Consider the following 42,969-nt stretch of genomic DNA (forward strand, 5'->3'; position numbering starts at 1 on the left):
TAGATTATATTGATATTATTTTTTTACCATCTCAGCAAGAATTTCAATTTCTCGCTCTGAAGCATTTTTTGGTGGATTTGAATACAATTTCAAAATTTCATCTTCAAATTGATTTTTCAAACTTAAATCTTCTATGTCTCTTAAATTTAAAAGTGCCTTAGATCTCACATAAGTCGACTCACTTCTAAGAGACATCGTATATAATTTTTTAATATCATCTTCTTCGAAATCCTTAGATTTCAAAATTGAATACTTCAAAATAAACTGAGCAAATAACAATGATCCCTTATTATTGTTGATATTCTTCTTTAATGAATTTTGTAATAAAGAAAAACTCGAAACATTTTTAATACTCTCCCCTATTGCACTTTCAATTGCAATACGTTCCGGTTTGGTCTCAACTTTAAAGTATTTGTTTATATCTTTTAAAGAATTATTGATACTGTTTTCTTCTTTTTTACCTTTTTCTTCCCAGGCATCTTTAAGTCCAACAGTTTTGTTAAATACTAATTTTGAAGTAGTTGAATCTTTATCAACAGTAAAATAACCTAAACGTTGAAACTGAAATTTATCTTCGTTTTGCGCTGTTGATAAACTTGGTTCAACAAAACCAGTGATAATTTCTAAGGACTTAGGATTCACAAAATCTAAGAAATTTTTGTCTTTATAACTGTCCGGAGCTTCATCTGTAAACAAACGATCATACATACGAACTTCAGCCTCAATTGCGTGTGAAATAGAAACCCAATGCAATGTTCCGGATACTTTTCTTTGACTTGCTTCTGTCCCACTTCCACTCAAAGAATCCGTATCATAAGTTACATGAATCTCTGTAATATTTCCTTCGGAATCTTTTATAACACTTTCACCTTTAATAATATAAGCATTTTTAAGACGTACTTCTTTTCCTAAAGTCAAACGGAAAAACTTCGCAGGAGCTTCTTCAAGAAAGTCTTCTCTTTCGATATATAATTCACGAGAAAAAGGTACTTTCCTAAAACCGGCACTTTCATCTTCCTGATTATTTTCGGCTTCCAACCACTCTTCTTTTCCTTCAGGATAATTTGTAATTACCAGTTTTACAGGATCTAAAACAGCCATTACACGAGGTGCAATTTTGTTCAAATCTTCACGAATACAAAACTCCAAAACGGATACATTTATCAAATTATCACGTTTTGCAATTCCGGTTGTATTGGCAAAATTACGTAATGATGCAGCGGTATAACCACGTCTTCTTAATCCTGAAATAGTAGACATTCTTGGATCATCCCAACCGTTAACATGCTTTTCCTTAACTAGTTGCTGTAATTTTCTTTTACTAACAACAGTATGTGATAAGTTACGTCTTGCAAATTCTCTTTGCTTTGGACGTAGTTTATTTTCGTCTAAAATCTGATCTAAAAACCAATCGTATAATTCACGATGAGGCAAGAATTCAAGTGTACAGAATGAATGTGAAATTCCTTCTAAATAATCACTTTGTCCGTGTGCCCAATCATACATTGGATAAATTTTCCAGGAATCACCAGTTCTGTGATGTTCTTTATGTAAAATTCTGTACATAATAGGATCACGCATCAACATATTAGTTGATTTCATGTCAATTTTTGCACGAAGAATATGAGTTCCAGCCTCAAATTCACCATTTTTCATTCTTTCAAATAATCCTAAATTTTCTTCAACAGAACGATTTCTATACGGGCTATCAGTTCCAATTGTAGATGGAGTTCCTTTTTGAATTGCCATATCTTCAGAAGATTGGCTATCAACATATGCTTTATCTTTTTTAATTAATAAAACTGCCCAATCATACAATTGTTGGAAATAATCTGAAGCATAACGTTCTTCTGACCAGGTATAACCCAACCATTCAACATCTTTTTTAATGGCGTCAACAAATTCCTGTTCTTCTTTTTCTGGGTTTGTATCATCAAAACGTAAATTTACAGGAGATTGATAATCAAGTCCTAAACCAAAATTTAATGCAATAGAACTTGCATGACCAATATGTAAATAACCATTTGGTTCCGGTGGAAAACGAAAGTGAAGTTTGCTTTGTGACAGACCTGATTTAAGATCTTCTTCTATGATTTGTTCAATAAAATTGAGTGATTTCTCTTCTGATGCCATTATTTTATAGTAATTTTAGCAAAGATAAAAAAAAGGTTTCAGGTTTCAGGTTTAAAGTTACTTAACTGGCGTTAAACCTGAAACTTTAAACTTGAAACAACAAGAAAATGGGAGTTATTAAACTAAAAAATATCCGTACTTTTTCCTACCACGGATGTTTAATTGAAGAAGGAAAAATTGGATCTGATTACACTGTTGATCTAAAAATTAAAACCAATTTACAAAAATCAGCACAAACAGATCATCTTTTAGATACTGTTGACTATGTTCATTTGAACAAAATTGTTACCGAAGAAATGGCAATTCGTTCCCATTTATTAGAACATGTAGCCAAAAGAATCAATATTCGTGTACTTGCCGAAATAGAAATGATAGAAAAAACAACAGTTTGGGTTTCTAAAATAAATCCTCCTATTGGTGGTGATGTTGAATCAGTTACTATAAAAATGACCGAAAATAGAAAGTAATTCTTAAAATTAAAAAGCTAATTTTTAAAAATACTTCATTTTAATCTTTTGAAATTTAAAGATTTTAGTTACTTTTGCCATCCGTTCAACTACGGCGTCGTGGCCGAGCGGCTAGGCTGGGCTCTGCAAAAGCTCCTACTCCGGTTCGAATCCGGACGATGCCTCAAAAACCTTCAAGGAAACTTGGAGGTTTTTTTTATGGTTAATTTTCCACAAACTGCTCGGAAAACTAAATGAGATTAATTCGTTCATCGCAGGGATTAAATTACACTTATAAACATAAAAAAACCTCTGAAATACAGAGGTTTAAATGTATATTTTTGAGTTATTAACAACTACTTTTCAATCTTTTCAAAGGCATTTCGAACCATTTCTTTCTCTTTTGGAAACCAACCCTGAGTTATTAACACCAGTCCAAAAACCATTAAAACAATACTAATAGCTTTTTTTATCTTAAGAATATTAGTTGGAGTCATTTTAGATTTTAACTGTTTGGCTAATAATATTTTAATACAATCTACTAGTAAATATGTTATAATAACTGCCGTAAAAAAAGTAAACATTCTTGAGTTTTGCATTTCTAATTTTGGTCCTACAGATATGATAACTGCAAGCCAGAAACCTAATACACCAATGTTGATAACATTAAGTAAAAAGCCTTTTATAAACAAACTGCCGTAATTTCTTTTGATGATGTCACGATCAATTTCTTCATCATCAATTTTTTCTTCATTTTTTAATCTTACAAAAGAGATTATACCGTAAGCCAGCATAATAATTCCGCCAAAAATAAAGAGTGCAGGTTTATCCTTTAAACTCTGAATAAGTCTGTAACTTCCTAAATAAGCAATTCCTATAAAAAAAATATCACCTAATACTACACCAAGATCAAAAACTATTGCAGCTCTGAATCCTTTTGTAATACTGGTTTCCAGTAGTATAAAAAATACTGGACCTACCATAAAACTTAGAAAAAGTCCCCATGGCAGTCCAGCCAAAATATCATTTATCATTCAAATACGATTTCTTATTTTACTTCTTCGATTTTACCTCCAAAAACTGTTTTCTGATTAATTTGTTTTGGTTTACCATAAATGTAAATAGAGCCTCCTGCGCTTACTTTTGCATCAACTAAGGTCGAAGCATTCACATCTGCTTTTCCGCCCGCAGAAACGCTTACTTTAGTCTGAGACGTGGATAATTTACTTCCAAGGAAATATCCGCCAGCTCCTAAACTTGCATCAAGATTATCTGCTTTACCAGTTGCAATAATTTCTCCACCAGAAACTGAACTTACTTTAAGTTTATCAACATCTAAATCTACATTGATCTTACCGCCTTCTTGTGCACTCACTTTAAACGAAGTAGCTTTTAATGTTTCGTTACTTGTAACTTCTGCACCTTCATTAACATCAATCAATTCAATGTGTTTATAATACAAAGTTACCTCAAGATCATTTCCAGATAAAAGTTTAGGAAAAGGCATTCTTATTTTTAAAATACCATTTTTATTAACAGCTTCTAATTCTGCTTCCCTTGCTCCTTTTATAACCAATTTATTTTCAGATGACTGAACTAATTTTACACTTAATTTATCATAAACTTTAACCGTATCAAAATCACCTAATTCTTTGGTAACCTGACCAAAAGACATTTGAACAAATAAAATTGCAGCTCCTATAATTAACTTTTTCATACTTTTATTTTTTAAATTAAACTTCTATTCTGCTCTTCTCAAAAAATGGAAATCCAGTTGTTTTTTAACTAAATCGGCATTTTTAACCTTTACATATATTTCATCTCCAAGTTGTAAAATACTATTTGAAGTTGCCCCTACTAAAGCATATTGCTTTTCATCGAAGGTATAATAATCATCTTTTATTTCTCTGATTCTTACCATTCCTTCGCATTTGTTTGAAACAATTTCAACATAAATTCCCCATTCGGTAACACCGGAAATAACTCCAAGAAATTCTTCGTCCTGGTGATCCTGCATGTATTTAACCTGCATGTATTTAATACTGTCTCGTTCAGCATTCGTGGCTAAACTTTCCATATTCGAACAATGTAAACACTTTGTTTCATAAACTTCTTCATCTACAGAAGCTCCATTATCCAGGTAATATTGCAGCAAACGATGTACCATAACATCCGGATAACGACGAATTGGTGAAGTAAAATGGCTGTAATAATCAAAAGCTAAACCATAATGGCCAATATTTTCTGTCGAATATTTGGCTTTGCTCATACTTCTAATAGCAAGAGTATCAATTAAATTTTGCTCTTTTTTACCATTTACTTCTTCCATCAAAGCATTCAATGATTTCGAAATATCGCCTTTGTTTCTAAAATCTATTTTATAACCAAATTTAGCAATTACGGTTTGCATTGCAATTAATTTGTCTTCATTTGGTTCATCGTGAATCCTGTAAACAAATGTTTTCTTCTGTTTCCCAATGTATTCAGCCACTTTTCTATTGGCCAAAAGCATGAATTCTTCAATAAGATGATTCGCATCTTTAGAAACTTTAAAATAAACTCCTTCCGGTTCACCTTCTGCATCAAGATTAAACTTCACTTCGACTTTATCGAAAGAAATAGCGCCATTTGCCATTCTTTTCTTTCTTAGAATCTTAGCCAATTCATCTAATTTTAGAGTAGCATTTGTAATTTCATCAGAAACAGTATATGATTCTCCGGTAATTGAAATATCAACCGGAATTGTACTGTCTTTTGTTTCAATGATATATTGTGCTTCTTCGTATGCAAATCGCTGATCTGAATAAATTACTGTCCTGCCAAACCATTGGTTGATCACTTGTGCGTTTTCTGAAACTTCAAAAATAGCTGAGAACGTATATTTCTCTTCATTTGGACGTAATGAACAGGCAAAATTAGACAAAACTTCCGGAAGCATTGGCACTACTCTGTCTACTAAATAAACTGAAGTTGCCCGTTGATACGCTTCATCATCTAAGATTGTACCTTCTTCAAGATAATACGAAACATCGGCAATATGAATACCAATTTCGTAATTTCCATTCTCTAACTTATTGAATGACAAGGCATCATCAAAATCTTTTGCATCTTTTGGATCTATCGTAAACGTAAGTGTATCACGCATATCACGACGTTTTGCAATCTCAGATTCCTGAATCGAGGTATCAATTTTTTGTGCATAAACCTCTACTTCTACCGGAAAATCTGATGGCAAACCGTATTCAGCCAAAATAGCATGAATCTCTGTATTATGTTCTCCAGGTTTTCCTAAAACTTTTATAACAGAACCAAATGGACTATCAGCTCTTTTAGGCCAGTCTTCGATCGTAACTAAAACAACATCACCATTTTCTGCTTCTCCAAATTTATCTTTTGGGATAAAAATATCAGTATACATTTTAGGATTTGCTGTAGAAACAAAAGCAAAATTGGGTTGAATATCAATTACACCAACAAATTCTGTTTTATTTCTTTCTATAACTTCAATTACTTCACCTTCAGGTCTTTTACCTTTTCTTCTGTTATAAACGTAAACTTTTACTTTGTCTTTGTCCAGCGCACGATTCAAATTATTGGTCGGGATAAAAACATCTTCACTAAAATCAGGACAAATAAAATATGCCGTTTTTCTACTGGTCATATCAATTGTTCCTTCGTAATAATCCTGACTTTCGGCTTTTACTAAATATTTTCCAGGTTCAGATTCTATTATTTTTTTTGAAGCAGCCAGTATTTTTAAATCTTTTATAATCTGGTTTCTGCTTTTTGTATCGTCAAGTTCAAGCTTTGCTCCTATTTGTTTGTAATTAAATGCTTTATTAGGACTTTGCGATAAAATTTTTATTATTTTATTCGAGAAATCTTTCTCATTTTTTATCGGCTTTCTAATTTTCTTACTCATATATCTTTTCTTAAAAAGTTAAAATTACAAATAAGATATCAGATTATAGATTTTAACAAATAAATTATTAAAAATATAACTTTCGTATATTTACAAAAAGACCTAATATGGAAAGCTTTAAAACCATTGCAGTATTCAATTATCAGCACGAAACAGTCGTTCTCAAACACTTATTAGAGCAAGAGCAAATTCCATATTATTTTGAAAACGAAATGACCCTTTCAGTTGTTCCAATGTATACAACGGCACTGGGTGGAATCAAACTCAAAGTTCATCCAAACGATTTCGACGAAGTTCAGCAAATTCTAGACAATCTTAATAACCCTCTCAAAATTGTTTGAATCGATCTATTTTTTCAATTTCAAAAAATATTTTTTCTTTTTAAACTTTCAAAGTTGTCAACATATATTAAATACAACAAAAAGAAAAATTTAAATTAAATTAATTTTTGGTTGTTATTATAGCTTGTTAATATGTGCTATAAATTTATTTTTAAAAGCATTGAAATGAAGTTTCTCTTAGTTATCTTGAGTTATCAACATACTTATATTTAGTTAAAGGATTAATTTATAAGCGTTTTAGTATTTTAATTAACAACGGTTGACAACCAAAAAACAATTGATTTTGTAGATAAGTTGATAGGTTGATTTTTGTTGAAAATGGCATTTTTGGTATTGATAACTTTTCTAAAAATTCATGAAACTTTATTAGGTTATTTCATTGCAGTTTTGGATTAGGTTTTTTTTTGACACAACCAAAAAAAACTTCTAATTTTCTATCCGAACTTATGAACAAATAATGTTAATTTAAAGTTAACTGAATATCAACGAATTACGTTTTGCTATTAACATTATAAAATTTTAACAAAATAACTGCTTATTATTTATTGATTATGAGATACTTACAACGTTGTTAATAATGTTGATAAGTGTTAAGTTTTTGATATAAAGCTAGTTGTAATTTTACATTTTTTGCCACGAATTTCACGAATTTATTCGAATTGAATTTTAGCTTTTAAAAACACTTTTGATTTTTACAAAGAACAATAATTAGTGCTAATTTGTGAAATTCGTGGCTAAGTTTTTTCTAAATAGTACACAGCTAAGAAATTCTTTAAGTAAATTTGCATAACACAACTTAATAGTATAGAAAAAATGAAAATTTCGATAGGAAATGACCACGCTGGACCAGATTATAAAAAAGCAATTGTTGAAATGCTTAAAGCAAAAGGATATGAAGTAACCAATTATGGTACAGATTCTGAGGATTCTGTTGATTATCCTGATTTTGGTCATCCGGTTGCAAATGATGTATCTGAAGGTAAAGCTGATTTTGGAATCGTTATCTGCGGAAGCGGAAACGGAATTGCAATGACTGTTAATAAACACCCTAAAGTAAGAGCAGGTTTATGTTGGACTAAAGAAATTGCTTATTTAACCCGTTTACACAATGATGCAAATATTGTGAGTATTCCGGCGCGTTTTACATCTATTCCTCAAGCGGTAGAAATTGTTGAAACGTTTTTAACAACAGCTTTTGAAGGTGGAAGACACCAAAACAGAGTGAATAAAATCGCTTGTCAGTAAAAAGTCAAAAAAAAATCGGGTGCTCCGCACCAATAAGAATAGTAAGCCGGGCGGATTTTTAAAATTCATCCGGTTTTTTGTTTAAATCGGTTAATTTCAGTATTTTATAAGATTATTTTATACTTATTAACATTGTTAATATCTATATTTAAATATGGCTAATTAGTTAAAAATAAAGCAATTGTAAAGATATTTACGTTGTTAATAAACAATAGAAAAGCAATTAAAATTTGAATAAAAACAATTGCCGAGAATTTTATAATAAAAGAAGTTTTACTCGTTTTATGTCTAAAGAAAAGCATAGCTGTTAATAAACCTATTGTTCCACCAATTGCTTCAAAGAAAAACAGTGTATTTTCAGGAATTCTGCGTTTATTTTTTCTGGCTTGATTTTTATCATATCCGGCAAGAATAAAAACGAAGATATTAATACATAAAAGTGACAGTAATAAAACTTTCATTGGCTAAAAATTACAAACAAAGATATTATTTTAGTTGTATTAAAATTTAGGAAAAAATATAATAATGTAATTCACAATCAATGAGTCCAATACAACTATTTGAACAAAAAAAAGTAAGAAGCCATTATGATGCGGATAAAGAAATTTGGTATTTCTCAGTAATTGATGTGATTCAGATTTTAACAGGTACAGATCGTCCAAGAAAATATTGGGCAGATTTAAAAACTAAACTTTTAAAAGAAGGAAGTGAAGTGTCCGAAAAAATCGGACAGTTGAAAATGATAGCTGATGATGGAAAAAATCGACTGACAGATACTGCGGATACTGAAACTTTATTACGCTTAATTCAATCTATTCCTTCTCCAAAAGCTGAACCCTTTAAACAATGGTTGGCGAAAGTTGGTTATGAAAGACTTCAGGAATTGGCAGATCCGTCTCAAAGTTTAGATCGTGCTCGTGAAAATTGGCAAAATTTAGGTAGAAGTGAGAAATGGATTCAGCAAAGAATGACAGGGCAGGAGACTCGTAATAAATTAACTGATTATTGGAAAGAATCCGGAGTAGAGAAAAAGGATGAATTTGCAATGCTTACCAATATTATTCATCAGGAATGGACAGGATTATCAGTAAAAAAACACAAAGAAGTAAAAGGATTAGAATCTCAAAATTTAAGAGATCACATGTCTGAAGCAGAATTGATTTTTACTGCTTTGGCAGAACTTTCAACTAGACAAATTGCCGAAAGTGATGAAGCCAAAGGACTTTTACAAAATGCGAAAGCAAGTAAAAAAGGCGGTGCAATTGCAAAAAATGCAAGAATAGCTTTAGAAGATAAAACTGGAAAAAGTGTTGTAACAGGAGAAAATTTTCTCCCACCAGAGAAAAAAAAGCTGGAGTAAATTTAGAATTAAAAATAATCAAAAGATTTATGTTAGTTTTGATAAATCTAAAACAGTAATATAATAAAACATTTGCAAACTTCTCGAAACACTTTGCATGTTTGCTATTCAAATAAAACAAGAATGACTAATATTCAATTCATTGCCAAGACTGTTCCAACAGCAGCGATTAACATTCAAAACACGGTTAAATTATTAGACGAAGATTGTACGATTCCGTTTATTTCGCGTTACCGAAAAGATACAACCGGAAACCTTGATGAAGTTCAGATTGAGCAAATTGCAAAACTTCATAAAGAATACGAAGCGATTGTAAAACGTAAAGAAGCGGTTCTAAAATCGATAGAAGAGCAAAAATCGCTTACGCCTGAATTGAAACAGAAAATTGAACAAAGTTTTGATTTACAAGAAATTGAAGATTTTTATTTACCATATAAAAAGAAGAAAAAAACAAAGGCAGATGTTGCGCGCGAATTTGGTTTAGAACCTTTGGCAAAAATCATCATGTCTGAAAATGATGTTGATGTCGATTTTATTTCGACACAATATCTTAATGAAAATGTTATTAATGAAGAAGCAGCAATGCAAGGCGCACGCGATATTGTGGCCGAATGGATTAACGAAAATATTTATGTTCGTAAACAATTAAGACGTTTATATCAACGAAAAGCGACTATTGGAACTAAAGTTGTAAAAAAGAAAGCTGAAGAAGAAGGAGCACAAAAATTCAGTCAGTATTTTGATTGGGAAGAACCTTTGACAAAAGCACCTTCACACCGTTTATTAGCAATGCTTCGTGCAGAAAACGAAGGTTTTGTGAAGATGAAAGTAGATGTTGATATCGACGAAGCTTATGATGTAATTGATGAGATTATCATTAAAAAACAAAATAGTACAACGGCACATTTGCAATTAGCGATAGAAGACAGTTACAAACGATTATTGAATCCGGCGATTGGAAACGAAACTTTGCAGGAAGCAAAAGCAAAAGCTGATGCCAATTCTATTCAGGTTTTCGCGAACAATTTAGGTCAGTTATTATTAGCGCCGCCTTTGGGAGAAAAAAGAATTCTGGCAATCGATCCGGGATTTAGAAGCGGTTGTAAAGTAGTTTGTCTGGACGAAAAAGGCGATTTATTATACAATGAAACGATTTATCCGCATGCACCTCAAAATGAGGAAGCCATGGCGATCAAAAAAATCCGTTCGATGGTAAATGCGTATCAAATTGATGCCATTTCTATTGGAAACGGAACGGCTTCAAGAGAAACCGAATTTTTCATAAAAAAAATCGCGTTTGATAAACCGCTACAGGTTTTTATAGTTTCTGAAGCAGGAGCTTCGGTATATTCGGCTTCAAAAATTGCGCGTGAAGAATTTCCTAATTATGATGTAACGGTTCGTGGATCAGTTTCTATCGGACGACGACTTTCTGATCCTTTGGCTGAGTTGGTGAAAATCGACCCAAAAGCAATTGGAGTTGGACAATATCAACATGATGTAGATCAAACGAAACTAAAAGAAGAGTTAGATAATACCGTAATTCGCTGCGTAAACTCGGTTGGAATTAATATTAACACGGCTAGTAAACACTTATTAAGCTACGTGAGTGGAATAGGCGAGAAACTGGCGGAAAACATCGTACAATATCGCTCAGAAAATGGTCCGTTTGAAGATAGAAAACAGCTAAAAAAAGTGCCTCGCTTAGGCGAGAAAGCGTATCAGCAAGGTGCGGCTTTTATTAGAATTTCGAATGCTAAAAATCCGTTGGATAATTCGGCAGTACATCCGGAAGCTTATCCTGTTGTAGAGAAAATGGCGAAAGATTTAAAACTTTCGGTAAACGACTTAATTGCAAACAAAGAAAAAACAGCCCTAATTAAGGCAGAAAAATATATAACACCAGAAATTGGTTTACTAACCCTGAAAGACATCATAAAAGAACTTGAAAAGCCTGGATTAGACCCAAGAAAGTCTGCTAAGGTTTTTGAATTTGATGCAAATGTAAAATCAATCAAAGATTTGAGAACCGGAATGATTTTACCTGGAATTGTTAACAACATCACCAATTTTGGCTGTTTTGTTGACATCGGAATAAAAGAAAGCGGATTGGTTCACATTTCACAATTGAAAGCCGGTTTTGTAAGCGATGTAAATGAAGTGGTTAAGCTTCACCAACATGTTGATGTAAAAGTTACCGAAGTTGATGAAGACAGAAAAAGGATTCAGTTGACAATGGTTTTATAAAATTTAAAACCAAAAAAATAAAGTCCCAAATTACAAATTGTAGTTTGGGATTTTTCTTTTTATATCCTTTAAAAAACGTTTAAAACGTACTAATCTATTGGTATTAAAAGAAATAAGATTATGAGTTATCAAGCACGTTTCTCTACTAATAATTATTAAAACAATTCTTATTTAATACTATATATTTGCGCAAAATTTTAAACCCCAAAAACATGAAAAAATTAATTATAATTTTGTTTGTCTTATTATTCTCCACTGCAGGACATGCAAAATTTTATAAAGCTGTTTTGTATTTAACAGATGGAACTCAAAAAACAGGTTTAGCAAAACTTGTTGAGGAAGATGACTCAAAAGTTACTTTTAAAATAAATGAAGATTCAGATACTGAAAAAATAGCCAGCGCTGATCTTATTAAAATAATATACACTAATGAATCAGGTAGTATATTTACGATGGAATACCTTTATTTAACGAGCGCAAATGCTTTTTCAGGAAAATTTTCTAATTCTAGAAAAAAACGTTGGTTTGATATTGTGTACAATAAAGAATATAAAATAGGTAAAATCTTTGATAAAGGAGATAGCAGAAGAAATACTTTCAGATTGTCAAGTTCTTCGTATTTTTTTGGAAAGAAAGGAACGGACCATTTAGTCTATGGATACAATACTATGGGAAATGCGGTCAAATCATATGGGACAGATGCAACGATGAAAAAAATGGCTAAACAAGAATTTACGGATTGTCCAAAAATTAGTAAAGCAATCGAAAACGAGACATTTGAGTTAGATACGGTGTTAAATCGAATAACGGCTATTTTTGATAAGACAAAATGTAAATAAATAAAAACAAAAAAAAAATCCCAAATTACAATCGTAATTTGGGATTTTCTGTTTTTATGGATTACTTTAAAATTACTTTTTTAATAATGCTTTTATCTCCGTTTGTAATTTTTATCAAATACAAACCAGAAGAATAGTTGGATAAATTTATCTCTGTATTTTCAACAGTTGTTTTTTGTTCTGAAATTACTTTCCCTTGTGGAGAAATTACTGAAATCACTGATTTTTCAGGAGCAAAAACCGTAAATTTATCACTGCTTGGATTTGGATATAAAGTAACAATAGATTTCTCAATATCAAAATCATCAGTAGCTAAAGTAGCAGGCGTTTGAGGCAAATAAAAATTACCGGTTAATAAAAACGAATACAATGTTTTTAAAGTATGATTAAAATAACTGTTAGGCTCGTTTAACTGATTTAAGTCTGTGTAAGAAGCATTTAAATGTGTTTGATTTTCTCCTGCCATCGCTGCACACGCAAATGCACCAACAAAAGTAGCATTGTGCCATTGACCATTTAGAGTTCCGTTCTGGTTATATCCATCTTTAATATTCGAAGATCCTCCAAGATTTACACGAACAAAATCAGATGATTTTTTAGCATATGCTTTCGCATCGGCATTTCCAAACCATACATAATCAACAGCTATACGCCATGGAGTTCTGGCTGCATCATACGTATATGTTTTTCCTTCCCTGTTATATCCACTCGCCTGAGGAGAATAAGCACCAGATCCCTGACACCAATCAGAAACCAATCCGCCAACAGCATTATTTACCGTTAAGTTATTGTTGATAACCGTATATGATTTTGCCGCAACCGAATTCCAGAAAGAAGTATCGTTTGTAAATGTTCCAAAAACTCTGTAATACGCCGGAGAAAAATAAGAAGGATTGGTAATTTGGCTTCCGCCGAATTGATCTCCCGGTTTTAGAACAAAAGTATTTGCTTCGACTTCCTGAGCTTTTATAGCAGCTATTAAACTTTTCGCGTCATTTTTATAATTAATTGTTCCTGTACTTGTCCATTGATAATCGGCTACAATAAGGGCAAAAGCAGCATCAAGTTCAGCATCTGTTGCACCATTTGCACCATTAATTCCAGAACAGCCATTGATTTTCCAATTCATTACACCATTAGAGTTTACGTTGTCTTTATAATACAACCAAAGACCATCGAATAATGTTTTGTCAGCAGCATAAACGGCAAGCAGCATTCCGTACCCAATTCCTTCAGAGACAGTTTCAGACGGATTGTCAAACTTTACTCTGTATCGACCATTAGAACAGACTTCGACAAAGTTAGTTTTCCAGATGTTATAATTATTTTGGGCATCGAGGCTATTTTTATTTGATGCCATTAGACCATTTGTAAATATTACATTGGCCGGAAAGGGTTGCTTTTGTGAATAACTTTTAAGGCACAAAAAAGCAACAGTAATCAGAAGTAGGTTTTTCATAATTATTGTTATTAAATTTAGGGACGATAAAAGTAAGATTTTTTAGATAAAAACAAAACCCCAAACTACATTTTGTAATTTGGGGTTTATAATAAGGGTTTAAATTCTTATTTAATTTCTTCCTCTTCTTTTTTAACAGAAGGTGCAGGTGGAGTTTGATCGTCTTTAGCAGCGTTTTTAAATTCCTTAATTCCGCTTCCTAAACCTTTCATTAATTCCGGAATTTTTTTACCTCCAAAAAGTAATATCACAATACCTACTATTACGAGGATTTCTGTAAGACCTAATCTTCCCATGATTGTATATTTAATGCCGAAGCAAATTGATTTCTAAATTGTACCGCAAAGGTATATAGAAATATACGAAGAAGAAGTGTTTTTGGATTAAAATATTTGTTTCTATTAGCGTTAAATATTTTATAAAATGCTGAAATAACTGTATTCGTTTATTTTTGTAGGGCATTAACAAGACGATTAATTATTATATTTGCTCGTATAAAGAACCATAATGGCTAAGAAAAAATTCAATTTCAGAAAAAAATTATTCATCAAAAACCGATTGGTGATTTTGAATGAAGACACTTTTGAAGAAATTTTTTCATTCAAATTAAACTTAATGAATGTTTTTGTAACGTTTACATTAGGAGGTATATTTTTAATTTTAATTACTACTTTTATCATTGCTTTTACGCCTTTGCGCGAGTTTATTCCAGGCTATTCTTCTACAGAATTAAAAAAGAATGCAACTGAATTAGCGATTAAATCAGATTCATTAGAAACAGCTTTAAAGAAAAATGAGGCCTATATAAAAGGTATTCAGAAAGTGCTTAGGGGAGAATTAGAATATGCAAAATTTAATAAAGATTCTATTCTAGCAGATGCAGATGAACCTGTAGAAGTAAATATGAAACCTTCAGAAGAAGAAATTAAATTAAGAGAAGAAGTGAACAGGATGGAGAAGGAGTCGGGTGAAAAAACTCGTAATAAAAACAAAAGTGACAAGAAATAATACCTTAACAAATGTCTATTAAATCAGTTGCAGCAAAATTATTTGCCACCAAGATATATTATAAAACAAAGGCTTGGGCTAATAAACCAATCGAAACTCAACAAGCCATATTCAAGAGTTTAATCAATAGTGCCAAAGAAACGCAGTTTGGCACAGATCATCATTTTGATAAAATAAAAACGGTTCATGATTTCAGGAAACGCGTTCCGGTTCGTGATTATGAAGATTTAAAACCTTATATAGATAAGGTTCGAATGGGAGAAAAAAATATTCTCTGGAAAGGAAAACCTATTTATTTTGCTAAAACTTCTGGAACAACATCCGGGGCAAAATACATTCCGTTGACCAAGGATTCAATGCCATATCATATTGAAGCTTCGCGAAATGCGATTTTACACTATATATATGAAACCGGAAATGCTGATTTTGTCGATGGAAAAATGATTTTCCTGCAGGGAAGTCCAATTTTAATTGAAAAATACGGAATCAAATTTGGAAGATTATCCGGAATCGGTGCGCATTTTGTGCCTAAATATCTTCAAAAAAATAGAATGCCATCCTGGGAAACCAATTGTATTGAGGATTGGGATACCAAAGTAAATGCAATTGTAGGGGAAACAATTGAACAGGACATGACCATAATTTCCGGAATTCCTTCATGGGTACAAATGTATTTTGAGCGATTACAGGAAAAAAGTGGCGGTAAGAAAATTGGGGATTTATTTAAAAACTTTAATTTGTTTATTTACGGAGGTGTCAATTATGAACCTTATCGTGCCAAGTTCGAAAAAATGATTGGTCGTAAAGTAGACAGCATTGAGTTGTTTCCTGCTTCTGAAGGTTTTTTTGCCTATCAGGATTCGCAAAAAGAAAAAGGAATGCTTTTATTATTGAATTCAGGAATTTTCTATGAATTCATTAAAGCAGATGAATTCTTTTCAGAGAACCCAAAAAGTTATACTATTGGCGAAGTAGAAGTTGGTGTAAATTATGCCTTGATTATTTCTACAAATGCCGGATTATGGCGTTATAATATTGGTGATACCGTTCAGTTTACATCCTTATTTCCGCATAAAGTCATTGTTTCGGGCAGAATCAAACATTATATTTCTGCTTTTGGTGAACATGTTATTGCCAGCGAAGTCGAAAATGCAATGAAACAAGCCACTCAAGGAACTAAAATTGTAATTAACGAATTTACAGTCGCACCTCAAATAAATCCGTCAAACGGATTACCGTATCATGAATGGCTGGTAGAATTTGAAAATGAACCTGAAAATATCGAAACTTTTGCAGAAGCAATCGATGATTCAATGCGAAAACAAAACATTTATTACGATGATCTAATCACTGGAAATGTGTTGCGAAAAGTGGTTGTAACCAAAGTTTCGAAAAACGGATTTCAGGATTATATGAAATCTCAGGGAAAATTAGGCGGGCAGAATAAAATTCCGAGATTGTCGAATAACCGTGATATTGCAGATAATTTGAAATAGAAATAATTTTTATTGATGAAATATAAATATAATTTCAGGCCCGCATATAAATCTCAGGAATTACTAATCGAAATATTTAGCGGCGCTGAAAATGAAGATTTTTTATCAGATTTTTTAAATGCTATTAGCGAAATAAACCCGAAAGTCGACAGCATTAAAAATCTTTGGATGAATGATGAACATCTATTTGAAATTACATCAGACATTGGCTTTTTTTTACTTTCAAAAGACATTTGGGACTTAGCCTTTATAATGTCAGAAGAAAATCAGGAATGCATTAACAAAATAAATTCAATTTTATCAGAAGACAAGAATTTTCAAAAGATAGAAGTCAATTTTGAAGATTATAAATAAAAAACAATCAGAATATTAGTTTTAAGATAATAAAGCTTTAATAAAGTTTTGATTTTTAATTCCTAATTTCGTTTAAATAAAAAAATATTCAGAAGATCTTTTTTAAAAAGATTTTAAATAAAATAGCATGAAAGAAACCAAACATATATCAAGATCAAGAGCGCAGGAATCATCTGCAGCAATCGAAAAAATGTACATTACTATGCGCCACTTATTCAACCGCGGTTTTTATAAACCAATGGGAGTTTCCGGCGATAGTTTACGCGAATCATTACTAGCATTACGTCCGGAAATTTACGGAAATATAGGCGAAGAAAAAGTAGAACTTAACGGACTTTTGTACGTTATTGAGCGTTTACCAATAGGTATTGAACAATGTAGATTCATTAATTTAACATCAGATGAAGGATATTCTAAATCGCATTTTCAGGCAATAGTTCCTCCCAAAAGAAGAAGAAATTGTTATAGAATCGATGAGGAACAAATGAATGTTGAAATCACTCGCGGGCGATCTGACATTTATGATATCCTGACACATTTGACTTTTATTTTTATTGAATCTCATAAAATAAAAAACAGGGTTTTATTAGACGATGGCGGCGAAGTTTCGCGCGATTGGATGAAATTAGAACAAGCAGTATTACAAACGAAAAAGCTTTCTCAAATCGAAAAAGAAAAAGCAATCTCGCATGTTGCTAATATTTTAGCACGAACTTTTGAGGAAGTTTTAGACATATATGATGCTTTTGGTTCAGAAAATGCACCGGATAGATTCCTGCATGTAATTTACTGGCTGGGAAAATTAGCAATAGAAGAAGTTGTAGACAATAATAAACGTACCATTACTTTTAGTCCCGTTTTAAGAGAACGTTTAGGACACCATATTCACGGTGAAATTTGGGCAACAAATATCAAGGAAGTTTTAAAGGCAAATAACCTTTTAAAACGCCCTATTCACGTTATAAGCGCGAATATGCATAGTGTAATGAATTCGATTTTTGCAACACCATTGTTGAAAACAAAATTCAAGGACAAGTCTGATTTTTATATTTATGAAGAGTTAAGTAAATCAGGCGCAAAAGAGACCAGAAGCATTGTTGAAGAACTGGCACTAAAAAATGGCATGATTTCGCTGCCGGATAGTTCAGGAACAAACATTGACGTTCAGATTTTTGATACTGCAAAAATTGACTGGACAAAAACGGCGTTTCCAAAAACAGTAGTCGACGAAGCAGCACCTGTTATTATTGTAATGGATTATGCTTTTGGCGAGCAGGCTTACGAGACGATTGATGAATTATTAAAACCATATAAAAAAGAAACGTTACTAAATGTAAAATCAGTTTCGATAATGGGTAAAGCCGGAATTCTGGAAGGCGGAAAAGGAGATATCATGATTCCAACTGCACACATAAATGAAGGAACAGCCGATAATTATTTCTTCGAAAATGAATTAACAGGAGCCATGTTTGAAGGAAATGACATTGCAGTTTTTGAAGGCGCAATGGTTACAGTTCTTGGAACATCATTACAAAACAGAGATTTATTGAAATTCTTTCATGAGTCGACCTGGGGAGTAATTGGTCTTGAAATGGAAGGTTCTTATTACCAAAAGGCCATTCAGTCAGCATCAAAAATTAGAAAAAGCGTACCACACGATATCAAAGTTCGTTATGCGTATTACGCCTCAGATAATCCACTTGAAACCGGAAGCACATTAGCATCAGGCGGATTAGGAACGACAGGGGTAAAACCAACATATTTGATTACTATTAAAATTCTGGAACAAATTTTCGACGTAAAATAAAACAGAAGTGTCTGAAATATATCAAACAAACAATAAATAACATTTTACTGCCTAATTATTTTAGGCAGTTTTTTTTTAGAATAGTTTTTATAATTTCCAAATCAATTACATTTGCGATGTATAAATAATTACTATGAAAAGAATACTTATTACGGGAGCGGCAGGATTTTTAGGATCGCATTTATGTGACCGATTCATTAAAGAAGGCTATTATGTTATTGGAATGGATAATCTGATTACCGGAGATCTTAAAAATATAGAACATTTATTCAAATTAGAACATTTCGAATTTTATCATCATGATATCACCAAGTTTGTACACATTCCTGGTGATTTAGATTATATTTTACATTTTGCTTCACCGGCAAGTCCTATAGATTATTTAAAAATCCCGATTCAGACGTTGAAAGTCGGATCTCTTGGAACGCATAATTTGTTAGGATTAGCAAGAGTAAAAAAAGCCAGAATTTTAATTGCTTCAACATCTGAAGTTTACGGAGATCCTTTAGTTCACCCACAAACCGAAGAATATTACGGAAACGTAAATACAATTGGACCACGTGGTGTTTATGACGAAGCAAAACGTTTTCAGGAATCAATTACAATGGCATATCATACTTTTCACGGGGTAGAAACCAGAATCGTGCGTATTTTTAATACTTACGGACCAAGAATGCGATTGAACGACGGACGTGTAATTCCGGCTTTTATTGGTCAGGCTTTACGTGGGGAAGATTTAACTATTTTTGGAGACGGAATGCAAACGCGTTCTTTTTGTTATGTTGACGATCAGGTCGAAGGTATTTTTAGATTATTACACTCAGATTATGTTTATCCTGTAAATATTGGAAATCCGGACGAAATCACCATCAAGGATTTTGCAGAAGAGATCATTAAATTAACCGGAACAAATCAAAAGGTAGTCTATCATCCATTACCTGTAAATGATCCTTTACAACGCCAGCCAGACACTACAAAAGCAAAGGAGTTATTAGGTTGGGAAGCAAAAGTAAGCCGTTCTGAAGGAATGAAAATTACATATGATTATTTCAGATCACTTTCTAAAGAAGAATTATCAAAAGAAGAACACAAAGATTTTTCGAATTATATTAAATAAAGAAACGGGCAATTATATTATGATAATTGCCCGTTTTGTTTTTACCGAATTGACTTAAAAAGCATTCTTTCCAATGAGTTCCTTCATTTGCTGATCCAGATTAAAATGGCTTTTTGCATGAAGAAAAATATCCTTTTTCATTTTTTGAATTTCATCTTTTCCTAACTCTGAAATTTGGTTTAAAGTTGCATTTAATTGTTGAAAATCTTCAACCGGAACAACCCAGCCCAAATTATTTTCTTCAACAATATTTTCTCCTTCGCCTCCGCCAAAATAAAAAACAGGAAACCCTAAAGCGCTGTATTCAAATATTTTTGAAGGAACAGATCCATAAATTCTTGTTTTAAGAGGAACAAGGGCAATATCCTGATTCTTTAGTGTTTCATGCAGAATATTTCGTTCTAACATTCCGTGAAAAACTATTTTTTTTGTCGGATTTTGGTTGAGGTAATTTACAATTTGAGTTTTCTCTGCGCCATCTCCAAAAATATGCAATTCGATGTTTAGATTTTCTAACTTCAATTGCTGAATAAGTTCAAAAACACCTTGCGCGACACCAAGCAAACCAGCATAGAAAAACTTTATTGGTTCTATAGAATTATCCTTTTCTTCAAGGAAATCTTCTACAAAATGATCCGGATAATTGCGATATAAAAAGCATTTTTTTTCAGGAAAGATGGAATGTATATGTTCAATTATTTCATTGGACTGACCAAAAATATGCGTTGCTTTTTTATAAATAAATCGTTCAATAAAAAGCAGGATTTTGTGTGAGATACTGTTTTTCTTGAGCACTTCAAGTTCAATAGCAGCAGTTGGCCAGAGATCTGAAACATTTAGAATTATGGTTTTACGCTTAAGCCAAAGTGTAAAAACAGAAACAAACGAAAGCAATAATGGCGGCGATTGCACAATAACCTTTTTAGGAGTTTTGGCAAAAAGTAAATAAAAGAATAAAGTGGTTGAAAACGAAAGTGTTGAAACAATTCGTTTAAAGATATTCGAACTATTACTGGGATAAATCCAAAGACGTTTTAGTGTGATATTCTGAATTTTTTCGGTAACAGAGAACTTACCTTTATATTCCGGAAATAATTCTCCTTTAGGATAATTAGGCAAAGGAGAAATCACCGAAACTTCATATCCGTTTTGATTTAATTTCAAAGCCAGTTGCTCTATTCTATTGGCAGCAGCACCTTTTTCTGGCGGATAATAATTTGATATAATTAAAATCTCCTTCATTATTTTTTATCCAATAAAATTGAAATAATTCTTTCAGATGCTTTCCCGTCCCATAATTCCGGGATACCACTTTTTCGTGGACCATTTTTCAAGAACATACCAAAGATTTTTTGTAAATTTTCTAATGATGTTCCTACGATAGTATTAGACCCTATAGTTTCTGTTTCAGGTCTTTCAGTATTATTTCGCATCGTAAAACACGGAATTCCCATTACGGTTGTTTCTTCAGAAATTCCGCCGCTATCGGTAATAACCGCAAAACTATTTTTGATTAAATACATGAAATTTAAGTATCCTTGCGGAGCAACAAAAATGATGTTTTTAAACTTAATATCGCTTTCACTCAAAATAGCCTGCGTTCTTGGATGAATTGGAAACAATATTTTTTTATCAGTAACTAAATTATCAATTCCGTGAAGTAATTCAAGAAGTGATGAAACTTCGTCAACATTTCCGGGACGATGTAAAGTTAGAATGATATAATTTTTTTCGTTTAATAGATGTTCTTTCCAAAAATCAGGAGCCGAAATTCTATTGATGTTTTGGTATAAGGTATCAATCATGACATTGCCCACAAAATGAATATTTTCAGGATCCGAACCCAATTTTAGTAAGTTTTCTGAGGCCGAAGTTGAGGTTGTAAAAAAGTAATCGGTGATACTATCCGTCAACATTCTGTTGATTTCTTCCGGCATTGTTAAATCTCCGGAACGAATTCCCGCTTCTACATGCGCTACTTTAGTGTTGCATTTTTTTGCCACGATCGAACACGCCATTGTAGAATTGACATCGCCAACAACCAAAACTAAATCACAAGGGTTTTGAATCAATTCTTTCTCAAAAGCAATCATTATGGCCGCAGTTTGTTCTGCCTGAGAACCACTTTTTACTTCTAGATTTACACTTGGTTTTGGAATATTTAATTCTTCAAAAAAAGTATCACTTAAGTTTTTATCATAATGCTGACCGGTATGAACCAATCGAAAAGAAACATCAAAACCTTCATTTTGCTTCCTTTTTATGGCATTAATAATGGGTGCAATTTTTATAAAATTAGGTCTTGCGCCAGCGATTATAGTGATTTTCATAAGTTGGTGGTATTCTTTCTAAAAACTTTCTTTTGGCAAAAGTAAAGTTTAAATTGGAATCTGCGTAAGTTGAGATAATTTCTTCAATTTTTAAATGAATTTTGAAGTGTATTAAATTTATCTTGTCAGAATTGGAGGTCACAATTTGTGATCTCCAATTTTTAATTTATCAATTCTCTAAGGTCGCAAATTGCGACCTTGAAAAAGTAGGGAATTATTTTTTATAGCCAATTTTCACTCTCTCATTTTCATCTTCTTTCTTTTCAGTCAATTCATCTAAATAAGAAAAGACCAATTCAATATTTTTATCATGATTTTCTAACTTTTTTTGAATCTTCAGAATATCAACTTTAATTTCCGTTGTATCCAAAAGCATTTGTCTCACTCTTGTGAAAATACGCATGATTAGAATATTGGTTTGAATTGCTTTGTCGCTTTTTAAAATGCTTGAGAGCATGAGAATGCCATGTTCAGTAAAGGCAAAAGGGGATATTCTAGTTCCTCCCCAACTTGAGGTCACAATTTGTGACCTCAAGTTATTAAATTCAGTTTGAGATAATTCAAACATAAAATCTTCGGGAAATCTTGAAATATTTCTTTTTACAGATTGCTTTAAAACTTTAGTTTCAATTCCATAAAGTAAAGCGAGATCACGATCAAGCATAACTTTTTGACCTCGGACAAAATATATTTTATTAGAAATTGTTTCTTCAGAAAGTAGAGATTGATCGTCCATGAGTTTTAATTAAAAAAAAACAAATGTAAGATTTTATTTATATTTATAAGTGAGATTTAAATTGTTTTAGCTTTCCGCTTTTGTTTCTTTCCAGAACTGTTCTTCGGGTAAAACTAAAGTTTAAATTAGGCTCTAAATATAATGAGATTGCCTTTTCTATTTTTTGAATTTGAGCAGTATGTAATTCACGATCACTAACATATTCAATTTCAAAAGTATCGAATTGGGTTTGTTTGATAATAAATTCTTTTACATTTCCGTCATCTTCAACAATGCTTTTGGTTACATAATAAAAGGTCAAACCCGGTGATTTTTTTCCGCTTGGGAGAATCGCAATGTCATTTGTTCTGCCAATTAGTTTTTTAAGAATCGGTTTTTGTGGCGTACTTTTTTCATCTAAAATTCCGATATCACCTATTTCATATCTTATAAACGGATGTGCTTTATTAAACAAAGAAGTAATCACAATTCGGCCTTCTTCCCCGTAAGGGAGAACATTATTATTTTTGTCTAAAATTTCAACAAAAAGCGTTTCTGCATTTATTTGCCAATCTCCGTTTAAATTTTCAAAAGCTATCAAATCAAGTTCTGATGCTCCATATTCATTGATAATTGGAATTCCGAATTGTTTTTCCAACAGTTTTTTATCCAATTCAAAAAGCATTTCTGAAGTAACGAAACACGCTTTTAACGTTGGACAAATCTGATTTAAGACAATATTTTTATGTTCTAAATATTTGGCAAATAAAACGATAGAACTTGTATAGCCGTTGATATAATCGAATTTTTTAGTTTTAAATTTTCGAAGGAATTTCTCCAGAACAACATCTGATAAATCGAAAACCGGAAATCTAAAACGATGCGTCAGGAAATCTTTAATCCGCTCTTTTTGATAACCAATAAAATCCATCGGAATACCATAAAAGCGAGCTTGAAGCGAATGATTAAAATCGATTTTATACCATCCAAAACGCATAAAAATTGAAGTCCAGGTTAAGGCGTGACAATATTTATCCTTGGCAAAAACAAAAGGAGTTCCGCTGGATCCGGATGTTTTGTTGAGGTAAACATTTTTTAAAGTATATCCTTTTGAAAGCCTTTCTACAAGTGGTTTTTGTAAATTTTGTTTATTCAAAATAGGCAAATCTTCCCATATCAAATCCGTATTATTTCCAACTAATTCCTGGTAAAATGGATTATTTTTTAGATGAAAATCTACAATTTCTTCTTTTTTATTTTGAAGAAAAAGAGCGTATTCTTCTTTAGATAAATTCACGATTTTATCTAATTCAGCTTTGGCCTCCTTTATAGGAAAACCATTTAATCGAAGCGAAATATCAAAAAGAGAAATCATTTGAAGATAAATTTTCATCAAAAATAATATTATCCAATTACTAACACAGAAGAATGAACAAGTTTTTAAGATTTAATTATTTTTTACGTACAAAAGCAATTATTTTTGCACCACAACTAAATACAACTACACATGACAATTTTACTATTGGGATCAGGCGGAAGAGAACATGCTTTTGCGTGGAAAATGATTCAGAGTCCGCTTTGCGAAAAACTTTTTGTTGCACCAGGAAATGCGGGCACGGCTGCAATTGCTACAAACGTTGCAATGTCTCCAACAGATTTTGATGCGATTAAATCATTTGTGATTCAGGAAAATGTAAAAATGGTGGTCGTAGGGCCAGAAGATCCGTTGGTAAAAGGGATTTATGATTATTTTAAAAATGACGAAAGTTTACAGCATATTCCAGTTATTGGGCCATCAAAATTAGGTGCTCAGTTAGAAGGAAGTAAAGAGTTTGCTAAAGAATTCCTGATGAAACATAACATTCCAACTGCTGCTTATGACAGTTTTACTGCCGAAACAGTTGAAAAAGGATGTGATTTCTTAGAAACGTTGCAGCCACCATACGTTTTAAAAGCAGATGGATTGGCAGCTGGAAAAGGAGTTTTGATTATTCAGGATCTTGAAGAAGCAAAAACGGAATTAAGAAACATGTTGGTTCACGAAAAATTTGGAGCAGCAAGTTCAAAAGTGGTAATCGAAGAATTCCTGGACGGAATCGAATTAAGCTGTTTTGTTTTAACAGACGGTAAAAGCTATAAAATTCTTCCAACAGCAAAAGATTACAAAAGAATAGGAGAAGGAGATACAGGATTAAATACAGGCGGAATGGGAGCAGTTTCTCCAGTTCCTTATGTTGATGCTGTTTTGATGGAAAAAATTGAAACACGTATCGTAAAACCAACAATTGAAGGTTTCCAGAAAGACGGAATCGAATATAAAGGATTCGTGTTTATTGGTTTGATTAATGTAAAAAATGAGCCAATCGTTATTGAATACAACGTGAGAATGGGAGATCCTGAAACTGAGGTTGTAGTGCCAAGATTAAAATCTGATTTGGTTGCCTTGTTCCAGTCAGTTGCTGATCAAAAATTAGATACTTTCGAATTAGAAGTTGATCCAAGAAGTGCTACTACGATTATGGTGGTTTCTGGCGGATATCCTGAAGATTTTGAAAAAGGAAAAATAATTACAGGATTAGAAAATATTACAGATTCTATAGTTTTTCACGCAGGAACAAAATTAGATGGCAATAATGTCGTTAGTAATGGAGGACGTGTATTAACTGTAACATCTTATGGGGACGATTTTCAACAGGCCATAAAAAAATCTTACCAAAATATAGATAAACTAAATTTTGATAAGATGTATTTTAGAAAAGATATTGGCTTCGACTTACTTTAAGAAAGAGTGAGCTGTAGTATCTTGATTTTCTGTTCCGGCGTCATCAAAAATGCGTAATTGTTTAATCCAGTAAACGATTGCGCATGCGCAGATGATCATAAAAATCCAGTTAATAGTATTAGCACCAAACCAAGTAATTAGTTCTAAGTGACGTAAAAAGTCAAGTGGAGCAAATAAAATGTTAACGAATAAGTATTGTATTCCTTCAAAAAAAGCTGTCATAATTTATAAAATTATATGTTATTTATTGTTTTTAACGCATTGAAGACAAAATTCAATAAAGAATCTTTTTTCAACTTGTTGGTTTCCTTTTTAAACAAGTATTATATTTACAATCACAAAAGTATAAAATATCCTTATGATAACAAGTGTTTTTAAAAAATCTACGCCATTAAATTATTCATTGGTCGTAATTTTAATACTGGTTTTCTTTTTTGTTTTTCAAATTAAAGATCCATCATGGGTGAGTTCTTATTTTTTGGCGTTCCAAAAAGTAAGTCTGCTATGCTTTATTTTAGCCTCTTTTTTCCTGATTAATTTTATTGTAAAAAAGAACGGACTCAGTAAAGACAATGGTTACACGATATTTTTTTATTTATTGTTCATATTGTTTTTCCCCACGATTTTTAATAATGCAAATGTTATATATGCTAACTTTTTTATCTTGTTGGCACTTCGAAGATTAATTTCACTGCAATCCTTAAAAGCGTCAAAAGAAAAAATATTTGATGCTTCTTTTTGGATTTTAATAGCTTCTTTATTTCAATTTTGGTGTGTTCTTTTCCTGATATTGGTTTTTATATCGATTATTTTTCACGTTTCGAGAGATTATAGAAACTGGATTTTACCTTTTATAGCGCTTATGGCCGTATCAATAATATTTTTATTTATTTCTTTAATCTTCCATATTAATATAATCGAGTTTTTTCAGGAACGTGCCGTAATAGATTTTAGTATTGATTATTTCAAGAACAATTACGAAAATGGTGCACTTTCGATATATGTTGCTGTATCTTTATTTTTTATAGTTTCTATATTAAGCACATTGTCAAACAGACCTCAAATCGTACATTCATCATACAAAAAAGTGGTAGCTTGTTTTTTTATTGCCGCTTTTGTTTACATCGTTTCACCAGATAAAAGCAATGATCTGTTGCTATTTAGTATCGCTCCTTTGACCATTATGGCATCAAGTCATGTAGAATATATGAAGCAAAAACTCAATAACGAAATTGTTTTTTATGTGTTGATTTTGTGTAGTTTATTTACATTTTTCTCTCAACTATAATTTGCTTCCGTAAGCAAGATCGCCGGCATCGCCAAGACCCGGAACAATATAATTTTTCTCATTTAATTTCTCATCAAGGGAAGCAACCCATAAATGGCAATTGTCAGGAAGATTTTTTTCTAGAAAAGCAATTCCTTCAGGTGCAGCAATAACAACTACAATATGAATCTCTTTTGGAGTTGCATTTTCGATTAATTTTCCGTGAACAGCAACGATAGACTGACCGGTTGCCAACATGGGATCAAGCAGTAAAACTGTTTTGTCATTTATGTTAGAAACAGCTTGATATTCTACCCGAATTTCAAATTCATCATCATTATTAGGATGATATCTGCAAGCCGAAACAAAACTGTTTTCAGCATGATCAAAGTAGTTCAGAAAACCATTGTGAAGGGGTAGTCCGGCTCTTAAAATCGAACAAAGTACTAAATCACTTTCTATTTCGGTTGTTTTTTTAATGCCAAGCGGAGTTTGAATTTCGATGTTTTTATATGACAAATCTTTACTTAGTTCATACGCCATAATTTCGCCAATTCGCTCAATATTTCTTCGAAAACGCATGCTGTCATTCTGAACATTAATATTTCTGATTTGACCTAAAAAATGATTTAATACGCTATTATTTTCAGATATATAATGGATTTTCATAATAAAATTTTAGAATTATCAATGGGTTACAGTACGATAACGAAAATTTCATCGTTTTATTCGCACGATAAAAGTATAAAAAGTATCTTTGTAACTCTAACAAATAAAGACATGTTTTCAAAATTAGCATATTCTGTTTTCGAACAAAGCATCAAAGATTATCATCAGTTTGATAATGTTGATCAACCTATAAGTAATCCATATCCAAAAGATAAATTCGAGCATTTATTATATTTAAAAAACTGGATTGATACTGTTCAATGGCATTTTGAAGATATTATTCGTGATCCGCAGATTGATCCGGTGGCAGCATTGACTTTAAAAAGAAGAATAGATGCATCTAATCAGGAACGTACTGATATGGTGGAATATATCGATAGTTATTTTTTACAAAAATACAGTGATGTAAAAGTAAAAGACGGAGCAAAAATCAACTCTGAAAGTCCGGCTTGGGCTTTTGACAGATTGTCTATTTTAGCCTTAAAAATTTATCATATGCATGAAGAAGCTACTCGTGCAGAAGCTTCTCAGGAACACAGAGATAAATGTCAGGAAAAATTGAATATTCTTTTAGAGCAAAGAAGCGACTTATCAACAGCGATTGATGATTTGCTTTCTGACATCGAAAACGGTGAAAAATTCATGAAAGTGTACAAACAAATGAAAATGTACAATGATGATGAATTGAATCCTGTTTTATATCAAAATAAGAAATAATTGGCAGAATTGTCCAATAAAATTAAGCATATAGCCGTCATGAGACTTTCCGCAATGGGAGATGTCGCCATGACGGTTCCTGTTTTACGTGCTTTTGTAAAACAGTATCCGGAGGTAAAAATTACTGTAATTTCTCGTCCGTTTTTCAAGCCATTTTTTGACGGAATTCCAAATCTTGATTTTTTTGCTTTTGATGAAAAAGAGCGCCACAAAGGTTTTTCAGGACTTTTGAGACTATTTCGAGATGTAAAAAAACTCAAAATAGATGCTTTTGCAGATCTTCATAATGTTTTAAGATCCAAAATCGTGAGCTTACTTTTCGCTTTAAGCGGAAAAAAAAGAGCCACAGTAGACAAAGGAAGAGAAGGCAAAAAGGAATTAACCCGTGACGAAAACAAGATTTTCAAACCATTGCCAACCATGTTCGAAAGGCACGCAAAAGTGTTCGAAAAACTTGGTTTTACTTTAAATTTGTCTAATCCCGAATTCCCTGAAAAAGCAATTTTAAATTCAGAAATTCTCGAAATTATTGGCGATAAAAACCAAAAAATAATTGGGATTGCACCTTTTGCACAATACGATTCTAAGATTTATCCGCAGGATTTAATGCAGGAAGTAATTGCAAAATTAGCAGCTAATAAAGATTATAAAATAGTACTATTTGGAGGAGGAAAGAAAGAAATCGAAATTCTGGACTTAATTTCAAAACCCTTTGAAAATGTAATAAATATGGCTGGAAAAATTAAATTTCAGCAAGAATTACAGCTTATCAGCAATCTCGATGTAATGCTTTCTATGGATTCCGGAAACGCACATATTGCAGCGATGTTGGGCGTAAAAGTAATCACGCTTTGGGGCGCAACACATCCGTACGCAGGATTTTTACCTTTTAATCAAACAATGGAAAATGCTTTGGTTTCAGATCGAAATCAGTATCCAAAACTACCAACATCAGTTTATGGAAATAAGATTGTTGAAGGTTATGAGAATGCAATGAGAACGATACTTCCACAAGAAATTGTAAATAGAATTCAGAGTCTTTTGTAAATTTAAGAGGCTGAATTCCAAATAAAAAAATCCAAATTCCAATAGTAAAAGTTGGAACTTGGATTTTTTTATTTTGAGATTAATCTTTACTTATTCTCATAAATCAAAGAAAAGATATCCCATTGCTTTCTTTTTGTTTCTGTCGACTACAACTTTTATAAAATGATTTTCTTTTTCAGTAGCGAGTAAAATGTGTTCAAAATCTTCAGTAGAATTTCTATAAACTTTATGTACCAATTCAGATTCCTTAATTTTTTTCGACAAAATTTTAGCAGCTCTTAATTCACTCACATAGGGCCAAATATTAAAAAAACTATCTTTAGATGATATTTCTTTCATTCCTTCGCTCATTGATGAATTATATTTTTCTGCCGAAAGTAATTTAGGCACTTTTCTGTTTCTTCTTTTTTTAATTATAAAGTAAATACAAAACAAAGAGGTTATTACAAAAAGTACGATAAAAGATAGACGGAGGTAATGATGCATTGCCATAATATTTAACATTTAAATGTGTTGACAAATTTAATTTAGCTCTACAATCCTATAGAAGCTGATTGCGATTACTGTAATTTCACCTCTAATATAATAAAAATTCGGCAATATTTTAGGAAAATTTTGGTTTTATTTCAATTGACCTATAACCTAATTTTCTCGTCTTTACACCTGCTATAAATATAACTTTTAAGATTCGAAATTGTGGCTTCATAATTTGGCGCTTCATAACCAAATCGTTCGTGTTCCATTTGCTCTTTTTCGATAGCATTGCAGCCTTTTATAACTTCTTTGAGCATATCCAGTATTGCGAGTTCTTTATTGTTAGTTTTCTGATATTTGAGCTCAACAATTTCATCTTGCAATTCTTTGCAGTATTCTACAAGTTTCACTACTTCAGGTTCCTCTAAAAGATATTCTTTAGTTTTAAAAATTTCTCGTACGGATCTCATATTCAATTCGGGTTTAATCTTTGTCAAAGTTTGTCTACGCATTTTTTGTCATACCACTTTCTTCGTGATGACAATAATTGTGGTTATTCAGCCGCAGTTTTCACAACTAATACACATAAAAAAGGGTTTGCATTGCAAACCCTTTTTTTATAATTCAAAACTGTAAACTGAGACTGAAAACTTTCTACACGTCATCATAATCTACATAAATAGACTCAGATGTTGGGTGTGCCTGGCAAGTTAATATTAAACCTGCAGCGATTTCTTTATCTGTTAAAATTGAATTTTTAGTCATTTCAGCAGTTCCTGAAGTTACACGGGCAAGACAGCTACTGCAAATTCCGCCCTGGCAAGAATATGGAGCATCAATTCCTTGTTTTAAAGCCGCATCTAATATGGTTTGTTTTTGAGACATTTCGAATGAAACTTCGTCATCATCTACTAAAACCGTGATTTTTGTATGTCCTTCCAGCGAAGTTTTTATTTCGTTTTCCTGAGATGAAGATGTAAAAAGTTCAAACTTAATAGCCGATTCTTTTACGTTTTTCTCCTTTAAAATTGCAGAAACTGTATTGATCATTTCTTCTGGTCCGCACAAGAAAAATTTATCAAATTGTAATTCTTTGTGTTTGTTATTCAAAACAAAATTAACCGCTGATTTCTCAATTCTTCCAAACAATGCATTTTCGGCTTTTGCCTGACTAAAAACATAATGCACGAAAAAGCGCCCTACATATTGCAATTGCAAATCATGTAATTCCTGGTAAAAAATAGTTTCTTCAGGAGTTTTATTTCCATAAACCAATACAAATGAACTTTTTGGTTCACTTTTCAAAACAGATTTTATGATCGAAAGTACTGGAGTTATTCCACTTCCGGCTACAAAAGCTGCATAATTTTTTTGTCTTTCGGCGTCTGGTTCAAAAGTAAAAATTCCTTCCGGATGACCTACTTCAAGAACATCGCCTGCTTTAAGTCTTGTGTTTGCGAATTGAGAAAACAAACCATTTTTTACTGCTTTTACAGCAATTCGCAATTCGCCGCTTTCCGGTGCAGAACAAATAGAATAAGCACGACGAATTTCTTGATTATCAAGAGTTAATTTTAAGTTTATGTATTGTCCGGCTATAAATTTATAGTCTGGTTTTAGTTCTTCGGGAACATTAAAAAGTACAGAAACGGCATCAGTAGTTTCACGTTTTACCTCTTTAATTATAAGTTTTAAGAATGAAGGCATGATTGTATATTTTATGCAAAAGTAGCAAACGGAGATTAAATGTCAGGCACGAAATTATTATTTTTAACTTTTTTTGTAACGTTTACTTACATTTGATCTCTTACTACAAAACTGAAAACCAAATAACCATGATTAAAAAGTTTATTTATTTAGAATGGAAGGCCTTTACAAGATCTGCATCGTTTGGTGCAAATGTGGCAATGAAAATTTTAATTGGTTTTTTGATGGTTTATTTTTCGATACTTTTTATCGGAACTGGGGTAGGAGCATTTTATGTATTAAGAAAAATGAACCTTGAACCATTAGTGACTATCAATAAATTTTTGATTTATTATTTTCTGTTTGATCTTGTAGTTCGCTTATTGATGCAGGCAATTCCGGTATTGAACATTAAGCCATTGTTGATTTTACCTTTCAGAAAATCAACCATTGTGCATTTCTCGTTAGGCAAAACTGCTTTGTCTTTTTTTAACTGGGTGCACGCTCTTTTTTTTATTCCATTTTCTATTGTATTAGCTCTCGAAGGTTATGATATTTTAGGAGTTATTTTTTGGCTTTTGGCAGCATTCTCCATAATATATATCAATAATTTTTTGAATATAATTTTAAGTAATATCGACAAATTATTTGTTGTTTTTATTGGGTTAATTCTTTTATTAGCAGCTGCTCAATATTATAAAGTATTTGATATTACGATTTTTACGGCACCTTTTTTTCTGGGATTTTACGAGATAAAAGGAATGTTTTTAATTCCGGTTTTAGTGCTGGCAGGATTGTATTTATTTACCTTTAAATATTTCAAAAACAATCTATTTCTGGACGCCGGGCTTTCGAAAAAAGAAGATATTGCTACGACCGAAAACCTTTCATGGCTCAATCAATTTGGGACTTTAGGAACTTTTCTTAAAAATGATATCAAATTAATCAAAAGAAATAAACGCTCGAAAACCACAATATTCATGAGTATATTCTTTTTGTTTTACGGATTCATCTTTTTCGGGAATACACATCAGCCTGAGGTGATGCATATTTTTGCAGGAATATTTGTTTCAGGAGGGTTTTTATTTGTGTTTGGTCAATTTGTTCCAAGCTGGGATAGTTCGTATTACCAATTAATGATGACACAAAACATTCCGTATCGTGGTTATATCACTTCAAAATGGTGGCTTATTGTTATTGCTACAATTGTTTCAACGATTATTGCTTCGTTCTATCTTTTTTTTGGATGGGAAATCTATCTAACCATTGTAGTTGGTGCAATTTATAACATTGGAGTAAACTCATATTTAGTCCTTTTAGGAGGAGCATTTACAAAAACACCAATCGATTTAAGTACAGCAGGAGGAGCTTTTGGAGATAAAAAAGCCTTTAATGTTAGTGCTATGTTATTGACTTTGCCAAAATTATTATTGCCTTTAGGGCTTTATGCCATAGGTCTTTATTTAGGAAACAAAACTATTGGTCTAACATTAGTTGCCAGTGCCGGAGTTTTAGGTTTTATCTTAAAAGACAAAGTATTTTCATTAATCGAAAAAAGATATAAAATCGAGAAATACAGTACAATAAGTGCTTATAAACAAAAGAACTAATTAAGGAATGTTTCAATTTGATAATGATAATTTTTATTCAATTAAAACCAAACTTAAACAACAAGCAGGAGATTTTTTAATCTAAAATCAACAATCTAATATCAACAATCACCATGATACAAATAAATCAACTTTCAAAAAAATATAACGGAACAACAGTTTTAAATATTAACAATCTAGAAATTCCAAAAGGACAAAGTTTCGGGTTGGTAGGAAATAATGGAGCAGGAAAAACAACTTTCTTTAGTTTATTATTAGATTTAATCCAGCCTTCTACAGGAAATGTAACAAATAATAATATTCAGGTCAATACAAGTGAGAACTGGAAATCTTTTACAGGATCTTTTCTTGATGAAAGTTTTTTAATTGGGTATTTAACTCCTGAGGAATACTTTTATTTTATTGGAGATTTAAGACATCAGAACAAAGCAGATATTGATGCTCTGTTATCGCAGCATGAAGAGTTTTTTAATGGTGAAATCCTGAATAACAAAAAATATTTAAGAGACTTATCAAAAGGAAATCAGAAAAAGGTGGGGATTATTGCCACACTGATAGGAAATCCTGAAGTAGTTATTTTAGATGAACCATTTGCAAATTTAGATCCGACAACGGTAAGCCGATTAAAAAAAATAATAAAAGATCTGGCTGATAATCCAAATGTTACTGTATTGGTTTCCAGTCATGATTTACAGCATACGGTGGAGGTCTGCGATCGAATAGTGGCTCTTAATAAAGGTGAAGTGGTAAAAGATATTCAAACTTCAGAAGAAACCTTACAAGAACTGGAATCGTTTTTTGCAGTATAAATATTCTATATTTCAAAAAGAAGCGTATTTTTACAAGTCAATATACTAAAAGTCCATTTTAGAAGTTAATTGATTTAAACTCTTTCTATTGAAAAACAATACTCTTAAATATAGTTTTTTTCTTGTCTTTTTGTTTCTTTTGATAGCATGTTCTACCAAGAAAAACACTTTTCTGGCTAGAAATTCGCATGCCTTAAGTACAAAATATAACATTTTGTACAATGGCGGAATTGGCCTTGATAAAGGGTTAAAATCGATTCAGGCAAACAATCAGGATAATTTCTGGAAGTTGCTGCCTATCGAAAAAATGCAAATCGACGAAAATTTTTCCGGAGAAGAAAAGGCAAAAAATCCTGATTTTGAAAAGGCCGAAACAAAAGCAACAAAAGCCATTCAGAAACACTCCATGAATATTGGCGGAAGAGAGCGAAATTCACAAATTGATGAAGCATATTTAATGCTCGGAAAAGCCAGATACTATGATCAGCGCTTTATTCCGGCGCTTGAAGCCTTTAATTATATTTTGTATAAATACCCAAATAGCAGTAATATTTATACCGCAAAAATCTGGCGTGAGAAAACAAATATGCGTTTAGGAAATGATGCTATTGCCTTAAAAAACATTAAACTTTTATTAAAAAATACAGATCTTAATAAACAAACTTTTTCAGACGCAAATGCTTTGTTAGCTGAAGCTTTTTTAAATTTAGAAGAAAAAGACAGTGCTATTGCCAAACTTAGAGTTGCAGAAGAATTTACAAGAATAAATGAAGACAGAGCCAGATACCGTTTTATTCTGGGTCAGATGTATCAGGAAGCAGGCAAAAAAGACAGTGCAAATTATTTTTATGATGGTGTAATTGATATGAATCGAAAAGCTGATCGTAAATATATGATGCATGCGTACGCTAAAAAGGCCGAGATGTTTGATTATGAAAACGATAATAAACAACTGTTCCTTAAGGCTTTTAATAAATTAGTTACAGACCGCGAAAACAGGCCTTATTATGATATCCTTTTTTATCAAATGGGAGTGTTTTATGATAACTACAAAGTAAGAGACAGTGCTTTGATATTTTATAATAAATCATTGTCAAGACAATCAAAAGATCCTTATTTGGTTGCTTCCAGTTATAGAAATATAGGAAATATGTATTTTAAAGATACTGACTATACAATGGCTGCTAAATATTATGACAGTACATTAGTAAAATTAGATCCTAAAACAAGAGAGTTTGCTTTTATCCAAAAAAACAGAAAAAATTTAGATAACGTAATTAAATACGAAGGTATAGCAAAACGAAATGATAGTATTATTAAGGTATACGGTTTACCAGCACCTGATCGAAAGTTATATTTTGAAAGTTATATTGCAGAGCTTAAGAAGAAAGACGAAGCAAAACGTATTTTAGAAGAAAAAGAAAAGGAAAGATTAGCAAATATTGATCGTAATACAAATACTGGTAATTCACCAACAGCCATAAATCCTAACGCAATAGGAAAAAGTGATCCTGGAGTAGGAACTTTTAACCCTCCTGCAGGAAACGAGACAGCCGCTGCAAGTACTTTTTATTTTTATAACCCAACAACAGTTGCTTACGGAAAATTGCAATTCAAAAAATTGTGGGGTAATAGAACTGTGGGCGGAAATTGGAGAATGGCAGCAGTAAAATCTGCAAATAATGCAGCACTGAATGATACAATAAATAATGATCAGGATTTAGCTAACACAATAAAAGACTCTGTTATTGTTGAAAAATACACAACAGATTTTTATGAAAAACAACTTCCAAAAACACAGGCTTCAATAGATAGTATTGGGGTAGAACGTAATTTTGCATACTATCAATTAGGACTGATTTATAAAGAGAAATTTAAGGAATATAATTTGGCCAGTGAAAAATTAGAACAATTATTAAGGAATAAACCTGAAGAAAAATTGATTCTTCCTTCGATGTATAATTTGTATAAAATATATCAAATAACAAATCCGGCCAAAGCCCAATCTGTCAAGTTTGATATTACTACAAAATATCCAAATTCAAGATATGCACAAATCTTAAATAATACCAATTCAGAAGATTTAGCATCGCCGGATAAGGAATATCAAAAATGGTATAAATTATATCAGGAAGAGCATTTTGATACTGTTCTTGATAATATTGATAATTTGATCAATCAATATGCAGGAGATGAAATTGTTTCAAAATATGAATTGCTGAAAGCAAATACTTTAGGAAAAGTAAATGGTCTGGCAGCTTATAAAAAAGCATTAGAATCTGTAGCAGATGATTACCCAAATAGTGATGAAGGTAAAAACGCCAGAGAAATTCTGGAAAAACAAATACCAGGTTTAGAAAAACTTGATTTTACGACTGTTGATGGTAAAAGTTGGAAAATTTTATATCAAGTTCCTAATAACGATTCTAAAACGCTTAAAAATATCGAAGAAGCAATTCGGGTATTTTTACTAGTTGAAAATTTTGAAAGGCTAACAACTTCTTTGGATAAGTATAATAAAACAGAAAGTTTTATAGTTATTCATGGTATAAAATCAGAGGCATACGCCAGAGATGTTGCAGGAGTTTTAAGAGATGATAAAAAATATAAAATTTCACATCCTTCTATTATTATATCCAGTGATAATTATAAAGTAATTCAAATCAAAAAAAATCTTGAAGCTTATTTGGCTCCTAAAAACCCATAATAACATGTTTGATAAAGTTAAAAAAAACGGAACAGAACTTTTAGGAAAAACAAATAGAATAGTTGAAGGTACCTCTATAGTAGGTGACATTGTTTCTAAAGCAGATTTTAGATTAGATGGTGAATTGATAGGGAATTTTACTTCGCAAGGAAAACTGGTTATTGGAGTGTCCGGAATTGTAAAAGGCGAAATTGTTTGCAATAATGCAGATATTGAAGGAGAGTTTCAGGGCAAAATAAAAGTATTAGAAGTCCTTAATATAAAATCGACAGCACGTATTCACGGAGAAGTTGCTGTAGGAAAGCTGTCTATAGAACCGGGAGCTGATTTTACGGCTACCTGTACTATGCTTACAAATAATAAAGAAGTAACCCTAAAAGATGGAAAAGGAGCCGAACAAAAACAGAAGGAATAAATGGTTGCCATTAATTAATATTCCGGTTCAAATGGGAATAATTATTTTTTTATTCTCGTATTTTGGTAGCTGGCTGGATGAAAATCATCCGAGTCCAAAGGTATATTACAATACTATTTTTGTTATGCTTGGTGTGGGACTTGCCTTATATAATGTGATTCGACAGGTTAACGATATCAATAAAACAAAGTAATTTATGTTTTAAAGCAGCTTTAAATAAATGTTGCATCTTTGCAAAAAATATATTTCAGATGCTTTTAAAAAATTACAAACCTATTCTCCATTTATTTATTTTTGCTTTAGCAGCCTGTGTTTTGCATAAAGCAGCTTTTTTAGTTTTAGAGGTAAATGCCCAAAACTTTTATTATAGTATAGAATTTTTGTATTTGATTTTCTTCGGACTTTCGGCTTTATTATACCTTATATTATTAATAGTAAAAAAGAAAAATTTTGAAATTGTCGGAATGGCATTTTTATTCGGGACATTTACTCAAATGCTATTAGGGTATTTAATTTTAAGACCAATTTTAGAAAACAAATCGGGAGAAGTTATGGTTGAAAAAGTGAGTTTTTTTATAACATTTATTTTATTTTTGTTATTTGAGACGCTTTTAACTGTCCGATTATTAAATGAAAAGCGTTAAAATAAGGATTCTGTAAAACAAGGTTCAAAAATAATTTTTCATATCCTTTTGAATATTAATAAAAAATGTACCTTTGCACCAAATTTTAGAAACGTAAAAAAATAAGATTTTTAACAGATATGGTGATTTCAAACAAACCGCTCAAATTTATTCTTGCAGCTTTAGTAGCTTGTTCTCCAGTAATGAGTTTTGCAAATTCAGAGAATGACTCAACGCATGTACAGACTGAGGCCGCTCATGAAGAGAAAGTAATTTCACATAATGCCCCTGTAGAAGGTGAGCATGAAGCTCTTGATCCAAAAGCAAAAGTGGATGCTTTTATTGATCATCACTTACAAGATTCTCATGATTTTGTTTTCTTTTCAGATGAAAAGGAAAATAAACATTATGGTTTTTCATTACCTGTGATTCTTATTGACGGAGGTTTGAAAATTTTCTCGTCTTCAAAATTACACCATGGTGAAGAAGTTGCAGAAGTTGATGGAAACTTCTACAAATTAGTTCACGGTAAAATTTATAAAACAGATGCTGCCGGTACTATTACCTTTAATGAGCATGGACATCCTGAAAACGAAAAGCCATTAGATTTTTCTATTACTAAAAATGTAGTGTCAATGCTTTTTGTTGCTGTACTATTATTTATAATGTTTACTGGTTTAGCAAAATCATATAAAAAAGGACCAATCCCAACAGGATTTGGAAGAGTGTTAGAACCGCTTATTATTTTCATCAGAGATGAAATTGCTGTTCCAAATATTGGAGAGAAAAAATACAGAAAATATATGGGTTATTTATTAACCGTATTTTTCTTTGTGTGGTTGTTAAACTTATTAGGTATGACTCCACTAGGAATTAATGTTACAGGAAATATTGCAATTACAGTTTGTTTAGCTGCATTTACATTTATCATTACACAGTTTAGTGCGAACAAAGATTATTGGGGACACATTTTCTGGATGCCGGGAGTTCCTGTGCCAATGAAAATTATTTTAGCACCAATTGAAATCTTAGGAACATTAACAAAACCATTTGCATTATTAATTCGTTTGTATGCAAACATTACTGCAGGTCACGTAGTAATTATGAGTTTGATTGCAATGATCTTTGTAGGTAAAAATTTAGCTGCAGATTTGCCAATCTCTATGGGATTAACATTATTTATTTCGGTTATCGAAGTTTTAGTTGCATTTTTACAGGCCTTCATTTTCACAATGTTATCATCATTGTTTATTGGTATGGCTGTTCAGGAACATGATCATCATCATGCTGATGAGAATGTAATTATCTAATTTAGAAGTTTAATTTTATATATATAAATACTTATGGGAACAATTCCAACTTTAGTAGGTGCAGGTTTAGTAGTAATCGGTGCAGGTTTAGGTTTAGGTAAAATCGGTGGATCTGCTATGGACGCGATTGCTCGTCAGCCAGAAGCTGCTGGTAAAATTCAAACTGCGATGATTATTATCGCGGCTTTATTAGAAGGTTTAGCATTTGCTGCTTTAATCTTAGGAAAATAATAAAGAAAGAAATAGCAACATCTTTAACGGTTGGTTAAAGGTGTTGTTACTTTTAAAAAAAGAAATTAAATATTTAATATAGTTATAAAATGGATAAGTTAATTAACGATTTTTCATTCGGTTTATTCTTTTGGCAAGCTTTAATCTTGTTGGTTTTAATTTTACTTTTAGTAAAATTTGCCTGGAAACCAATTATGGAATCTATTACTGCAAGAGAAGAAGGTATTAAAAATGCATTACTTTCTGCTGAAAACGCAAAGAGAGAAATGGAAAATTTGCAAGCTGACAATCAAAGAATTTTGAATGAAGCTCGTGCAGAACGTGACGCGATGCTTAAAGAAGCTCGTGAAATGAAAGAGAAAATGATTGCTGATTCTAAAAACGAAGCACAAGAGCAAGGTCAAAAAATGATTGAGCAAGCTAAAGCGGCTATCGAAAGTGAAAAAAATGCTGCTATGGCTGAATTGAAATTACAAGTTTCAACTTTATCATTAAGCATTGCTGAAAAATTGTTGAAAGAAGAATTATCTAACAAAGAATCTCAAACTAAATTAGTAGAGAAAATGTTAGGTGACGTAAAGTTAAACTAATATTATGGCAAGTACAAGAGCAGCAATTCGTTATGCAAAAGCAATTCTAGACTTAGCAAACTCTAAAGGTGTTGCCGAAGCTGTTAATAACGATATGAAGTCGATTGCTGCGGCAATTGAAACAAATATAGAATTGAGTACCTTTATTCAAAATCCAACTACAAAAGTTGAAGTTAAAGAAAGTGCTCTTTTAGAAGTTTTTGCAGATGTAAATGGCGTAACTAAAGGTTTGTTTCATTTATTATTTGAAAACAAAAGATTCGAAATTTTAGAAGCAATTGCTTTAGAATATAAAAAATTATTTGATGAAAGTAATGGTGTTGAAGTAGCAAAAGTTACTACAGCTATTCCTATGGATGATGCATTAGAAGCTAAAGTTTTAGCTAAAGTTGCAACATTATCAGATAAAAAAATAACAATAGAAAATATCGTAGATCCATCAATCATTGGAGGATTTATTTTAAGAATAGGTGATCAACAATACAATGCATCTGTTGCAAACAGATTGCAGGTATTAAAAAGAGAGTTAAGTAATTAGTTTTATTACACATAAAAGTGTCTAAATTATAAATTAAGATGGCGGAAATCAAACCTGCTGAAATTTCAGCAATATTAAGAAAGCAAGTAGAAGGTTTTGAATCTGGTGCTACGCTAGAAGAAGTAGGAACAGTACTTCAAGTTGGAGACGGTATTGCTCGTATTTACGGGCTATCGAATGTACAATATGGTGAGTTAGTTGAATTTGATAACGGACTTGAAGCTATTGTATTGAACCTTGAAGAAGACAATGTTGGTGTGGTACTTTTAGGACCATCAACTGGAATCAAAGAAGGATCAACAGCAAAAAGAACACAACGTATTGCGTCTCTTAAAGTAGGTGAGCAAATGGTAGGTCGTGTAGTAAACACTCTTGGTTTTCCAATTGATGGAAAAGGACCAATTGGTGGAGACTTATACGAAATGCCTTTAGAAAGAAAAGCACCTGGTGTTATCTTCCGTCAGCCGGTAACTGAGCCATTACAAACAGGAGTAAAAGCAGTAGATGCTATGATCCCGGTTGGTCGTGGACAACGTGAGCTTGTAATTGGTGACCGTCAAACAGGTAAATCAACTGTTTGTATCGATACAATCTTAAATCAAAAAGAATTTTACGATGCAGGAAAACCTGTATTTTGTATATATGTTGCAATTGGGCAAAAAGCTTCAACTGTAGCAGGAATTGCTAAAATGTTAGAAGAAAAAGGTGCAATGGCTTATACAGTTATTGTTGCAGCGAATGCTTCTGACCCAGCTCCAATGCAAGTTTATGCTCCTTTCGCAGGTGCTGCAATTGGAGAATATTTTAGAGATTCAGGTCGTCCTGCACTTATTGTGTATGATGATTTATCTAAACAAGCTGTTGCTTACCGTGAGGTTTCTCTTTTATTAAGAAGACCACCGGGACGTGAGGCATATCCTGGAGACGTTTTCTACTTACACTCTCGTTTATTAGAGCGTGCTTGTAAAGTAATTGCTGATGACGGAATTGCTAAAAACATGAATGATTTACCAGATTCTATCAAGCCTATTGTAAAAGGTGGTGGTTCATTGACTGCTTTACCAATTATCGAAACTCAGGCTGGTGACGTTTCTGCATATATCCCAACAAACGTAATTTCGATTACAGATGGTCAGATTTTCCTTGACGGAGATTTGTTCAACTCTGGAGTTCGTCCTGCTATCAACGTAGGTATTTCTGTATCTCGTGTTGGAGGTAATGCTCAGATTAAATCAATGAAAAAAGTTTCAGGAACTTTAAAATTAGACCAGGCTCAATTCCGTGAATTGGAAGCTTTTGCTAAATTTGGTTCTGACTTAGATTCAGTTACTTTAAACGTAATTGAAAAAGGTAAAAGAAACGTTGAGATCTTAAAACAAGGTTTGAATGATCCTTATACAGTAGAAAATCAAGTAGCTATTATCTACGCTGGTTCTAAAAACTTATTAAGAAACGTTCCTGTAAATAAAGTAAAAGAATTTGAAGCTGATTTCTTAGCTTACTTAAACAGCAAACATAAAGATACGCTTAATGCGTTGAAAGCTGGTAAGTTAGATGATAACATTACTGATGTTATTGAAAAAGCAGCAAAAGAAATTTCAGCAAAATATAACTAATAAGATAATTCGCTAATTAGATAATTAGAAAATGTTTTAACATCATTCTAATTATCTAATTTTCAAATTGTCACATTTTCTAATTAATAGATGGCAAATTTAAAGGAAATCCGTAATAGAATTACTTCCGTTTCATCGACGATGCAAATTACATCGGCAATGAAAATGGTTTCTGCTGCAAAGCTTAAGAAAGCACAAGATGCAATCACTGCAATGCGCCCTTATGCCGAGAAATTAACGGAGTTGTTGCAAAATCTTTCTGCTACACTTGATGGTGAAGTAGGAGGAGATTATACAACACAACGTGAAGTAAAAAAAGTATTGCTTGTTGCTATAACTTCAAACAGAGGTTTATGTGGTGCATTCAATTCTAATGTAATTAAAGAGATTAAGAATCGTACTGAATTTTATGCAGGTAAACAAGTTGACGTTTTTGCTATTGGTAAAAAAGGAAATGACGTTTTAAGTAAAACTCACAAAGTACACGGTCATCATAATGCAATTTTTGATCATTTAACTTTTGAAAATGTTGCCGGAATTGCTGATAATTTAACGGAGAAATTCTTGTCAGGAGATTATGACAGAATCGAATTAATCTACAATCAGTTTAAAAATGCTGCGACACAAATCGTTCAAACAGAACAATTTTTGCCTTTAGCTCCAATTAAATCTGATGTACCGGTTTCTGGTGGAGATTATATTTTCGAGCCTTCAAAAGAAGAAATCGTGTTGACTTTGATTCCTAAATCATTAAAAACACAATTATACAAAGGTATTCGTGATTCATTTGCTTCAGAACATGGAGCGCGTATGACAGCAATGCACAAAGCAACTGACAACGCAACTGAATTAAGAAACCAATTGAAATTGACTTATAATAAAGCACGTCAGGCATCTATTACTAACGAAATCTTAGAAATCGTTGGTGGAGCAGAAGCTTTGAACGGATAGTCTTTTTAAGAATATATAAAAAAGAGACATTTTGAACTGCCCCCAAAAAGTTAGACACTATTTGGGGGCATTTTTATGGAAAGAAAAGTCAAGTACAATTGTGAATTT

Annotated in this window: 43 protein-coding genes and 1 tRNA gene; 28 read left to right on the top strand and 16 right to left on the bottom strand. The window is 32.0% G+C overall.

Annotated elements, in window-relative coordinates; all coding sequences use genetic code 11:
* Positions 1-15 precede the first annotated feature (15 nt).
* Positions 16-2,133, bottom strand: coding sequence for a glutamine--tRNA ligase/YqeY domain fusion protein (locus RC62_RS15315; protein WP_055096754.1), 2,118 nt, complete (start codon positions 2,131-2,133; stop codon positions 16-18).
* A 107-nt stretch (positions 2,134-2,240) separates the two neighbouring features.
* Here RC62_RS15315 and folB point away from each other — a divergent pair, with 107 nt between their 5' ends.
* Positions 2,241-2,600, top strand: a complete 360-nt coding sequence (gene folB / locus RC62_RS15320; protein WP_055096756.1) for a dihydroneopterin aldolase — start codon at positions 2,241-2,243, stop codon at positions 2,598-2,600.
* A 93-nt stretch (positions 2,601-2,693) separates the two neighbouring features.
* A tRNA-Cys gene (locus RC62_RS22900) sits at positions 2,694-2,764 on the top strand.
* A gap of 171 nt (positions 2,765-2,935) precedes the next feature.
* Here the strand turns inward: RC62_RS22900 and RC62_RS15325 are convergent.
* The 3 genes from RC62_RS15325 to rnr are packed head-to-tail and all read right to left on the bottom strand — an operon-like array spanning position 2,936 to position 6,501.
* The gene (locus RC62_RS15325; protein ID WP_055096758.1) at positions 2,936-3,613 is read right to left on the bottom strand and encodes a LysE family translocator; all 678 of its coding nucleotides are present in this window, start codon (positions 3,611-3,613) and stop codon (positions 2,936-2,938) included.
* Between the two features lie 14 nt (positions 3,614-3,627).
* Positions 3,628-4,296, bottom strand: coding sequence for a head GIN domain-containing protein (locus RC62_RS15330; RefSeq protein ID WP_055096760.1), 669 nt, complete (start codon positions 4,294-4,296; stop codon positions 3,628-3,630).
* Positions 4,297-4,320: 24 nt separating this feature from the next.
* Positions 4,321-6,501 carry a ribonuclease R gene (rnr, locus tag RC62_RS15335; protein WP_055096762.1) on the bottom strand — a complete coding sequence of 727 codons (2,181 nt, stop codon included), beginning with the start codon at positions 6,499-6,501 and terminating at the stop codon, positions 4,321-4,323.
* Positions 6,502-6,608: 107 nt separating this feature from the next.
* Between rnr and RC62_RS15340 the strand changes: the two genes are divergently transcribed.
* Positions 6,609-6,842 carry a DUF2007 domain-containing protein gene (locus RC62_RS15340; RefSeq protein ID WP_055096764.1) on the top strand — a complete coding sequence of 78 codons (234 nt, stop codon included), beginning with the start codon at positions 6,609-6,611 and terminating at the stop codon, positions 6,840-6,842.
* 813 nt (positions 6,843-7,655) lie between these two features.
* Entirely contained in the window at positions 7,656-8,087 is a 432-nt protein-coding gene (gene rpiB / locus RC62_RS15345; RefSeq protein ID WP_055096766.1) for a ribose 5-phosphate isomerase B, read from the top strand.
* Positions 8,088-8,245: 158 nt separating this feature from the next.
* Here the strand turns inward: rpiB and RC62_RS15350 are convergent, their stop codons facing one another.
* Positions 8,246-8,548 (bottom strand): DUF1294 domain-containing protein, encoded by a 303-nt coding sequence (locus RC62_RS15350; RefSeq protein WP_055096768.1) that lies wholly within the window; start codon positions 8,546-8,548, stop codon positions 8,246-8,248.
* A gap of 80 nt (positions 8,549-8,628) precedes the next feature.
* Between RC62_RS15350 and RC62_RS15355 the strand changes: the two genes are divergently transcribed.
* From RC62_RS15355 to RC62_RS15365, 3 genes are all read left to right on the top strand, one after another.
* Entirely contained in the window at positions 8,629-9,447 is an 819-nt protein-coding gene (locus tag RC62_RS15355) for a BRO family protein (protein WP_055096770.1), read from the top strand.
* A 123-nt stretch (positions 9,448-9,570) separates the two neighbouring features.
* Positions 9,571-11,694 carry a Tex family protein gene (locus RC62_RS15360; RefSeq protein ID WP_055096772.1) on the top strand — a complete coding sequence of 708 codons (2,124 nt, stop codon included), beginning with the start codon at positions 9,571-9,573 and terminating at the stop codon, positions 11,692-11,694.
* Between the two features lie 212 nt (positions 11,695-11,906).
* The gene (locus tag RC62_RS15365; protein WP_055096774.1) at positions 11,907-12,533 is read left to right on the top strand and encodes a hypothetical protein; all 627 of its coding nucleotides are present in this window, start codon (positions 11,907-11,909) and stop codon (positions 12,531-12,533) included.
* A gap of 61 nt (positions 12,534-12,594) precedes the next feature.
* On the opposite strand, the gene RC62_RS15370 is transcribed toward RC62_RS15365, so the two are convergent.
* Together RC62_RS15370 and RC62_RS15375 are read right to left on the bottom strand one after the other, a co-directional pair.
* Entirely contained in the window at positions 12,595-13,992 is a 1,398-nt protein-coding gene (locus RC62_RS15370; protein ID WP_055096776.1) for a glycosyl hydrolase family 8, read from the bottom strand.
* A 107-nt stretch (positions 13,993-14,099) separates the two neighbouring features.
* Positions 14,100-14,288, bottom strand: coding sequence for a twin-arginine translocase TatA/TatE family subunit (locus RC62_RS15375; protein WP_055096778.1), 189 nt, complete (start codon positions 14,286-14,288; stop codon positions 14,100-14,102).
* Positions 14,289-14,499: 211 nt separating this feature from the next.
* Here RC62_RS15375 and RC62_RS15380 point away from each other — a divergent pair, with 211 nt between their 5' ends.
* The 5 genes from RC62_RS15380 to RC62_RS15400 all read left to right on the top strand — a co-directional run bounded on the left by RC62_RS15380 (position 14,500) and on the right by RC62_RS15400 (position 19,774).
* On the top strand, positions 14,500-15,000 hold the full coding sequence (locus tag RC62_RS15380) for a hypothetical protein (protein ID WP_055096780.1): 501 nt from the start codon (positions 14,500-14,502) through the stop codon (positions 14,998-15,000).
* Positions 15,001-15,011: 11 nt separating this feature from the next.
* A complete protein-coding gene (locus RC62_RS15385) occupies positions 15,012-16,496 on the top strand; it encodes a GH3 auxin-responsive promoter family protein (protein ID WP_055096782.1) in 1,485 nt (494 codons plus the stop codon).
* 15 nt (positions 16,497-16,511) lie between these two features.
* On the top strand, positions 16,512-16,850 hold the full coding sequence (locus RC62_RS15390; RefSeq protein ID WP_055096784.1) for a hypothetical protein: 339 nt from the start codon (positions 16,512-16,514) through the stop codon (positions 16,848-16,850).
* A 127-nt stretch (positions 16,851-16,977) separates the two neighbouring features.
* A complete protein-coding gene (locus tag RC62_RS15395) occupies positions 16,978-18,657 on the top strand; it encodes a DUF6909 family protein (RefSeq protein WP_055096786.1) in 1,680 nt (559 codons plus the stop codon).
* Between the two features lie 133 nt (positions 18,658-18,790).
* The gene (locus RC62_RS15400) at positions 18,791-19,774 is read left to right on the top strand and encodes a UDP-glucuronic acid decarboxylase family protein (RefSeq protein WP_017496849.1); all 984 of its coding nucleotides are present in this window, start codon (positions 18,791-18,793) and stop codon (positions 19,772-19,774) included.
* 54 nt (positions 19,775-19,828) lie between these two features.
* Here the strand turns inward: RC62_RS15400 and RC62_RS15405 are convergent, their stop codons facing one another.
* The 4 genes from RC62_RS15405 to RC62_RS15420 form a co-directional block, all read right to left on the bottom strand.
* Positions 19,829-21,016: a glycosyltransferase family 4 protein gene (locus RC62_RS15405; RefSeq protein ID WP_055096788.1), complete on the bottom strand. Its 1,188-nt coding sequence runs from the start codon at positions 21,014-21,016 to the stop codon at positions 19,829-19,831.
* Positions 21,016-22,104: a non-hydrolyzing UDP-N-acetylglucosamine 2-epimerase gene (gene wecB / locus RC62_RS15410; RefSeq protein ID WP_055096790.1), complete on the bottom strand. Its 1,089-nt coding sequence runs from the start codon at positions 22,102-22,104 to the stop codon at positions 21,016-21,018. Before wecB ends, RC62_RS15405 begins: the two co-directional genes overlap by 1 nt.
* A gap of 214 nt (positions 22,105-22,318) precedes the next feature.
* On the bottom strand, positions 22,319-22,840 hold the full coding sequence (locus tag RC62_RS15415; protein WP_055096792.1) for an ORF6N domain-containing protein: 522 nt from the start codon (positions 22,838-22,840) through the stop codon (positions 22,319-22,321).
* A gap of 43 nt (positions 22,841-22,883) precedes the next feature.
* Positions 22,884-24,194: a phenylacetate--CoA ligase family protein gene (locus RC62_RS15420; RefSeq protein WP_055096827.1), complete on the bottom strand. Its 1,311-nt coding sequence runs from the start codon at positions 24,192-24,194 to the stop codon at positions 22,884-22,886.
* A 132-nt stretch (positions 24,195-24,326) separates the two neighbouring features.
* Between RC62_RS15420 and purD the strand changes: the two genes are divergently transcribed.
* Positions 24,327-25,601: a phosphoribosylamine--glycine ligase gene (purD, locus tag RC62_RS15425; protein ID WP_055096795.1), complete on the top strand. Its 1,275-nt coding sequence runs from the start codon at positions 24,327-24,329 to the stop codon at positions 25,599-25,601.
* Here purD and RC62_RS15430 read toward each other — a convergent pair.
* Positions 25,593-25,823 (bottom strand): DUF6341 family protein, encoded by a 231-nt coding sequence (locus tag RC62_RS15430; protein WP_041519835.1) that lies wholly within the window; start codon positions 25,821-25,823, stop codon positions 25,593-25,595. The genes purD and RC62_RS15430 overlap by 9 nt on opposite strands.
* A 136-nt stretch (positions 25,824-25,959) precedes the next feature.
* On the opposite strand from RC62_RS15430, the gene RC62_RS15435 reads away from it, so the two are divergent.
* Entirely contained in the window at positions 25,960-26,889 is a 930-nt protein-coding gene (locus RC62_RS15435; RefSeq protein ID WP_055096797.1) for a DUF6427 family protein, read from the top strand.
* Here RC62_RS15435 and upp read toward each other — a convergent pair.
* Positions 26,884-27,537 (bottom strand): uracil phosphoribosyltransferase, encoded by a 654-nt coding sequence (gene upp / locus RC62_RS15440; RefSeq protein WP_055096799.1) that lies wholly within the window; start codon positions 27,535-27,537, stop codon positions 26,884-26,886. The genes RC62_RS15435 and upp overlap by 6 nt on opposite strands.
* A 111-nt stretch (positions 27,538-27,648) precedes the next feature.
* Here upp and RC62_RS15445 point away from each other — a divergent pair, with 111 nt between their 5' ends.
* Positions 27,649-28,254 carry a DUF4254 domain-containing protein gene (locus RC62_RS15445; RefSeq protein WP_055096829.1) on the top strand — a complete coding sequence of 202 codons (606 nt, stop codon included), beginning with the start codon at positions 27,649-27,651 and terminating at the stop codon, positions 28,252-28,254.
* A 39-nt stretch (positions 28,255-28,293) separates the two neighbouring features.
* A complete protein-coding gene (locus RC62_RS15450) occupies positions 28,294-29,301 on the top strand; it encodes a glycosyltransferase family 9 protein (RefSeq protein ID WP_055096801.1) in 1,008 nt (335 codons plus the stop codon).
* A gap of 96 nt (positions 29,302-29,397) precedes the next feature.
* On the opposite strand, the gene RC62_RS15455 is transcribed toward RC62_RS15450, so the two are convergent.
* From RC62_RS15455 to RC62_RS15465, 3 genes are all read right to left on the bottom strand, one after another.
* Positions 29,398-29,787, bottom strand: coding sequence for a hypothetical protein (locus RC62_RS15455; protein WP_245176836.1), 390 nt, complete (start codon positions 29,785-29,787; stop codon positions 29,398-29,400).
* A 149-nt stretch (positions 29,788-29,936) separates the two neighbouring features.
* On the bottom strand, positions 29,937-30,245 hold the full coding sequence (locus RC62_RS15460) for a hypothetical protein (RefSeq protein ID WP_055096833.1): 309 nt from the start codon (positions 30,243-30,245) through the stop codon (positions 29,937-29,939).
* A 184-nt stretch (positions 30,246-30,429) separates the two neighbouring features.
* Positions 30,430-31,482, bottom strand: a complete 1,053-nt coding sequence (locus tag RC62_RS15465; RefSeq protein ID WP_055096804.1) for a ferredoxin--NADP reductase — start codon at positions 31,480-31,482, stop codon at positions 30,430-30,432.
* Positions 31,483-31,610: 128 nt separating this feature from the next.
* Between RC62_RS15465 and RC62_RS15470 the strand changes: the two genes are divergently transcribed.
* The 12 genes from RC62_RS15470 to atpG all read left to right on the top strand — a co-directional run bounded on the left by RC62_RS15470 (position 31,611) and on the right by atpG (position 42,861).
* The gene (locus tag RC62_RS15470) at positions 31,611-33,071 is read left to right on the top strand and encodes a DUF5687 family protein (RefSeq protein WP_055096806.1); all 1,461 of its coding nucleotides are present in this window, start codon (positions 31,611-31,613) and stop codon (positions 33,069-33,071) included.
* A 113-nt stretch (positions 33,072-33,184) separates the two neighbouring features.
* Positions 33,185-33,880 (top strand): ABC transporter ATP-binding protein, encoded by a 696-nt coding sequence (locus RC62_RS15475; protein ID WP_055096808.1) that lies wholly within the window; start codon positions 33,185-33,187, stop codon positions 33,878-33,880.
* 88 nt (positions 33,881-33,968) lie between these two features.
* Positions 33,969-36,587 carry a tetratricopeptide repeat protein gene (locus RC62_RS15480; RefSeq protein WP_055096809.1) on the top strand — a complete coding sequence of 873 codons (2,619 nt, stop codon included), beginning with the start codon at positions 33,969-33,971 and terminating at the stop codon, positions 36,585-36,587.
* 4 nt (positions 36,588-36,591) lie between these two features.
* Positions 36,592-37,002 (top strand): polymer-forming cytoskeletal protein, encoded by a 411-nt coding sequence (locus RC62_RS15485; protein ID WP_055096811.1) that lies wholly within the window; start codon positions 36,592-36,594, stop codon positions 37,000-37,002.
* Complete coding sequence (locus RC62_RS15490; RefSeq protein WP_055096813.1) at positions 36,968-37,195, top strand: AtpZ/AtpI family protein; 228 nt, start codon at positions 36,968-36,970, stop codon at positions 37,193-37,195. Before RC62_RS15485 ends, RC62_RS15490 begins: the two co-directional genes overlap by 35 nt.
* Before the next feature lie 58 nt (positions 37,196-37,253).
* Complete coding sequence (locus tag RC62_RS15495) at positions 37,254-37,646, top strand: hypothetical protein (protein ID WP_055096815.1); 393 nt, start codon at positions 37,254-37,256, stop codon at positions 37,644-37,646.
* Positions 37,647-37,765: 119 nt separating this feature from the next.
* Positions 37,766-38,935, top strand: coding sequence for a F0F1 ATP synthase subunit A (gene atpB / locus RC62_RS15500; RefSeq protein ID WP_055096817.1), 1,170 nt, complete (start codon positions 37,766-37,768; stop codon positions 38,933-38,935).
* A gap of 33 nt (positions 38,936-38,968) precedes the next feature.
* Positions 38,969-39,166: an ATP synthase F0 subunit C gene (gene atpE / locus RC62_RS15505; RefSeq protein WP_008465835.1), complete on the top strand. Its 198-nt coding sequence runs from the start codon at positions 38,969-38,971 to the stop codon at positions 39,164-39,166.
* Between the two features lie 89 nt (positions 39,167-39,255).
* Positions 39,256-39,756, top strand: coding sequence for a F0F1 ATP synthase subunit B (locus RC62_RS15510; protein WP_055096819.1), 501 nt, complete (start codon positions 39,256-39,258; stop codon positions 39,754-39,756).
* A gap of 4 nt (positions 39,757-39,760) precedes the next feature.
* Positions 39,761-40,294, top strand: coding sequence for an ATP synthase F1 subunit delta (gene atpH, locus RC62_RS15515; protein ID WP_055096820.1), 534 nt, complete (start codon positions 39,761-39,763; stop codon positions 40,292-40,294).
* A 38-nt stretch (positions 40,295-40,332) separates the two neighbouring features.
* Positions 40,333-41,910, top strand: coding sequence for a F0F1 ATP synthase subunit alpha (atpA, locus tag RC62_RS15520; RefSeq protein ID WP_055096823.1), 1,578 nt, complete (start codon positions 40,333-40,335; stop codon positions 41,908-41,910).
* A 90-nt stretch (positions 41,911-42,000) separates the two neighbouring features.
* Positions 42,001-42,861, top strand: a complete 861-nt coding sequence (gene atpG / locus RC62_RS15525; protein WP_055096825.1) for an ATP synthase F1 subunit gamma — start codon at positions 42,001-42,003, stop codon at positions 42,859-42,861.
* Positions 42,862-42,969: the final 108 nt, after the last annotated feature.

The organism is Flavobacterium aquidurense (assembly GCF_001404985.1).
GTDB classification, from domain to species: Bacteria; Bacteroidota; Bacteroidia; order Flavobacteriales; family Flavobacteriaceae; genus Flavobacterium; species Flavobacterium aquidurense_B.

Bases quoted from the DNA above. Each gene is read 5' to 3' on its own strand.
- RC62_RS15420 (WP_055096827.1), bottom strand. From the start codon at position 24,194: ATGATTTCTCTTTTTGATATTTCGCTTCGATTAAATGGTTTTCCTATA.
- RC62_RS15450 (WP_055096801.1), top strand. From the start codon at position 28,294: ATGAGACTTTCCGCAATGGGAGATGTCGCCATGACGGTTCCTGTTTTA.
- RC62_RS15365 (WP_055096774.1), top strand. From the start codon at position 11,907: ATGAAAAAATTAATTATAATTTTGTTTGTCTTATTATTCTCCACTGCA.
- upp (WP_055096799.1), bottom strand. From the start codon at position 27,537: ATGAAAATCCATTATATATCTGAAAATAATAGCGTATTAAATCATTTT.
- RC62_RS15375 (WP_055096778.1), bottom strand. From the start codon at position 14,288: ATGGGAAGATTAGGTCTTACAGAAATCCTCGTAATAGTAGGTATTGTG.
- rnr (WP_055096762.1), bottom strand. From the start codon at position 6,501: ATGAGTAAGAAAATTAGAAAGCCGATAAAAAATGAGAAAGATTTCTCG.
- RC62_RS15510 (WP_055096819.1), top strand. From the start codon at position 39,256: ATGGATAAGTTAATTAACGATTTTTCATTCGGTTTATTCTTTTGGCAA.
- atpG (WP_055096825.1), top strand. From the start codon at position 42,001: ATGGCAAATTTAAAGGAAATCCGTAATAGAATTACTTCCGTTTCATCG.
- RC62_RS15340 (WP_055096764.1), top strand. From the start codon at position 6,609: ATGGAAAGCTTTAAAACCATTGCAGTATTCAATTATCAGCACGAAACA.
- RC62_RS15350 (WP_055096768.1), bottom strand. From the start codon at position 8,548: ATGAAAGTTTTATTACTGTCACTTTTATGTATTAATATCTTCGTTTTT.
- RC62_RS15360 (WP_055096772.1), top strand. From the start codon at position 9,571: ATGACTAATATTCAATTCATTGCCAAGACTGTTCCAACAGCAGCGATT.
- rpiB (WP_055096766.1), top strand. From the start codon at position 7,656: ATGAAAATTTCGATAGGAAATGACCACGCTGGACCAGATTATAAAAAA.
- RC62_RS15415 (WP_055096792.1), bottom strand. From the start codon at position 22,840: ATGGACGATCAATCTCTACTTTCTGAAGAAACAATTTCTAATAAAATA.
- atpA (WP_055096823.1), top strand. From the start codon at position 40,333: ATGGCGGAAATCAAACCTGCTGAAATTTCAGCAATATTAAGAAAGCAA.
- RC62_RS15330 (WP_055096760.1), bottom strand. From the start codon at position 4,296: ATGAAAAAGTTAATTATAGGAGCTGCAATTTTATTTGTTCAAATGTCT.
- RC62_RS15390 (WP_055096784.1), top strand. From the start codon at position 16,512: ATGAAATATAAATATAATTTCAGGCCCGCATATAAATCTCAGGAATTA.
- RC62_RS15485 (WP_055096811.1), top strand. From the start codon at position 36,592: ATGTTTGATAAAGTTAAAAAAAACGGAACAGAACTTTTAGGAAAAACA.
- RC62_RS15395 (WP_055096786.1), top strand. From the start codon at position 16,978: ATGAAAGAAACCAAACATATATCAAGATCAAGAGCGCAGGAATCATCT.
- RC62_RS15325 (WP_055096758.1), bottom strand. From the start codon at position 3,613: ATGATAAATGATATTTTGGCTGGACTGCCATGGGGACTTTTTCTAAGT.
- atpE (WP_008465835.1), top strand. From the start codon at position 38,969: ATGGGAACAATTCCAACTTTAGTAGGTGCAGGTTTAGTAGTAATCGGT.
- RC62_RS15465 (WP_055096804.1), bottom strand. From the start codon at position 31,482: ATGCCTTCATTCTTAAAACTTATAATTAAAGAGGTAAAACGTGAAACT.
- RC62_RS15470 (WP_055096806.1), top strand. From the start codon at position 31,611: ATGATTAAAAAGTTTATTTATTTAGAATGGAAGGCCTTTACAAGATCT.
- RC62_RS15355 (WP_055096770.1), top strand. From the start codon at position 8,629: ATGAGTCCAATACAACTATTTGAACAAAAAAAAGTAAGAAGCCATTAT.
- RC62_RS15495 (WP_055096815.1), top strand. From the start codon at position 37,254: ATGCTTTTAAAAAATTACAAACCTATTCTCCATTTATTTATTTTTGCT.
- RC62_RS15405 (WP_055096788.1), bottom strand. From the start codon at position 21,016: ATGAAGGAGATTTTAATTATATCAAATTATTATCCGCCAGAAAAAGGT.
- RC62_RS15370 (WP_055096776.1), bottom strand. From the start codon at position 13,992: ATGAAAAACCTACTTCTGATTACTGTTGCTTTTTTGTGCCTTAAAAGT.
- RC62_RS15315 (WP_055096754.1), bottom strand. From the start codon at position 2,133: ATGGCATCAGAAGAGAAATCACTCAATTTTATTGAACAAATCATAGAA.
- RC62_RS15380 (WP_055096780.1), top strand. From the start codon at position 14,500: ATGGCTAAGAAAAAATTCAATTTCAGAAAAAAATTATTCATCAAAAAC.
- wecB (WP_055096790.1), bottom strand. From the start codon at position 22,104: ATGAAAATCACTATAATCGCTGGCGCAAGACCTAATTTTATAAAAATT.
- RC62_RS15430 (WP_041519835.1), bottom strand. From the start codon at position 25,823: ATGACAGCTTTTTTTGAAGGAATACAATACTTATTCGTTAACATTTTA.
- RC62_RS15445 (WP_055096829.1), top strand. From the start codon at position 27,649: ATGTTTTCAAAATTAGCATATTCTGTTTTCGAACAAAGCATCAAAGAT.
- RC62_RS15455 (WP_245176836.1), bottom strand. From the start codon at position 29,787: ATGCATCATTACCTCCGTCTATCTTTTATCGTACTTTTTGTAATAACC.
- purD (WP_055096795.1), top strand. From the start codon at position 24,327: ATGACAATTTTACTATTGGGATCAGGCGGAAGAGAACATGCTTTTGCG.
- RC62_RS15475 (WP_055096808.1), top strand. From the start codon at position 33,185: ATGATACAAATAAATCAACTTTCAAAAAAATATAACGGAACAACAGTT.
- RC62_RS15460 (WP_055096833.1), bottom strand. From the start codon at position 30,245: ATGAGATCCGTACGAGAAATTTTTAAAACTAAAGAATATCTTTTAGAG.
- RC62_RS15385 (WP_055096782.1), top strand. From the start codon at position 15,012: ATGTCTATTAAATCAGTTGCAGCAAAATTATTTGCCACCAAGATATAT.
- atpB (WP_055096817.1), top strand. From the start codon at position 37,766: ATGGTGATTTCAAACAAACCGCTCAAATTTATTCTTGCAGCTTTAGTA.
- folB (WP_055096756.1), top strand. From the start codon at position 2,241: ATGGGAGTTATTAAACTAAAAAATATCCGTACTTTTTCCTACCACGGA.
- RC62_RS15435 (WP_055096797.1), top strand. From the start codon at position 25,960: ATGATAACAAGTGTTTTTAAAAAATCTACGCCATTAAATTATTCATTG.
- RC62_RS15400 (WP_017496849.1), top strand. From the start codon at position 18,791: ATGAAAAGAATACTTATTACGGGAGCGGCAGGATTTTTAGGATCGCAT.
- RC62_RS15490 (WP_055096813.1), top strand. From the start codon at position 36,968: ATGGAAAAGGAGCCGAACAAAAACAGAAGGAATAAATGGTTGCCATTA.
- atpH (WP_055096820.1), top strand. From the start codon at position 39,761: ATGGCAAGTACAAGAGCAGCAATTCGTTATGCAAAAGCAATTCTAGAC.